At 69.7% G+C, this 57,671-nt stretch carries 46 protein-coding genes; 29 read left to right on the forward strand and 17 right to left on the reverse strand.

Features of this window, described 5'->3' with window-relative positions; translation table 11 throughout:
* Positions 1–127: 127 nt before the first annotated feature.
* From FXO19_RS04195 to map, 4 genes are all read right to left on the reverse strand, one after another.
* Positions 128–493 carry a Spx/MgsR family RNA polymerase-binding regulatory protein gene (locus FXO19_RS04195; protein ID WP_149193843.1) on the reverse strand — a complete coding sequence of 122 codons (366 nt, stop codon included), beginning with the start codon at positions 491–493 and terminating at the stop codon, positions 128–130.
* A gap of 185 nt (positions 494–678) precedes the next feature.
* Positions 679–1,545: a 2,3,4,5-tetrahydropyridine-2,6-dicarboxylate N-succinyltransferase gene (gene dapD / locus FXO19_RS04200; protein WP_255516289.1), complete on the reverse strand. Its 867-nt coding sequence runs from the start codon at positions 1,543–1,545 to the stop codon at positions 679–681.
* Between the two features lie 23 nt (positions 1,546–1,568).
* On the reverse strand, positions 1,569–4,181 hold the full coding sequence (gene glnD / locus FXO19_RS04205) for a [protein-PII] uridylyltransferase (protein WP_255516290.1): 2,613 nt from the start codon (positions 4,179–4,181) through the stop codon (positions 1,569–1,571).
* A gap of 11 nt (positions 4,182–4,192) precedes the next feature.
* A complete protein-coding gene (map, locus tag FXO19_RS04210; protein ID WP_149193846.1) occupies positions 4,193–4,975 on the reverse strand; it encodes a type I methionyl aminopeptidase in 783 nt (260 codons plus the stop codon).
* A 237-nt stretch (positions 4,976–5,212) separates the two neighbouring features.
* Between map and FXO19_RS04215 the strand changes: the two genes are divergently transcribed.
* The 25 genes from FXO19_RS04215 to ispA all read left to right on the forward strand — a co-directional run bounded on the left by FXO19_RS04215 (position 5,213) and on the right by ispA (position 37,743).
* Positions 5,213–5,713 (forward strand): Csu type fimbrial protein, encoded by a 501-nt coding sequence (locus tag FXO19_RS04215; RefSeq protein ID WP_149193847.1) that lies wholly within the window; start codon positions 5,213–5,215, stop codon positions 5,711–5,713.
* Between the two features lie 15 nt (positions 5,714–5,728).
* Positions 5,729–6,472, forward strand: coding sequence for a fimbrial biogenesis chaperone (locus FXO19_RS04220; RefSeq protein WP_149193848.1), 744 nt, complete (start codon positions 5,729–5,731; stop codon positions 6,470–6,472).
* Position 6,473: 1 nt separating this feature from the next.
* Positions 6,474–8,825 carry a fimbria/pilus outer membrane usher protein gene (locus FXO19_RS04225; protein ID WP_187775622.1) on the forward strand — a complete coding sequence of 784 codons (2,352 nt, stop codon included), beginning with the start codon at positions 6,474–6,476 and terminating at the stop codon, positions 8,823–8,825.
* Positions 8,822–9,832, forward strand: a complete 1,011-nt coding sequence (locus FXO19_RS04230; protein WP_149193850.1) for a Csu type fimbrial protein — start codon at positions 8,822–8,824, stop codon at positions 9,830–9,832. Before FXO19_RS04225 ends, FXO19_RS04230 begins: the two co-directional genes overlap by 4 nt.
* 368 nt (positions 9,833–10,200) lie before the next feature.
* Positions 10,201–11,127, forward strand: a complete 927-nt coding sequence (gene rpsB, locus FXO19_RS04235; RefSeq protein WP_255516291.1) for a 30S ribosomal protein S2 — start codon at positions 10,201–10,203, stop codon at positions 11,125–11,127.
* Positions 11,128–11,264: 137 nt separating this feature from the next.
* Positions 11,265–12,143 carry a translation elongation factor Ts gene (gene tsf, locus FXO19_RS04240; protein WP_149193851.1) on the forward strand — a complete coding sequence of 293 codons (879 nt, stop codon included), beginning with the start codon at positions 11,265–11,267 and terminating at the stop codon, positions 12,141–12,143.
* Between the two features lie 589 nt (positions 12,144–12,732).
* Positions 12,733–15,738 (forward strand): TonB-dependent receptor, encoded by a 3,006-nt coding sequence (locus FXO19_RS04245; RefSeq protein WP_149193852.1) that lies wholly within the window; start codon positions 12,733–12,735, stop codon positions 15,736–15,738.
* Positions 15,739–15,894: 156 nt separating this feature from the next.
* A complete protein-coding gene (gene pyrH, locus FXO19_RS04250) occupies positions 15,895–16,617 on the forward strand; it encodes a UMP kinase (protein WP_149193853.1) in 723 nt (240 codons plus the stop codon).
* Positions 16,618–16,897: 280 nt separating this feature from the next.
* Positions 16,898–17,800, forward strand: coding sequence for a cation diffusion facilitator family transporter (locus FXO19_RS04255; RefSeq protein ID WP_149193854.1), 903 nt, complete (start codon positions 16,898–16,900; stop codon positions 17,798–17,800).
* 268 nt (positions 17,801–18,068) lie between these two features.
* Positions 18,069–18,626, forward strand: a complete 558-nt coding sequence (frr, locus tag FXO19_RS04260) for a ribosome recycling factor (protein ID WP_149193855.1) — start codon at positions 18,069–18,071, stop codon at positions 18,624–18,626.
* A 137-nt stretch (positions 18,627–18,763) separates the two neighbouring features.
* Entirely contained in the window at positions 18,764–19,507 is a 744-nt protein-coding gene (gene uppS / locus FXO19_RS04265; protein WP_149193856.1) for a polyprenyl diphosphate synthase, read from the forward strand.
* Positions 19,504–20,340, forward strand: a complete 837-nt coding sequence (locus FXO19_RS04270; protein ID WP_149193857.1) for a phosphatidate cytidylyltransferase — start codon at positions 19,504–19,506, stop codon at positions 20,338–20,340. The genes uppS and FXO19_RS04270 overlap by 4 nt, the downstream gene beginning before the upstream one ends.
* A gap of 55 nt (positions 20,341–20,395) precedes the next feature.
* The gene (gene dxr, locus FXO19_RS04275; protein WP_149193858.1) at positions 20,396–21,577 is read left to right on the forward strand and encodes a 1-deoxy-D-xylulose-5-phosphate reductoisomerase; all 1,182 of its coding nucleotides are present in this window, start codon (positions 20,396–20,398) and stop codon (positions 21,575–21,577) included.
* Between the two features lie 10 nt (positions 21,578–21,587).
* Positions 21,588–22,952, forward strand: a complete 1,365-nt coding sequence (gene rseP / locus FXO19_RS04280) for an RIP metalloprotease RseP (RefSeq protein WP_149193859.1) — start codon at positions 21,588–21,590, stop codon at positions 22,950–22,952.
* A gap of 61 nt (positions 22,953–23,013) precedes the next feature.
* Complete coding sequence (gene bamA / locus FXO19_RS04285; RefSeq protein WP_149193860.1) at positions 23,014–25,548, forward strand: outer membrane protein assembly factor BamA; 2,535 nt, start codon at positions 23,014–23,016, stop codon at positions 25,546–25,548.
* Between the two features lie 40 nt (positions 25,549–25,588).
* A complete protein-coding gene (gene lpxD / locus FXO19_RS04290) occupies positions 25,589–26,602 on the forward strand; it encodes a UDP-3-O-(3-hydroxymyristoyl)glucosamine N-acyltransferase (RefSeq protein WP_187775650.1) in 1,014 nt (337 codons plus the stop codon).
* The gene (fabZ, locus tag FXO19_RS04295) at positions 26,599–27,054 is read left to right on the forward strand and encodes a 3-hydroxyacyl-ACP dehydratase FabZ (protein ID WP_149193862.1); all 456 of its coding nucleotides are present in this window, start codon (positions 26,599–26,601) and stop codon (positions 27,052–27,054) included. The genes lpxD and fabZ overlap by 4 nt, the downstream gene beginning before the upstream one ends.
* 1 nt (position 27,055) lies before the next feature.
* Positions 27,056–27,844, forward strand: coding sequence for an acyl-ACP--UDP-N-acetylglucosamine O-acyltransferase (gene lpxA / locus FXO19_RS04300; RefSeq protein ID WP_149193863.1), 789 nt, complete (start codon positions 27,056–27,058; stop codon positions 27,842–27,844).
* 162 nt (positions 27,845–28,006) lie between these two features.
* Entirely contained in the window at positions 28,007–29,233 is a 1,227-nt protein-coding gene (gene lpxB / locus FXO19_RS04305) for a lipid-A-disaccharide synthase (protein WP_149193864.1), read from the forward strand.
* Positions 29,230–29,877, forward strand: a complete 648-nt coding sequence (locus FXO19_RS04310; RefSeq protein WP_149193865.1) for a ribonuclease HII — start codon at positions 29,230–29,232, stop codon at positions 29,875–29,877. Before lpxB ends, FXO19_RS04310 begins: the two co-directional genes overlap by 4 nt.
* A 205-nt stretch (positions 29,878–30,082) precedes the next feature.
* Complete coding sequence (dnaE, locus tag FXO19_RS04315; RefSeq protein WP_149193866.1) at positions 30,083–33,664, forward strand: DNA polymerase III subunit alpha; 3,582 nt, start codon at positions 30,083–30,085, stop codon at positions 33,662–33,664.
* Between the two features lie 287 nt (positions 33,665–33,951).
* Complete coding sequence (locus FXO19_RS04320) at positions 33,952–34,911, forward strand: acetyl-CoA carboxylase carboxyltransferase subunit alpha (RefSeq protein WP_149193867.1); 960 nt, start codon at positions 33,952–33,954, stop codon at positions 34,909–34,911.
* A 52-nt stretch (positions 34,912–34,963) separates the two neighbouring features.
* Positions 34,964–36,337, forward strand: coding sequence for a tRNA lysidine(34) synthetase TilS (tilS, locus tag FXO19_RS04325; RefSeq protein WP_149193868.1), 1,374 nt, complete (start codon positions 34,964–34,966; stop codon positions 36,335–36,337).
* A gap of 232 nt (positions 36,338–36,569) precedes the next feature.
* Positions 36,570–36,839 (forward strand): exodeoxyribonuclease VII small subunit, encoded by a 270-nt coding sequence (locus FXO19_RS04330; protein WP_149193869.1) that lies wholly within the window; start codon positions 36,570–36,572, stop codon positions 36,837–36,839.
* Positions 36,832–37,743, forward strand: a complete 912-nt coding sequence (ispA, locus tag FXO19_RS04335) for a (2E,6E)-farnesyl diphosphate synthase (RefSeq protein ID WP_149193870.1) — start codon at positions 36,832–36,834, stop codon at positions 37,741–37,743. Before FXO19_RS04330 ends, ispA begins: the two co-directional genes overlap by 8 nt.
* Positions 37,744–37,753: 10 nt before the next feature.
* Here ispA and FXO19_RS04340 read toward each other — a convergent pair whose 3' ends face one another.
* From FXO19_RS04340 to pmbA, 3 genes are all read right to left on the reverse strand, one after another.
* Positions 37,754–38,194 carry a DUF4870 domain-containing protein gene (locus FXO19_RS04340; RefSeq protein ID WP_187775623.1) on the reverse strand — a complete coding sequence of 147 codons (441 nt, stop codon included), beginning with the start codon at positions 38,192–38,194 and terminating at the stop codon, positions 37,754–37,756.
* Between the two features lie 356 nt (positions 38,195–38,550).
* Entirely contained in the window at positions 38,551–38,979 is a 429-nt protein-coding gene (locus tag FXO19_RS04345; protein WP_255516292.1) for a DUF4870 domain-containing protein, read from the reverse strand.
* Positions 38,980–39,068: 89 nt separating this feature from the next.
* Entirely contained in the window at positions 39,069–40,385 is a 1,317-nt protein-coding gene (gene pmbA / locus FXO19_RS04350) for a metalloprotease PmbA (protein WP_425481449.1), read from the reverse strand.
* A gap of 173 nt (positions 40,386–40,558) precedes the next feature.
* Here pmbA and yjgA point away from each other — a divergent pair, with 173 nt between their 5' ends.
* Positions 40,559–41,083, forward strand: coding sequence for a ribosome biogenesis factor YjgA (yjgA, locus tag FXO19_RS04355; protein WP_149193872.1), 525 nt, complete (start codon positions 40,559–40,561; stop codon positions 41,081–41,083).
* A 92-nt stretch (positions 41,084–41,175) separates the two neighbouring features.
* Here the strand turns inward: yjgA and tldD are convergent, their stop codons facing one another.
* The 4 genes from tldD to FXO19_RS04375 form a co-directional block, all read right to left on the reverse strand.
* Positions 41,176–42,630, reverse strand: coding sequence for a metalloprotease TldD (tldD, locus tag FXO19_RS04360; protein WP_149193873.1), 1,455 nt, complete (start codon positions 42,628–42,630; stop codon positions 41,176–41,178).
* 181 nt (positions 42,631–42,811) lie between these two features.
* Positions 42,812–46,705: a YhdP family protein gene (locus FXO19_RS04365; protein ID WP_149193874.1), complete on the reverse strand. Its 3,894-nt coding sequence runs from the start codon at positions 46,703–46,705 to the stop codon at positions 42,812–42,814.
* 114 nt (positions 46,706–46,819) lie between these two features.
* Entirely contained in the window at positions 46,820–48,310 is a 1,491-nt protein-coding gene (gene rng / locus FXO19_RS04370; RefSeq protein ID WP_149193875.1) for a ribonuclease G, read from the reverse strand.
* An 8-nt stretch (positions 48,311–48,318) separates the two neighbouring features.
* Positions 48,319–48,963 (reverse strand): Maf family protein, encoded by a 645-nt coding sequence (locus tag FXO19_RS04375; RefSeq protein WP_149193876.1) that lies wholly within the window; start codon positions 48,961–48,963, stop codon positions 48,319–48,321.
* Between the two features lie 118 nt (positions 48,964–49,081).
* Between FXO19_RS04375 and FXO19_RS04380 the strand changes: the two genes are divergently transcribed.
* From FXO19_RS04380 to FXO19_RS04390, 3 genes are all read left to right on the forward strand, one after another.
* Positions 49,082–49,825, forward strand: coding sequence for an SIMPL domain-containing protein (locus tag FXO19_RS04380; protein ID WP_149193877.1), 744 nt, complete (start codon positions 49,082–49,084; stop codon positions 49,823–49,825).
* A gap of 1 nt (position 49,826) precedes the next feature.
* Positions 49,827–50,021: a hypothetical protein gene (locus tag FXO19_RS04385; RefSeq protein ID WP_149193878.1), complete on the forward strand. Its 195-nt coding sequence runs from the start codon at positions 49,827–49,829 to the stop codon at positions 50,019–50,021.
* A gap of 205 nt (positions 50,022–50,226) precedes the next feature.
* On the forward strand, positions 50,227–50,907 hold the full coding sequence (locus FXO19_RS04390; protein WP_149193879.1) for an energy transducer TonB: 681 nt from the start codon (positions 50,227–50,229) through the stop codon (positions 50,905–50,907).
* A 239-nt stretch (positions 50,908–51,146) separates the two neighbouring features.
* On the opposite strand, the gene rlmH is transcribed toward FXO19_RS04390, so the two are convergent.
* The 6 genes from rlmH to leuS form a co-directional block, all read right to left on the reverse strand.
* Positions 51,147–51,617, reverse strand: a complete 471-nt coding sequence (gene rlmH, locus FXO19_RS04395) for a 23S rRNA (pseudouridine(1915)-N(3))-methyltransferase RlmH (RefSeq protein WP_149193880.1) — start codon at positions 51,615–51,617, stop codon at positions 51,147–51,149.
* Positions 51,618–51,727: 110 nt separating this feature from the next.
* Positions 51,728–52,117 carry a ribosome silencing factor gene (rsfS, locus tag FXO19_RS04400; RefSeq protein ID WP_149193881.1) on the reverse strand — a complete coding sequence of 130 codons (390 nt, stop codon included), beginning with the start codon at positions 52,115–52,117 and terminating at the stop codon, positions 51,728–51,730.
* A gap of 30 nt (positions 52,118–52,147) precedes the next feature.
* Positions 52,148–52,846: a nicotinate-nucleotide adenylyltransferase gene (gene nadD, locus FXO19_RS04405; RefSeq protein ID WP_149193882.1), complete on the reverse strand. Its 699-nt coding sequence runs from the start codon at positions 52,844–52,846 to the stop codon at positions 52,148–52,150.
* Between the two features lie 163 nt (positions 52,847–53,009).
* Positions 53,010–54,044: a DNA polymerase III subunit delta gene (gene holA, locus FXO19_RS04410; protein WP_149193883.1), complete on the reverse strand. Its 1,035-nt coding sequence runs from the start codon at positions 54,042–54,044 to the stop codon at positions 53,010–53,012.
* A gap of 37 nt (positions 54,045–54,081) precedes the next feature.
* Entirely contained in the window at positions 54,082–54,588 is a 507-nt protein-coding gene (locus FXO19_RS04415; protein WP_149193884.1) for an LPS-assembly lipoprotein LptE, read from the reverse strand.
* Between the two features lie 87 nt (positions 54,589–54,675).
* On the reverse strand, positions 54,676–57,429 hold the full coding sequence (gene leuS, locus FXO19_RS04420; RefSeq protein WP_149193885.1) for a leucine--tRNA ligase: 2,754 nt from the start codon (positions 57,427–57,429) through the stop codon (positions 54,676–54,678).
* Positions 57,430–57,671: the final 242 nt, after the last annotated feature.

A 57,671-nucleotide genomic window follows, 5' to 3' on the forward strand; every position in this document is an offset into this window, starting at 1 on the left:
GAGGAGTGAGGAGTGAGGAGTGAGGAGTGAGGAGTGAGGAGTGAGGAGTGAGGAGTGAGCGTAATCGCTCGTCATCCCGGCGTAGGCCGGGATCCAGCTCGACCCCCGCCCACCCGTCGACCGCTCATCACCCGGCGCCTTCCTGTCCGAACCGCTTCTTGAAGCCATTGTCGCTGAAGCCCTGGGTGACGACGCCGTCGTCGGTCACCACCACCGGGCGCCGGATCAGCTGCGGATACTCCTTGAGCAGCAGTTTCCACTCGGCCTCGGTGCCCGGCGTCTTGCGGTTCGGCGGCAGGGTGCGCCAAGTGGTCGAGGACTTGTTGATCAGCGCGTCCCAGCCCCCGGCTTGGCCGGCCCAATCGGCCAGCGTTGCCAGCGCCTGCGGCGTTTCGCGGTAATCGACGAAATCGTGCGCGACGCCGAAGCGGTCCAACCACTTGCGCGCCTTCTTGCAGGTATCGCAGTTCTTCAGTCCGTACAGCGTGGTCATGTCCCATCCCGGAGATTCTGGAGCACCCATTGTAGGAGCGCGCCATGCGCGCGAAGCCGCGGGCATTTCGCCGCCCGCAAATTCCGGTGGCCGGCGTGCCTGCCGGTCCAGGATCGCGGCGTCCACCGGATCCTGCCGACACCCGCGGCATCGCGCGCATGGCGCGCTCCTACGGGAAGCGGAGATCAGTCCGCCAACCCGCGCAGCAGTTCGTTGACGGAGGTCTTCGCTCGCGTACGCTCGTCCACCCGCTTGACGATCACCGCGCAGTACAGCGAATGGCTGCCGTCGGCGGCGGGCAGTGAACCGGCGACCACGACGCTGCCGGGCGGCACCCGTCCGTAGGCGATCTCGCCCGTGGCGCGATCGTAGATGCGCGTGCTCTGGCCGAGGAACACGCCCATCCCGATCACGCTGTGATGGCCGACGATCACGCCCTCGACGACCTCCGAGCGGGCGCCGATGAAGCAGTGGTCCTCGATGATCGTCGGCGCGGCCTGCAGCGGCTCGAGCACGCCGCCGATGCCGGCGCCGCCGGAGATGTGGCAGTGGCGCCCGACCTGCGCGCAGGAGCCGACCGTGGCCCAGGTATCGACCATCGTGCCCGCGCCGACGTACGCGCCGATGTTGACGAAACTCGGCATCAGCACCACGTCGCGGCCCAGATGGCTGCCGCGCCGCGCCACCGCGCCGGGCACCACGCGCACGCCCAGGTTCCGGAACGCCGCCTCGTCGTGACCGGCGAAGCGCGCTTCCACCTTGTCCCAGAACGGCGCCGGCTCCGCGTCGATCACGGCCATGTCGTTGATCCGGAAGTACAGCAGCACCGCCTTCTTCAACCATTCGTTGACGCGCCAGCCGCCGTCGCCGTCGGGCTCGGCGACCCGCAGCGCGCCGGCCTCCAGCCCACGCATCGCCTCTTCGATCGCCGGGCGCACGGCACCGGCGGTTTCCTCAGGCGTGAGCGCGGCGCGGCGTTCGAAGGCACTGTCGATGGTGGCGCGGAGCAGCTCGAGCGCGGCGGCATCGGCGGTGAAGGTCGGTTCGGTCATGACGGTGTCGGTCTCGGCAGGAATCATCGGGGGGCATCGCCGTCGAGCACCGCCAGCAGCGCCTCGCGCAGCGACTCGCGCCGCGCCTCGTCGAGCGCGTCGTTGCCGGCGGCGAGCCGGAACACGTCCTCGACGCGTTCGCCGTAGGTCGCCACCCGGGCGTCATGCACGCGCAGGCCCTGCAGGCGCAGCACGTGGGCGACATCGGCCAGCAGCCCGGGACGGTCGGTGCAGACCAGGCTGAAGACCGTGTGGCGGCCGTCGGCGCTGTCGCTGAAGTCGATCTGCGGTACCACTCGGAAATGGCGCAGGTGGCGCGGCTGTGCGCGGCGCGCGGGACGCACGTCGAGCGATCCGGCGAGCACGGTGTGGAGCTTGCGTTCGATCGCCGGCAGGTCCGGCACGTGGCGCGGGTCGGTCGGCAGCACCTGGAACACGTCGAAGATCGTGCCGCCCGGCCCGTCGATGGCGCGCGCCTGCTGGATCGCCAGGCCGCTGCGGTCCAGGCTGATCGCGATCGCGGTGAACAGGCCGTCGCGATCGCGCGAATGCACGAACACTTCCAGCGCCTGCGCGCCCGCCGCCAGTCCCCGCACGCGCACCACGGTGTCGCCGGGTGCGGTGCCGCGCAGCGCCAATGCCTGCCAGGCGACCTGGTCGGCGCGGCCGCGCAGGAACACGTTCTCGGGCATCCGCGCGAACAGCGCATTGGCCTCGTCGTCGTCGACGCCGTAGGCGGACAGCAGGCCGCGCGCGCGGTCGCGGGTCTCGGCCACGCGCTCCACCGCCGCCACCGGGTTCTCCAGCCCGCGCCGCATCGCCAGCCGGGTGGCGGTGCGCAGGTCGGTCAGCAGGCGGTCCTTCCAGGCGTTCCACAGCCGCGGCGAGGTGCCGGCGATGTCGGCACAGGTCAGCAGGTAGAGGTAATCGAGCCGCTCGCGGTCGGCGACCTCGCTGGCGAAGCGGTGGATCACCGCCGGATCGGAGGTATCGAGCTTTTGCGCGGTGGTCGACATCAACAGGTGCTTGCGCACCAGCCATTCGACCAGAGCGGCGTCGGCGTCGCTCAGGCCATGGCCCTCGCAGAACTCGCGCGCATCGGTGGCGCCGAGCTCGGAATGGTCGCCGCCGCGGCCCTTGGCGATGTCGTGGAACAGGCCCGCCAGCAACAGCAGTTCCGGCTTGCGCAGCTGCGGCCAGACCTCGTGCGCGGTGGAGAAACGCTCGTCCGGGCTCTCGTCAGCGAAGCTGGCGATGTTGCGCAGCACCGCCAGGGTGTGCTGGTCGACCGTGTAGACATGGAACAGGTCGAACTGCATGCGCCCGGACACCTGCGCGAACTCGGGAATCCACACCCCGAGCACGCCCATGCGCGACATCCGCTCCAGCGTGCGCACCGGCGTGGGGCCGCGCAGCAGCGCCATGAACTGGCCGCGCAGCTCCGGCTCCGCATCGCGCCAGGACGGCAGCGCGTGCAGCGACTCGGCTAGCGCGCGTGCGGTCTGCGAATGCAGGCCACGCACGTCGGGGCGCTCGGCCCAGATCGCGAACAGGTCGAACACGCGGCCGACATCGCCGCCCGGCCAGACCTCGTCGCGCGCGGCCAGGTAGCCGCGCCGGGTGGCGAACTCGGCGTCCAGCGGCACCAGCTCGCCCTCGCCCTCGATCTGCTCCTCGAAGCGCTGTTGCAGGCGGTCGTTGAGGCGCAGCACCACCGAGGCGCTGCGGTAGAACGCCTGCATCATCTGCTCGACCAGCGCGTTGTCGGCCTCGTCGACATGCGCCAGGCGCGCCGCCAGCGCCTTCTGATGATCGAAGCGCAGGCGTTCCTCGGCCTTGCCGGCCACCAGGTGCAGGCCGAAGCGCAGCCGCGACAGCGTGCGCCGTTCGCGCTCCATGGTGGCGTGCTCGTCCACGCCCAGCAGGCCGAGGGTGATCAGCTGTTCGAAGCCGTAGGCGTCCAGTACGCGGCGCGCCATCCAGCGCAGGGTCTGCACGTCGCGCAGGCCGCCGGGACCGTCCTTGAGGTTGGGCTCGAGATTGTCGGCGGTGTCGCCGTAGCGCGCGTGGCGCGCGCGCTGCTCTTCGCGCTTGGCCGCAAAATATTCACCCGGCGGCCAGGTGCGCGCGGTCGAGATCGCGTCGTTGAGCGTGCGCACCTCGGCCAGGTTGGCCAGCAGCGGCCGCGCCTCCTGCAGCGTGGTCTGCACGGTCAGGTCGTCGGCGGCGGCGCGGGTGCACTCGGCGGCGCTGCGCACGGCATGGCCCACCGGCAGGCCGGCGTCCCACAGCAAGGCGAACAGCCGCGCCAGCGCATCGGCATGCCGCGCCTGCGAACCCTCCTCCGCCAGCGCCAGCACGTCGATGTCCGAATGCGGGAACAGCTCGCCGCGGCCGTAGCCGCCGACCGCGAACAGCGCCAGCGGCGCGTCGGACGGAATGCAGCGCGCCCAGGTCTGCCGCACCCAGCCGTCGACCGCATTGACGCGCTCGGCCAGCAGCCGGTCGATGTCCTCGCCTGCGTCGAAACGGCGCGCGAGCTCGGCATCGTGATCGGCCAGCGCAGCGCGCGCTTCCGCGGCCCATGCGGCGTCGTCGGCCTGATCACCGCCGTTGGGGTACGCCGGAGGCTGCACCGACCCCATCCTCAGAGATACTGGTCGTTGTCGTCGCCCGGGATCCGGGTGAGGATGTCGAAGCCGTCCGCGGTCACGGCGATGGTGTGCTCCCACTGCGCCGACAGCTTGCGATCCTTGGTCACCACGGTCCAGCCGTCGGGCAGCACCCGTGTGTGGCGCGAGCCTTCGTTGATCATCGGCTCGATGGTGAAGGTCATACCTTGCTTGAGCACGAGGCCGTCGCCGGGCCGGCCGTAGTGCAGCACCTGCGGCTCGTCGTGGTAGACCTTGCCGATGCCGTGCCCGCAATACTCGCGCACCACGCTGAAGCGCTCGCTTTCGGCGTACGTCTGGATCGCGTGGCCGACGTCGCCCAGGGTCGCCCCGGGGCGCACGGCGCGGATGCCTTCGAACAGCGCCCGGCGGGTGGCCTCGACCAGCCGCCTGGCCATCACCGACGGCTCGCCGACGTAGTACATGCGGCTGGTGTCGCCGTGCCAGCCGTCCTTGATGACGGTGACGTCGATATTGATGATGTCGCCGTCCTTGAGCACCTTGGCTTCGCTGGGAATGCCGTGGCAGATGACGTTGTTGGCGGAGATGCAGGTTGACTTGGGATAGCCGCGATAGCCGATATTGGCGGGCGTCGCCCCCTGCACCTGGACGATGTGGTCGTGGCAGATGCGGTCGAGTTCATCGGTGGTCACGCCCGGCTTCACGTGCGGGGCGACCACCTGCAGCACCTCGGCGGCCAGGCGCCCGGCCTCGCGCATCCGTTCGATCTCTTCGGGGGTCTTCAGGGAAATACTCATGGGGCCATTATCGCCGATTGCGGCGACAGGCCGGGCACAGGGGGCGCCGGCAGGTAAAAACCGGGCACCCGCCCCCGGTTCAGCGTCACTTGTTGACACGATCGCGATCTCCGGCCGGGCCACCGCTGGTGTCGGGCATCGTCACCTGTGCCTAGCGCGGTTGGCATGTATTGTGCTGATGACTCGTAGCAGAGTCCGGCCCAACCGGAACAGTCGTCATTCGCGGAGAACATGCCCATGAACACCCTCAAGTCGCTCGTCGCCGTAGCCGCCATCGCCTGTGTCGGACTGTCCTCGGCCGCATACGCGCAGTCGGCCTCCACCACCTTCGACGTGACCATCACCATCGCCAGCGCCTGCAGCATCGACACCCCCGCCGCGACCGACGTCGACTTCGGCACCAACGCGTCCACCGCGACCAACATCGACGCTGCCGGCCAGCTCAACGTGAACTGCACGCCGGGAACCGATTACGACATTGCCCTCAACGAAGGCCTTAACGCAGCGGGCGGCGGCATCACCGCGCGCGCCATGGCCAACGGCCTCACCCTGGTGCCCTACCAGCTCTACCAGGACGCAGGGCGCACGGTGGTCTGGGGCGACACCCTCGACACCAATACCCTGGCCGGCACCGGCACCGGCGCGGTGCAGGCCTTTCCCGTCTACGGCCGCGTGCCCAGCGCCAACTTTCCGGCGGCGACTTACCTTGACACTGTGACGGCGACGATCACCTACTAAGGTCGCGCAAACGCCATGTCGCCGCTGCTCGGCAACAGATGGCGGACCGGTTGCGTGGCCGCCCTGCTGCTTGCCAGCGCCGTCGCCGGCGCGGCGAGCCTGCAGGTCACGCCGACCACCGTCGTCGTGCCCGCCGACCGCAGCGCCGACGGCCTGGTCCTGAGCAACAACGGCCAGGCGCCGCTGCATGCGCAGGTCCGGGTGTTCCGCTGGACCCAGGCCAACGGCGAAGACGTCCTGGAGCCGACCACCGAACTGGCCATTAGCCCACCGATGCTGGAACTGCCGCCCGGCGGCGAGCAACTCGTGCGGGTGATCCGCCTCGGGCCGCCGCCGGCCGAGGTGGAGGCCAGCTACCGGGTGATCGTCGACGAGCTGCCGCTGGAGCAGCCGGACGGGCCGGAACCGCAGGCGAAGGGACTGCGTTTCGTGCTGCGCTACTCGATCCCGGTCTTCGTTGCCCCGCAGAGCCGGCAGACGACCGCTCCGGTGCTGCACGCACGCCTGGCCGGCGGCCCGGAAGCGCGCTTCCTGGAACTCGAGAACCTCGGCAACGGGCGCGCACAGGTTTCGGATCTCGCCCATGTCGGACCCGATGGCGACCGCCTGGTCATCGCCGCGGGTCTGTCCGGTTACGTGCTGCCCGGCCGCAACCGCCGCTGGGCGCTGCCGGCCGGTCTCGGGACGGGTTCCGGCGGGACGTTCCAGGCCAGGATCAATGGGGAAGCGGTTGAACGCACGCTGGTCCTGGATCGGTAATGTGCTGCTCCTGGCAGCCACGGTACCCGTCGTCCAGGCCCGGACCGGCGCCACCCAGCTGCCCGCCACCGGGAGCCCGGCGGCAACACAGGGCAGGGCGGTCACGCGCCTGTACCTGGAAGTGATCCTCAACCAGACGCGTCAGCCGCAGCTGCTGGCGTTCGAGCAGCGCGACGGCCGCCTGTATGCCGACGCCGCCGCATTGCGCAGCATCGGTTTCCGCCTGCCGGCGCACGCGGACGGGGAACCGGTGGCGCTCGACGGCATTCCCGGCACCCGGGTGCGCTACGACGCGGCGCGGCAGCGCGTCGCCATCGACGCGCCGCTGTCGCAGCTCGCCCTCGGCACGACCGCGCTCGGCGGCGGCGACGCGCCCGCGCCGGTGGCCACCGAAGCGGCGCCGGGCGCCCTGCTCAACTACGATCTGTACGCCACCGACAGCGACGCCGGCAGCAGCCTCACCGCGACCTCGGAACTGCGCCTGTTCGGCATCGGCCGCGGCGTGCTGAGCAATACCGCGGTCGCCCGCGGCTACCGCAGCGACGGCGACGGCCGCGGCTGGCGCGGAGACTCGGTGCGGCTCGATACCCATTGGCAGCTGTCGTTCCCGGAGTCGGCGGTGACGGTGACGCTGGGCGATGCCTTCACCGGCTTTCTCGACTGGACCCGGCCGGTGCGGATCGGCGGCCTGCAGATCGGGCGCAATTACGGGTTGCAGCCGTACCGGATCACCACGCCATTGCCGGCATTCCTCGGCGAGGCCGCGGTTCCGTCGGAGGTCGAGCTGTACGTCAACGGCGTGCGCCAATACAGCGGCAGCGCCCCGGTCGGGCCGTTCCAGCTGACCCCGGTGCCGGGCCTGACCGGCGCCGGCAATGCGCACATGGTCGTCACCGATGCCTTCGGCCGCGTGCGCACCCTCGATTTTCCGTTCTATTCCACCCAGCGCCTGCTGGCGCGCGGCCTGTCCGACTGGTCGGCCAGCCTGGGCGCGGTGCGCGAGGACTACGGGCTGCGGTCGTTCTCCTACGGCGGCGATCCGATCGCCAGCGGCACGTTCCGCTATGGCGCCAGCGATCGGTTCACCTGGGACGCCCACGCCGAAACCGGCGCCGGCCTGGTCAACGCCGGGGTCGGCGGCACCTGGCTGCTGGGCCTGGCCGGGGTGTTCAACGCCTCGCATGCGCGCAGCGCCCACGACGGCGCCCGCGGCTCGCAGAGCGCGCTGGGCTACGGCTGGAACAACCGCCGCTTCAACGTCTCGCTGGACAGCCGCCGCACCCGCGGCGACTACCGCGACATCGCCTCGCTCTACGGCGCGCCGCCGCCGTCGCGCAGCGAACGGGCCTTGGCCGGCATCACCAGCGCCGCGCTCGGCAACTTCAGCCTCAGCTACGTGCGGCTCGACACTCCCGACCCCGACCTCCAGCCGTCGCGCTATGCCGGCCTGTTCTGGAGCCGCAGCTTCGCCGGCGGCTGGTCTGCCAATCTGTCCGTCAACCGCAACCTCGACGACAGCGACGACCGCAGCCTGTACCTGGGCGTGGTCGTGCCGCTCGGTTCCGACCACCAGCTCGGCCTGTCGTGGCAGCGCGACCGCGACCGCGACAACGCGGTGATCGACCTTGCCCGGCCGGTGCCCGGCGACGGCGGCTTCGGCTGGCGGCTGCAGGGACGCGCCGGCGATGACGACGGCGGCGGCCTGGCCGAGGCCGGCTGGCTCGGCGACTACGGACGCCTCGGCGCCGGCGTCGTGCGCCACGGCGACAGCCGCCACGTCTATGCCCAGGCCAACGGCAGCCTGGTGCGAATGGGCGGCAGCACCTTCGCCTCGCGCAGCGTCTACGACGCGTTCGCGGTGGTCTCCACCGACGGTGTCGCCGGCATCCCGGTCAAGCTCGAGAATCGCGTGATCGGCCACACCGACGAGCGCGGCATGCTGCTGGTGACCCGGCTCAACGCCTGGCAGCGCAACAAGCTGTCGATCGACCCGATGGATCTGCCGCCCGACGTCCGCATCGCCGAGGTCGACCGGCTGGCCACTCCCAGCGACCGCGCTGGCACCCGCGTGCGTTTCGAGGTCCGGCCGGTGCATGCCGCGGTGCTGGTGCTGCATGACGCCGATGGCCGGCCGCTGCCGCTGGGCAGCCGTGTGCGGCTCGTCGACGGCGCCGCCAGCGAGGCCATCGTGGGCTATGACGGTGAGACCTACCTCGAGCAACTGCGGCCACGCAACCGCGTCCGGGTCGAACTGCCCGGACGCGCCTGCGAGGCCACGTTCGACTATCCGCAGGCGGTGGCTGCTACCGTCCCCAGGATCGGGCCCCTGCGCTGCATGGAGCCATCGCCATGATCCATTCCCGGAGCCTCGTCGTCCTCGCTTTGACCCTGGTCGGACTGTACTGTGCGCCGCCCAGCGCCGAGGCTGCGACAACATGCACCGCCAGCACGACACCGCTGGCGTTCGGCACCGTCACCGGAGCGGCGAATGCCGACAGCAACGGCAGCGTCACTATCACCTGCAACACCTTCGGGCTGTCCTTGGCCGCCGGCGTCCGGGTCAGGATGTGCCTGTACATTGGCGACGGCGTCAACGGCCCCGGCCACTTCAACCCCAGGCGCATGACCAACACCTTCGGCGACCCGCTGCAGTTCCAGATCTACCGGGACGCCGCCCGCACCCTGACCTGGGGCAATGGCAGCTTTCCGTCGCCGCTAAATATCGACTTGCAGTACAGCGTGCCGTTGCTGGGGGGCAGCGGCAGCGTCACCGCCAACCTGTTCGGGCGCGTCTTCGCCCAAACCGGTTTGGCGGCCGGCAGCTACACCAACCCGTTCACGGGCGGGCACACCTTCATGGAGTTCCGCTACGCGGAAGCACTGCTCGGTACGCCGGCATGGCCGGCATCCTGCAGTTCCGGCGGTATTGGCGGTGGCAGCACCACCTTCCCCTTCACCGCCAGCGCCACCGTCCCCAACAACTGCACCATCTCCACCGCCACCAACCTGGCCTTCGGCACCGTGCCCGGCCGCATCAGCGCCAACCGTGACCAGACCTCCGCCATCACCTTCACCTGCACCGGCCGCACCGCCTGGAACGTGGCCTTGAACAACGGCCAGAACGCCAGCGGCAACATCCGACGCATGCGCCTGGGGACCACCGGCAGCTATGTGAACTACGAGCTGTACCGCGATCCAGGCCGCACCCAGCGCTGGGGAGCGACCGCCGGCACCAATACCGTTCCCGGCACCGGAACCGGCAGCGCCCAGACCCTGACGATTTACGGCCGCGTGCCGGCCACCCAGGTGGTCCCTGCCGGCAACTACCGCGACGTGATCACGGTGACCGTCACCTATTGAGGCGGTTCCCGGCATACCTTCGCGTCCACTCTCTTCGCGGGAAAGGCCATGCGCCTGGAATCCCCGGATATCGATAATCCGCAGCAATTGCTCCTTCCGCCCGTCCGCGCTATGATTCGTCGGCTGTGTAGGCAGCTTTCGCTCCCCACGCCGCCGATGCCGGGCGTCACCGGCAAATCCACACCCGTCGCCACAGTCCGTGCCGGGGTGCCTGTTGCAGGAACCGGAGCCCGTCTCCGCGACCCGCACCGGGTTCGGTCACGGAAGCGACGGGGAGGCCCAACCCCGGAACCTTCGCCCGCCCGCGGGCGTACCGCCCTATCCCATCCATGGCCGGCGGCCGGTTCCATTATCAGGAGTTTCAGGCAATGCCCCAGATCACCATGCGCCAGATGCTGGAGGCCGGCGTGCATTTCGGCCACCAGACCCGTTACTGGAACCCGAAGATGGCGCCGTACATCTTCGGCGCCCGCGGCAAGATCCACATCATCAACCTCGAGAAGACCGTGCCGCTGTTCGGCGACGCGATGAACTTCGTCTCCGCCATCGCCCAGAAGCGCGGCATCATCCTGTTCGTCGGCACCAAGCGCAGCGCGCGCGAGGCGGTGAAGGAAGAGGCCGAGCGCTGCGGCATGCCGTACATGACCCAGCGCTGGCTGGGCGGCACCCTGACCAACTTCGCCACCGTGAAGAAGTCGGTCGGCCGCCTGAAGGAACTCGAGGCCGCCGAGACCGACGGCACCTTCGACAAGCTGGTCAAGCACGAAGTGCTGGGCTTGCGCCGCGAGCGCGAAAAGCTGCTGGCCTCGCTCGGCGGCATCAAGGAAATGAACCGCCTGCCCGACGCCCTGTTCGTGATCGACATCGGCCACGAGGACATCGCCATCAAGGAGGCCAAGAAGCTCGGCATCCCGGTGGTCGCGGTGGTCGACACCAACTACGATCCGGCCCTGGTCGACTACGCCATCCCCGGCAACGATGACGCCATCCGTGCCGTGCAGCTGTACGCAGGCGCTGCTGCCGATGCCGTGCTCGAGGGCAAGGCTGCCGCGCCTTCGGCCGCCACGGTCCGCGAGGAAGACTTCACCGACGGCAGCGATGGCGACAAGCGCCGCGCCCCGGCCAGGAAGAGCGCCGCGAAGAAGGCCCCGGAGAAGCAGGCAGCCACGTCCACGGCTACCGCCGCTGAGCAGACTTCCGCTGCCGAGGTCGCAGCCGCCGAGCCCAACACCGCCCAGACCGGCGAGCTGGATACCGCCGCGACCGCGCCGGAAAAAACCCCGGCCGCCGAGTAACCGCTACGTCACGCGGCTGCGCCACCGTGCGCAGCCGCCTTTCCCGCAGGAGCGCCCCAACGGGTGCGCCGGGCCCACGGCCCGGTATCGCGCTTGTCGAGCGCTCCCGCGCAACACCCACGATCGAGGTACCCCCAATGGAAATCACCGCAAGCCTGGTCAAGGAACTGCGCGAGCGCACCGGCGCCGGCATGATGGAGTGCAAGAAGGCGCTCACCGAGAGCAACGGCGACATCGACGCCGCCGCCGAGGCGCTGCGCAAGTCCGGCCTCGCCAAGGCCGACAAGAAGGCCAGCCGCGTCGCCGCCGAAGGTCGCATCGCCACCGCCCAGGCCGGCGGCAAGGCCGTGCTGGTCGAGATCAACTCCGAGACCGACTTCGTGGCCAAGGACGAGAACTTCATCGCCTTCACCGAAGCCGTGGCCGACGCCGCGCTCGCTTCCGGCGGCACCGATGTCGATGCGCTCAAGGCCGCGAAGCTCGCCTCCGGCGAAAGCGTCGAGGAAGCCCGCGCCGCGCTGATCGCCAAGGTCGGCGAGAACGTGCAGGTGCGCCGCATCGCCCGTGTCGACAGCGACAACAACGTCGCCGCCTACGTGCACGGCGGCCGCATCGGCGTGCTGGTCGAAGTCCAGGGCGGCGACGCCGAACTGGCGCGCGGCCTGGCGATGCACGTCGCGGCGATGAACCCGCCCTACAACAAGGCCGCCGACGTCCCCGCCGACTTCATCGCCAAGGAGAAGGAGATCGAGCTGGCCAAGATGTCGGACAAGGACCGCGCCAAGCCGGCCGAAATCCTGGAAAAGATCATCAGCGGCAAGCTCAACAAGATCGTCAACGAAGTCACCCTCTACGGCCAGCCCTACGTGCTCGACACCAACCAGAGCGTCGAGGCCGCGCTGAAGGCCGCCGGCGCCGACGTCGTCGGCTTCCAGCGCTTGGCCGTCGGCGAGGGCATCGAGAAGGTGGTCGAGGACTACGCCGCCGAGGTGATGAAGCAGGCCGGGCTGGCCTGATCTTCCCAACCGCCACCTCACAAATGAGAAAGCCGCGGCATGCCGCGGCTTTTTTCTTGTGCCCCAGGCGGATCCGCCCGCTTGTGGGTACGGGCTGCCGTTCCGCAGCCGCAGGCCGATAACACCCGACGATCGTCCCATCCGCCTCGGAGCCGCCGTTGATCGCCGATGGCGCTGGTCGACGGCGTCCCGCTGTACATCACCTTCTCCGCCGGGCTTGCCAGGGGGCGATAGCGGCCTGTTCGCTAGCACCGAAGATCTTCTCAAGGATCTCGATCAGGCCCTCTACAGCGTCGAGCGCGATGGTTGCAATCAGAAGCCGCGATCCATCTACCAAGGCACTAGTTCGAGGTGCTGCCGCCGAGCGGCTCGCGACGCGAACCGACCTTCGCGCACGGCCGGACGAACGCGGGGGAGCGAACGTCCGGCCGCGATGCGGCCATTAGCTCTTGGTAGCGGTAACTGGCCGCACGCAGGGTTGCAAGCTCAGATGAAACATGATATTCGCCAAGACAGGTGAGCGATGTTGCTCATCCGGCTTTCTGTACTTGCTCATTTTCCTTTTTTAAAGAAATCGGGGAGAAAATCCATGCGTAATCTGAAGAGGGCGGCGCTGTGCGCCGCGCTGTGTGTTGGCCTGAACGGCGTAGCTCACGCCCAATCCAACGCAGCAGGTTCGATCTACGGCACCGTCGAGCCCGGATCCACGGTGGTCATCAGTCGCAGTGACACCGGGTTCCGTCGCGAGATCCAGGCCGATGCCAGCGGACGATACCGGGTGCCATCCCTGCCGGTAGGTGAATACGAGGTCACCGTGACGAGGGGTGGACAGGCCATCGGCAGCCGAAGCGTGCAGGTGCTTCTGGGCGGCGGCGCCGACGTCTCGTTTGCACGCGCCAGCGATAACGTCCAGGACTTCGCCGCGGTCACGGTGACGGGCACTGCCGCGTCCTACATCGACGTGTCGAATACCGACACGCGCGTCGTCTTCACCGCGGAAGACCTTCGGCGCATCGCGGTCGGCAACAATATCGAAGCGGTGGCGATGCTCACCCCGGGCGTAGTCGCGGCCGACTCGCGCTACACCAACGCCTCGGGCGCCCCCGTGCAGTCCTTCGGAGGCTCGGCCGCTTCGGAGAACGCCACCTACATCAACGGCTACCCGGTCACCAACCCGTTGACCAACCTCGGCAGGACCACGCTCCCGTTCAACGGGATCAGCCAATACCAGGCCTTCATCGGCGGCTACGGCGCAGAGTTCGGCCGCGCCACCGGTGGCGTGGAGAACATCATCACCCAACGAGGCACCAATGAATGGAATGGCGGCCTCTCGGTGACATGGACGCCAGAGAGCCTGCGGGCCGACCAGCGCAACATCTACTATCCACTGAACGGAACGGAGAACGACGGCCTGCTCTATCAGAACCTCGCGGCGCAGACGGACGACCAAATACTGTATGGAGGTTATGTGAGTGGCCCCATCGTGAAGGACAAGCTGTTCTTCTACGCCAGCGCCGAGTTCACGGACCGGGAGCGGGAAACCTACTCCGCACGCGGGTCCAACCAGTACTATGAACGCGACTATGAAGTGCCGCGGTGGTTGGCCAAGGTGGACTGGCACATCACCGACGACCACCTGCTCGAGTTGACTGCCGTTTCCGACGTGACCAAGCAGACCGCAATATTCCAACCCTACAATTACAATACAAACCAGATCGACTGGGACGCCGAGCCTGCGGGCTACGAATGGGAGGATGGCGGCGAACTGTATATCGGCAGGTACACGGGCTATCTCACCGACAATCTGACCTTATCGGCGTTGTACGGTCGCCAGAAACAGGATCACATCGAGAACCTGGTAGGGTACGACCCCAGCGTTGTCTACGTCAGCGATGCCCGCAACATTCCCAACCAGGTCCAGCATGGTCAATTCCCCCAGATTGCATTTCCTGACGCATTCGACGAGACCGAAGGCGGACGCCTGGATCTCGATTGGCAACTGGGAAATCATGGCCTGCGTCTGGGATACGACCGCATAGACTCGACCTCGCGGGCTGGTGAACAAACCTCGGGGCCAGGCTATCGCTGGCTTTACGAGTCTGTCGGTCCCGGCGCGGCGAACGACACGATCCCCGGCAGCGGCGGCGCGAGCGGCCCCGGCGGCAACGGCGATTACGTAGTCAGGTACATCTATGCCAACGGCGGCACCTTTGAGGTCAAGCAGTATGCTTACTATTTCGAGGACCGCTGGCAAATCAACGACCGCTGGCTTCTGTCGCTCGGCGTGCGCAACGAGAACTTCGAGAACTACAACGCGGACGGCATCATCTATGTCGAGCAGAAGAACCAGTGGGCGCCGCGCATCGGAGCCACCTGGGACGTGCACGGCGATTCCAGCCTGAAAGTCTTCGCCAATGTCGGTCGCTATCATCTGGCCATGCCGAACAACGTGGCCCGCCGTGGCGCTGCCGGCTCGCTCTATACCCAAGAGTACTTTGCGTTCACCGGCATCGACCCGACGACCGGAGAACCCCTCGGGCTGACTGCGCTGGGCGACGGGCCGCATTCGTCCAATAACGAGTTCGGCCAGGCTCCGAACCCGCTCACGGTCGCGGCCAAGGATATTGACTCGCACTACCAGGACGAGTTCGCGATCGGATTCGAGAAAGCGCTGGGCGACAAGCACATCTTCGGTGCGCGCTACATCTATCGCGACCTGAAAAGTGCGATCGACGACATGTGTGACTATCGACCTGCCTATGCCTGGGCGATCCGCAACGGTTACTCCGAGGATATCGCAACGGAGATCGGCGACTCGCTGGCGCACTGCCGCCTATTCAATCCGGGCGAGGACAATACTTTCGTCCTGGATGACGCCGACGGCAACCTCTACGAGGTACCGCTCACTGCGGGCGAGCTCCGCTTCCCGAAGCTGAAGCGCTCGTATCAGGGCATTGATCTATTCCTCGAGCGCCCGTTCGACGGCACCTGGTACTACAAGCTCGACTACACGTTCTCGAGGAACTACGGCAATGCCGAGGGCCAGTTGAAATCCGATGTTGGCCAGACCGACGTGTCGATGACCATGGATTGGGACCACCCGGAACTGATGGAGCACGCCAACGGCTACCTGCCCAACGATCGCCGGCACTACGTCAAAGCGTATGGCTTCTACCAGATGAACCCGGAATGGCGCTTCTCGGCGACCATGAGCGTCCATTCCGGTCGCCCGAATAACTGTACCGGCGTCTACAATGGCCCGAGCCTCGACGTGTCGGACGAGTTCCGGGACGTCGTCGAGTACAAAGGTCCGTACTACAGGTACTGCAACGGCGAGCCCAGCTCACGCGGCAGTGCCGGACGTCTGCCCTGGACCGGCAAGCTGGACCTCGGGGTGGCCTGGTCGCCGGCCTTCCTGGATCACAAGCTGATGGTCGGGTTCGACGTGTTCAACGTCACGGACTCGCAGCCGGTCCAGAGCATCATCGAATACGGCGAGATTGGTGCTGCGGGCAACCCTTATCACTCTACGCAGCGACCGATCAGCTATCAGGCGCCTCGTACCGGCCGGCTCACTGTCCGCTACGACTTCTGATCCCACTGCCCTCTCCAGAACCTTGGGCGCCCGCGTAAGCGGGCGTCTTTTTATCGGCGGCAGACAACCACCACCGGATTGCCGGCTCTGGTCAACCACTGGGGCCGCGGCGGCTTTCGGCTAGAATCCTCCCGTTTACCCAACCGGAGCCTCCGCATGCCCGCCCTCTCCTATCGCCGCATCCTGCTCAAGCTGTCCGGCGAGGCCCTGATGGGGGACGAGGACTACGGGATCGATCCCAAGGTCATCGGGCGGCTGGCGCGGGAGGTGGTCGAAGCGCAGCAGGCAGGGGCCGAGATCGCGCTGGTGGTCGGGGGCGGCAACATCTTCCGCGGAGCGGGGCTGGCGGCCGGGGGCATGGACCGGGTCACCGGCGACCAGATGGGCATGCTGGCCACGGTGATCAACGCGCTGGCGATGCAGGACGCGCTGGAGAAGGTCGGCGCCAAGGCGCGGGTGATGAGCGCGATCAAGATCAACGACGTCTGCGAGGACTACATCCGCCGCCGCGCCATCCGCCACCTGGAGAAGGGGCGGATCGTGATCTTCGCCGCTGGCACCGGCAATCCGTTCTTCACCACCGACTCGGGCGCGGCGCTACGCGCGATCGAGATCGGCGCCGACCTGCTGCTGAAGGCAACCAAGGTCGACGGCGTCTACGACGCCGACCCCAAGAAGAATCCCGCCGCGACGCGCTTCGAGACCCTCAGCTACGACGAGGTGATCGCCCGCAACCTGCAGGTGATGGACACCGCCGCGTTCGCGCTGTGCCGCGACAGCGAGCTGCCGCTGCGGATCTTCGACATGAGCCAGCCCGGGCAGCTGCTGCGGATCCTCAAGGGCGAGCCGATCGGCACGCTGGTGCAGGGACGCGGCTGAGCTTTCGGGCCCCGGGACCATTCAGCGCCTTCATCCTGCTGGACGCCCTTTCTCTTGGGCACGCGGAATGCGTCTTCCATAGGAGTGCGCCATGCGCGCGAAACCGCGGGCATCGGCGGCATCCGGCGGACGTCGCGCTCGGACCGGCAGGCGCGACAGTCACCGGCATTCGCGGGCAGAGAAATGCCCGCGGTATCGCGCGCATGGCGCGCTCCTACGAAGCGCGGCCGGTGAACCGGTGAAATAGTGTCCGCCCGCCCGCGCATGCCAACATTGGTCCATGCACGGTCACGGCCATCACGATCACGGGCATGGCCACGGGTCGTCGACCCGGGCGTTCGCCGTGGTGACGCTGATCAACCTGGCCTACACCGTGCTGGAGGCCGGCTACGGCTTCGCGATCAATTCCCTCGCCCTGCTCTCCGATGCGCTGCACAACCTGGGCGACGTGCTGGGACTGGCGCTGGCCTGGGGCGCCGCCGCGCTGGCGCAGCGCCCTGCCCGCGGCCGCCTCACCTACGGCTGGGGCCGCGCGACGCTGCTGTCGCCGCTGGCCAATGCGCTGCTGATCGTCGCCTTCTCCGGCGCATTGGTCTGGGAAGCCCTGGGGCGCATCGGCCGGCCACCGGACGTTCCGGCGCTGCCGGTGGTGGTGGTCGCGGCCGTCGGCATCGTGGTCAATCTCGGCGCCGCCTGGCTGCTGCGCGAGGGCCATACCGGGGATCTCAACCGCCGCGGCGCCTATCTGCACCTGCTTGCCGACGCTGCCGTCTCGCTGGCGGCGGTGCTGGCGGGCGTCGGCATGCTGACGCTGGGCTGGGCCTGGCTGGATCCGGCGATCGCGCTGTTGATCGGCGTCGTGATCGCCTGGGGTGCGTTCGGGCTGTTGCGCGACAGCTTCAACGCGGTCATGGATGCGGTGCCCGCGCACGTCGACCCGTCGGAGGTCCGCGCCTTCCTGGAGGCGCTGCCCGGGGTCTCGGCGGTGCACCACCTGCACATCTGGCCGCTGGCGGCCGGTCGCATCGCGCTGACCGCGCACCTGGTGCGCCCTTACGCCGACGACCATGACGCCTTCCTGCGCACGACGCTGCACGAGCTGGATCGGCGCTTCACGATCAACCATGCGACGCTGCAGGTCGAGCACAGCGGTGCCTGCACGCCCGGCCACGCGGGAAATTGAATCGGGAGCCGGGGAAACCCGCGACACCCCACCGTAGGAGCGCCCCATGGGCGCGATGCCGCCGGTGCCGGCAGGATCCGGTGGATGCCGCGATTCCGGACCGGCAGCGCGCCGGTCACCGGAATCCGCGGGCGGTGCGATGCCCGCGGTATCGCGCGCATGGCGCGCTCCTACGAGCGGCGCGTGCGGAGACATCTGCCGGATTTCCAGCGTTCTGCTCCGCGCCCGCTATAATCCCGCGGTTACCGCTAATCGACCGGAGCCGGCGATGCTCAAGGAAATCCAGAACGACGCGCAGACCCGCATGCACAAGAGCATCGAGGCACTGCGCCACGACCTGACCAAGGTCCGCACCGGCCGCGCCTCGACGGCGCTGGTCGAGCACCTGAAGGTCAATTACTACGGCTCCGACATGCCGCTCTCGCAGGTCGCCAGCATCGCCGTCTCCGACGCGCGCTCGCTGACGATCACGCCGTGGGAAAAGCAGATGGTCGGCCCGGTGGAAAAGGCGATCCTGGCCTCCGACCTGGGCCTGACGCCGAACACCGCCGGCACCGTGATCCGCATCAACATCCCGGCGCTGACCGAGGAACGCCGCAAGGAGCTCTCCAAGCACGTCCACCACGAGGGCGAGAACGCCAAGATCGCGATCCGCAACATCCGCCGCGACGCCAACCAGCAGGTCAAGGAACTGCTGAAGGACAAGCAGATCAGCGAGGACGAGGAGCGCCGCAGCGAGGACGAGATCCAGAAGCTGACCGACCAGGCGATCAAGGACGTCGACGAGGTGGTCAAGGCCAAGGAACAGGAACTGATGGCGGTATGAGAGCCGGGATTGGTGATTGGTGATTCGTGATTGGTCAAAAGCCAAAGCCTGAAGGGGCCATTCCATTGCCTGAGACTCCAGATTCGCGGGACCACGCTCTTTCGAATCACGAATCACGAATCGCCAATCACGGCGACGTGCCGCGGCACGTCGCCGTCATCATGGACGGCAACGGGCGCTGGGCCGCACGGCGGAGGCGGCCGCGCATGATCGGCCATCGCGCCGGCGCGCGCGCGGTCAACCTATGCATCGATTTCTGCCTGGAACGCGGCATCGGCGCGCTGACCCTGTTCGCCTTCTCCAGCGAGAACTGGGGCCGGCCCGAGGACGAGGTCGGCGCATTGATGAAGCTGTTCCTCAACGCGCTGGAGCGCGAGGTCGAGGAGCTCGACCGGCGCCGGGTGCGCATCCGCTTCATCGGCGAGCGCGAGCGCTTCGGCCAGGCGATCCGCGAGCGCATGGACGCGGCCGAGGCCCGTACCCGCGGCAACGATCGCCTGCAACTGAACATCGCCGCCAGCTACGGCGGCCGCCAGGACATCACCCGGGCCGCGCGTGCGCTGGCCGAGGACGTCGCCGCCGGCCGGCTGCGTCCCGAGGACATCGACGAGTCCGCGGTCGCCGCGCGCATGGCGCTGGCGGACCTGCCGGCGCCAGACCTGTTCATCCGCACCGGCGGCGACCTGCGCATCAGTAATTTCCTGCTCTGGCAGCTCGCCTACACCGAGCTGTGGTTCACCGAAACCCTGTGGCCCGAACTCGATACCGACGTCCTGCAACGGGCCCTGGCCGATTACGCGGCGCGCGAGCGCCGCTTCGGACTGACCAGCGACCAGGTCGACGTGCCTTCGAATCCAACGACGGACATCCCGCACGCATGACGAAGACCCGCGTACTGGCCTCGCTGATCATGGCCCCGGTGGCGATCGCCGCCGTGCTGCTGTTGTCCACGCCGTGGATCGTGGCGCTGAGCGCGGTGCTGTTCCTGGCCGGCCTGTGGGAATGGTTCCGGCTGGCCGAGATCGAGGACGGCCTGGCCCGCGGCATCCTGCTGCTGGCCAACCTGCTGCTGATGGTGGCGCTGGTCTGGGCTTCGTCCACCGACAGCAGCGGCTCGCTGGTGCTGTTCAAGCTGCTCACCGTCGCCGGCGTGGTCTGGTGGCTGCTGGCCATGCTGTGGCTCCGCCACCCCGGCTTCGCGTCCGATCACGACACCCATGCCCGGGTGATCAAGCTGGCCGCCGCCACCGCCAGCGTGATCCCGGCCTGGTGCGCGCTGGCGCTGATCCACGCCGGTCAGCCCCACGGCCATCGCTGGCTGCTGATCGCGCTGGCGATGATCTGGGCGGCGGACAGCGGCGCCTATTTCGCCGGGCGCCGCTTCGGCCGGCGCAAGCTGGCGCCGACCATCAGCCCCAACAAGACCGTCGAGGGGCTGGCAGGGGGACTGGTCGCGGGCGTCCTGCTGGCGGTGCTGGCGGCACCGCTGGCCGGCGCCGAACTTGTGCAACTGCCGCTGGTCGCGCTGGTTGCGCTGCTGACGATCCTGTTCTCGGTGGTCGGCGACCTGTACGAGAGCCTGCTCAAGCGGCACGTCGGCGCCAAGGACTCCGGCACGATGATTCCCGGCCATGGCGGCCTGCTCGACCGCATCGACAGCGTGCTCGCCGCGCTTCCGGTCTTCGCCCTCGGCCAGATCTGGTTCGGTTTCTGATGGCGAGACCGATGGCTATCCACCGATCGTCGCCGCCGACCGCGTGGTCGCCGGCATGAGCGAACTCCGCACGGTCGCCGTCCTCGGCGCCACCGGTTCGATCGGGACCTCGGCGCTGGACGTGATCGCCCGGCACCCGCAACGGCTGCGCGCCGGGGTGTTGAGCGCCGGCTGCAATGTCGAGGCGCTGATCGCGCTGTGCCGCCTGCACCGTCCCGACCACGCCGTCATCGCCGATGAGCGCCGCTTCGAGGCGCTGCGCGACGGTCTGCGCGCGGCCGGCCTGCCGACGCAGCCCCACGCCGGTGCACGGGCACTGGAGCAGCTGGCCGCCGATGACACCTGCGACACCGTGGTCGCCGCGATCGTCGGCGCCGCCGGCCTCGATTCCACCCTGGCCGCGGCCCGCGCCGGCAAGCGCCTGCTGCTGGCCAACAAGGAATCGCTGGTACTCGCCGGCGAACTGCTCACCGCGGTCGCTCGCGCCGCCGGCGCGGTCGTTATCCCGATCGACAGCGAGCACAACGCGATCTTCCAGTGCCTGCCGAACGGCCGCATCGATGGCGGGGTACGGCGGATCGTGCTGACCGCATCGGGCGGACCGTTCCGCGGCCGCACGCGCGCCGACCTGGCCGATATCACCCCGGCCCAGGCCGTCGCCCACCCGAAATGGTCGATGGGCCCGAAGATCTCCGTCGACTCGGCGACGCTGATGAACAAGGGCCTGGAGGTGATCGAGGCCCACCACCTGTTCGGCCTGCCCGATGCGCGCATCGACGTGCTGGTGCATCCGCAGAGCCTGGTGCACTCCCTGGTCGAGTTCGACGACGGCTCCACGTTGGCGCAGCTGGGCCTGCCGGACATGCGCACCGCGCTGGCGGTGGGCCTGGGCTGGCCGCAGCGGATCGCCTCCGGCGTCGCCGGGCTCGACCTGCTGGCGCACGGCAGCCTCGACTTCGAGCCGCCGGATCCCGACACCTTTCCCTGCCTGCGCCTGGCGCGGCAGGCACTGGTGGCCGGCGGCACCGCCCCGGCCACCCTGAACGCGGCCAATGAGGTCGCGGTTTCAGCCTTCCTTCAGGGCCGGATCGGTTTCCTCGACATTCCCGCCCTGGTCGCGGATACCCTGTCGGCCCTGCCCGCGGCTGCGGCGACCTCGCTGGACGAGCTGCGCGCCGCCGACGCGGCCGCCCGCCGCTTCGCCGGGTCGACCCTGCCCCTCCACGGATCCGCATGAGCCTGCCCGCATGATGACCTTCCTCGGTTCGGTTTGGTGGCTGATCATCAGCCTCGGCGTGCTGGTGACCTTCCACGAGTTCGGGCACTACTGGGTCGCCCGCCGCAACGGAGTCAAGGTGCTGCGCTTTTCGGTGGGCTTCGGCAAGGCGCTGTGGTCGCGTCGCGGCCGCGACGGGACCGAATACGTGCTTGCGGCGCTGCCCCTGGGCGGCTACGTGAAGATGCTGGACGAGCGCGAAGGCGGTCCGGTGCCCCCGGAACAGCTCTCGCAGGCGTTCAACCGCAAGTCGGTCTGGCGGCGGATGGCGATCGTCGCCGCGGGCCCCGCCGCCAACCTGATCCTGTGCGTGGTCCTGCTGTGGGGGATGTTCGTGATCGGCCGGCCCGACTACGCGCCGGTGGTCGGCTATGCCGAGGGCATCGCCGCCGAGGCCGGCCTGCAACGCGACGACGCCATCGAGGCGGTCGGTGAACGCGAAACGCCGACCTGGAACGAGCTGCAGCTCGCGCTGCTGCCGGCGGCGCTGGACCGCAGCGATGTGGGACTGCGCGTGCGCACTGCCGATGGCGACCGCGAACGGCGCACCCTGGCCCTGTCGCAGCTGCCGGCCGAGCTGGACGACAAGCAGCTGTTGTCCGCCATCGGCCTGGCCCCGCGCCATGCGCTGGTGCCGGCCGTGGTGGGCCGCGTGCTGCCGGACAGCGCCGCCTGGGGCGTGCTCGCCGAAGGCGACCGGATCACCGCCGTGGACGGCGTCCGCACCGACACGTTCGACCAGATCGGCCCGTTGATCCAGACCCTGGCCGACAGCGGCGGCAGCGGCATGATCGAGGTGGAGCGCAACGGCGACCGCCTGGCGCTGGAAATCACGCCGCGCTTGACCGAGGATCCGGGGCGCGGTGAGTTCTGGGCGCTCGGCATCCAGCCGCAGCGCGGCGAGCCGCCGCCCCGCGACGCGCTGCAACGCTACGGCCCCGCCGCCGCCGTGCCGGCGGCGCTGCGCGAAACCGCGCATCTCACGGGGCAGCTGTTCGGCATGATCGGCCGTGCCTTCAGCGGCCGGGTGGCGGTCGAGAACACCGTCGCCGGGCCGATCACCATCGCCCGCGCCGCGAATGCATACGCGCAACAGGGCCCCGCGTGGTACCTCACCATCCTCGCGCTGCTGTCGCTGAGCCTGGCAATCCTCAACCTGCTGCCGATCCCGCTCTTGGATGGCGGGCATCTCCTGTATTACCTTATCGAGTTGGTCAAGGGCAGTCCGTTAAGCGAACGTGCCATGGTCGCCGGGCAATATGTGGGGCTGGCACTACTGGCCAGCCTGATGGGGCTGGCGTTCTACAACGACATCCTGCAACTGATGTACCGATGACCGCCCGAACCCCGTCCTCGCGTCCGCGCGACGGCGAGAACCTCCCAAACGGACGCACTAGATGACGCGAATTCCAAGCCGCCGCCTGCTCGCCCTCGCCCTGACCGCGGCCATCGCCGCGCCCGCCTGGGCCCAGACGGACGTAGCACCGCCGCCGCCATCGGGTCCGTCCGCCGCAAGCAGTTTCGTCGTCGGCGACATCCGCGTCGACGGCCTGCAGCGCATCGGCGCCGGTACCGTGTTCACCTACCTGCCGATCGAGCGCGGCGACCGGATCGACCAGTCGCGCGTGGGCGAGGCGATTCGCGCGCTGTACCGCACCGGCTTCTTCGAGGACGTGCAGATCGGCCGTCAGGGCGACATCCTGGTGGTCACGGTCACCGAGCGTCCGGCGATCAATCGGCTCACGTTGACCGGCAACAAGGACATCAAGACCGAGGACCTGATGAAGGGCCTGTCGGAGATCGGCCTGTCCGAGGGCGACACCTTCGACCGCCTGGCCCTGGACCGCGTCACCCAGGAGCTCACCCGGCAGTACAACAACCGCGGCAAGTACAACGTCGAGATCACCCCGACCGTCTCGCGCCTGGACCGCAACCGCGTCGACGTCACCATCGCCGTCGACGAGGGCAAGGCGGCCAAGATCCGCCACATCAACATCGTCGGCAACGAGCTGTACGAGGAAGAGGACGTGAGGGCGGGCTGGGAGTCGGCCGAGAGCAACTGGCTCAGCTGGTACCGCCGCGACGACCAGTATTCGCGCGAGAAGCTCGACGGCGACCGCGAGAAGCTGCAGAACTTCTATCTCGATCGCGGCCACCTCGACTTCAGCGAGGACGGCATCCAGGTCGCGATCAGCCCCGACAAGCGCGACATGTTCATCACCGCCGGCATCAGCGAGGGAGAGATCTACAAGATCTCCAGCGTCGAGATCAGCGGCGATACGATCCTGCCGAAGGAGCAGATCGAGCAGCGCGTGTTCCTGCGCGAGGGCCAGACCTTCTCGCGGGCGCTGCTCGAGCTTAGCTCCGACTCCATCATCGCCACCCTGAGCAACATCGGCTACGCCTTCGCGCAGGTCAACCCGATTCCCGAAGTCGACCGCGAGAACCGCACCGTCGCGATCAACATGCAGGTGGTCCCGGGACCGCGGGTGAACGTGCGCCGCGTCGTGTTCAAGGGCAACACCCGCACCTCCGACGAGGTGCTGCGACGCGAGATGCGCCAGTTCGAGGGCAGCTGGTACTCGCAGGCAGCGGTCGACCGCTCCAAGGTACGGCTGCAGCGGCTGGGTTACTTCGAGTCCGGCAGCGTCAACGTCGAGACCGAGCCGGTGCCCGGCAGCAACGACGAGGTCGATGTCGTCTTCAACGTCACCGAAACCACCTCCGGCAGCTTCGTGTTCGGCCTCGGCTATTCGCAGCTGTCCGGCATCACCACCTCGGTGCAGCTGTCGCAGAACAACTTCCTCGGCAGCGGCAACCGGGTCTCGATCGAAGCCAGCCGCAACAGCTACCTGCAACGCTACGCGTTCTCCTATCTCAACCCGTACTTCACCGACGACGGGCTGTCGCTCGGCTACAACCTGTGGTGGCGCGAGTTCGACAACTCCGACTTCAACACCGCGCAGTACTCCTCGACCAGTGCGGCGAGCCAGGCCGTGCTCGGTATTCCGATCACCGAGCACGACAGCTTCTCGCTGCTGTTCGGCATCGACCGCAACGAGATCTTCACCTTCCGCGGCTCGACGCCGGACTCGATCGTCGACTACATCGACGCCTTCAACCAGCGCACCTTCCATGCCTGGCGCACCGAGGTCGGCTACGCCCGCGACACTCGCAACGACTACCTGCAGCCCACGCGCGGCACCTACCAGCGTGTTTCCGCCGAAATCACCCTGCCCGGCTCGACCGCCGAGTACTACAAGCTCAACTACGAGTTTTCCAAGTATTGGCCGATCAGCCGCGCGCTGGTGCTCAACACCCGCGCCGAGATCGGCTACGGCGACAGCTACGGCAGCGACGTCACCCGCAACGTCTGCTTCAACAATCCCGTCCAGGAAGACCACGACGACGATCCCGAGACGCCGCCGGTCTGGGTTCCGGGCGCGGATCCCTCGGATCCCTGCGACCCGTCCTCCCCGGACTACGTGAAGACGGTGACCGCCAGCGGCCTGCCGTTCTTCGAGAACTTCTATGCCGGTGGTACCCGCTCGGTCCGCGGCTTCCGCGACAACACCCTCGGCCCGCGCGAGGCGGCCGGCAACAGCAGCTTCCTGCAGCCGCTGGGCGGTTCGCTGAAGACGGTGGGTTCGCTGGAGATGTACTTCCCGACCCTGCTCGATTCGCCGGCCGCGCGCGTGTCCGCGTTCGTCGACTTCGGCAACGTCTACAGCGACTTCGATGCATTCGAGGCCAAGGAGCTGCGCATCTCCGCCGGCGTCGCCCTGATGTGGCGGGCGCCGGTGGGCCCGATCTCGATCAGCTATGCCTATCCGCTGAGCAAGCAGGATACGGTGCGGGGCGGCTCGGGCGACCTGATCCGCGAGGGCGACGAGGTCGAACGGCTGCAGTTCACCTTCGGCGGCGCGTTCTGAGGGCGCGCCGGCGATCGGTTCTGCAATGGATCATCGGGATATCACCCTCACCGCCGCCGAGCTGGCGGAACGCCTTGGGCTGCCGCTGCGCGGTGATCCGGGGGTTCACCTGCACGGCGTCGGCAGCCTGACCGGGGCGGGCCCCGGCCAGCTCGCGTTTCTCGCCAACCCGCGCTATCGCGCGCAGCTCGAGGACGCGCGCGCCGGCGCGGTGGTGATGCGCGCCGCAGAAGCGGAAGACTTCCACGGCACCGCGCTGCTGGCGGACGATCCCTATGTCGCCTATGCCAAGGCGGCGGCGCTGTTCGCGCCTCGCCCCGTGGCCACGCCTGGGATCCACGCCAGCGCGGTGGTCGACCCGTCGGCTACGGTGGACGCCGGCGCGCAGATCGGCCCGTTGGCCTGCATCGGCGCGCGCAGCCGCGTCGCCGCGGGTGCGATCGTCGGACCTGGCTGCGTCGTCGGCGAGGACTGCGAGGTCGGCCGCGACTGCGAGCTGGTGGCCAGGGTCACCCTGGTCGCGCGGGTACGCCTCGGCGCGCGGGTGCGGATCCATCCCGGCGCGGTGCTCGGCGCCGACGGCTTCGGCCTGGCGATGGAAGCCGGGCGCTGGATCAACGTGCCGCAGCTGGGCGGCGTCCGCGTCGGCGACGACTGCGAGATCGGTGCCAACACCACCATCGACCGCGGCGCGATCGAGGACACGGTGCTGGAGGAGGACGTGCGCCTCGACAACCTGATCCAGATCGCCCACAACGTCCACATCGGCGCGCATACCGCCATGGCGGGCTGCGTGGGCGTGGCCGGCAGCGCCCGAATCGGACGCTACTGCATGATCGCCGGCGCGGCCGGCATCGCCGGCCACCTCGAGATCTGCGACCGGGTGGTGGTCACCGCGATGAGCATGGTTTCGCAGTCGATCCGCGAACCTGGGGAGTACTCTTCCGCCATGTCGGTGATGAAACAGCGCGAATGGCGCAAGAACGCAGCACGCTTTCGACAACTCGACGCGCTCGCGCGCCGCGTCATTGCCCGCGAGAGGAATGAGGAATGAGTCAGGAACCAACGCTGCCGATCGACATCGCCGGCATCCAGCACCTGCTGCCGCACCGGTATCCGTTCCTGCTGGTCGACCGCGTCGTCGAGTTCGAGCGCGACCGCCGCGTGCTCTGCTACAAGAACGTCTCGGCCAACGAGCAGTTCTTCCAGGGCCATTTCCCGGGCAACCCGGTGATGCCCGGCGTGCTGGTGATCGAAGCGCTGGCGCAGGCCGGAGGCGTCCTCAGCCACCTCAGCAAGGACACGGGCTGCAGCGGTCGCCTGTCGTACCTGGTCAAGGTGGACAAGGCCAGATTCGCGCGCATGGTGGTGCCTGGCGACCGGCTCGACCTGGAGGTCGAAATCAGGCGCTCGATCCGCAACATGACCCTCTACGCCGGCTCGGCGCGCGTCGACGGGCAGGAAGTCGCCTGCGCCGAGATCCTCTGCGCCGAGGTGCAGGCCTGAGATGGCGACCCCCGCTTCGTGCCACGCCACCGCCGTCGTGGAGCCTTCGGCCCGGCTCGGCGAAGGCGTCACGATCGGTGCCTTCAGCCTGATCGGCGCGGACGTCGAGATCGGCGACGGCACCATGATCGGCCCGCACTGCAGCATCACCGGGCCGACCCGGATCGGCCGCGACAACCGCATCCACGGCCATGCCGCGATCGGCGGCGAGCCGCAGGACAAGAAGTTCGGCGGTGAGCGCGTGGAGTTGGTGATCGGCGACCGCAACACGATCCGCGAATTCGTCACCCTCAACCGCGGCACCGGCGAGGGCGGCGGCTGCACCCGCATCGGCGACGACAACTGGCTGCTGGCCTACACCCACGTCGCCCACGACTGCCGCATCGGCAGCCATTGCGTGTTCTCCAACAACGCCACCCTGGCCGGGCATGTCGAGGTCGGCGACCACGTGATCCTCAGCGGCTTCGTCGGCGTCCACCAGTTCTGCCGCATCGGTGCCCACGCCTTCATCGGCATGGGCGCCTTCGTCAACGGCGACGTGCCGCCGTTCGTGATGGTGGCGCAGGAAGGCTACGGCCGTCCGCGCGGGATCAACAGCGAAGGGCTGAAGCGGCGCGGCTTCGACGCTACGCGCACCGCGGCCATCAAGCGCGCCTACCGCGCCCTGTACATGTCCGGCGGCAACCTCGACCAGGCACGGGAACGCCTGGCCGCGCTGGCGCAGGACAGCGACGACGTGCGCGGGATGCTGGAGTTCATCGAGGCGGGCCAGCGCCCGTTGCTGCGCTGACGGGGAGAAGCGAGGAACGAGTGAAGAGATACGAGGCACGCGTGTTCCGGCCCATTCCCGCACCGGCCGGATTCATCAGCTCACTCCTCACTCCTCGTTCCTCGTTTCTCCTCCCCCGTTCCTCTAAGATGGCGCTTCCCGGAACGCGGTGACCGCCGAGCCGTGAACAGCGCATCGAACCCTTCGACGGCAGTGGCGACGCCTCCTTCTCCCGAAACCCCTGCCGCCCGCCCCGGTGCCGGCCCGCGCTTCGTGCTGGTCGCCGGCGAGGCCTCGGGCGACCAGCTCGGCGCCGGCCTGATCCGCGAACTGCGCGAACGCCATCCCGCCGCGATTTTCGCCGGCATCGGCGGCGGCGCCATGCGCCGCGCCGGCCTCGACGCCTGGCACGACGTTTCCGAACTCGCGGTCATGGGGCTGAGCGAAGTGCTTTCGCACCTGCCGCGACTGCTGGCGCTGCGCAATGCGCTGCGCAAACGCATCCTCGCCTGGCGGCCCGACGCCTTCATCGGCATCGACGCGCCGGACTTCAATCTCGGGCTCGAACGCATGCTGCGGCAACACGGCGTGCGCACGGTGCATTACGTCAGCCCCTCGATCTGGGCCTGGAGGCGAGGCCGCGCGCGCAAGATCGGACGCAGCGCCGAACGTGTGCTGTGCCTGTTTCCAATGGAGCCGGCGATCTACGCCGAGTACGGCGTCGACGCCCGCTTCGTCGGCCATCCGCTGGCCGACACGATGCCGCTCGATCCCGACCGTCGTGGCGCGCGCGCCCTGCTCGACCTGCCCCGCAACGGGCCACTGCTGGCGGTGCTGCCGGGTTCGCGGCTGGGAGAGATCGCGAAGCTCGGCGCCATCTTTTTCGAAGCCGCCGCGCAGGTCGCGCGCGAGATTCCCGACCTGCGGATCCTGGTGCCGGCCGCCGACGAACGCTGTCGCCAGGCGCTGCAGACGCTGATCGCCGCATCGCCGCTGCACGCGAGCGCGGTGAAGCTGATCGACAGCCAGGCGCGCCAGGCCATGGTCGCCGCCGATGTCGTGCTGCTCGCCTCCGGGACCGCCACGCTGGAGGCGATGCTGGCCAAGCGGCCGATGGTGGTCGGCTACCGGGTCGCACGCGGCACGCACGCGCTGGTGAAAGGGCTGGGCCTGCTCAAGATCGATCGCTACGCGCTGCCCAACGTGCTTGCGGGCGAGGACCTGGTGCCGGAGCTGATGCAGGACGACTGCACCGCGGAAAACCTCGCCGCCGCGGTGCTCGGCTGGCTGCGCGACCCGGAGGCCGTCGCCGCGCTGGAACCGCGCTTTCGCGCGATCCACACCACCCTGCGCCGCGACGCCTCGGCACGCGCTGCCGACGTGATCGAAACGCTGGTCGCGCGCCCATGAGCACGCTGATCGCCGGTATCGACGAAGCCGGGCGCGGGCCGTTGGCCGGACCGGTGGCGGTGGCCGCGGTGGTGTTCGACCCGGCGCGCCCGCGCATCAACGGCCTCGACGATTCCAAGCAACTGACGGCGGCGCGGCGCGAGGCGCTGTACACGCGCATCGTCGACCGCGCCCTGGCATGGCGGATCGTGTTCATCGAACCGGCCGAGATCGACCGCATCAACATCCTGCAGGCGACGCTGCTCGGCATGCGTCGCGCGCTGGAAGGCGTGCTGGAGACGATGGGCGATCCGCGCGCCTGCCTGGCGCGCATCGACGGCAATTGCCTGCCACAGGACCTGCCCTGCGCGGCCGAGGCGCTGATCGGCGGCGACGGGCGCGAGCGCTCGATCATGGCCGCCTCGATCCTCGCCAAGGTCGCCCGCGATCGCGCGATGCTGGCGCTGCACGCGCGCCATCCCGGATACGGTTTCGACCTGCACAAGGGCTACTCGACGCCGCAGCACCTGGAGGCGCTGCAGCGGCTGGGTCCCTGCCCCGAACACCGCCGCAGCTTCGCGCCGGTGCGCGCGGCCGCGCAGGGTGGCATGTTCGCGGCGACGGCGGACATGCCGAACCTGCTGCCCGACACCGTTGCCGGATGAGCGTCGCCTGCAGGCGATCGCCCGCGGTGATGTCGGTCGCGACGGCATGAGCTCGCCGGGGCACCGCCGCCCTTCCCGCTTGGTCTGCACACCGCGGCACGTCACGATCGCAGTCACGGGCGCGCGGGGGCGGAGCGCCGCGCTGTCAAGCCTTGTCGGCACCTCGCCCCCGGCCTACTCTGCCGACTGACGCGACGGCCGTCCGATGTCCACACGCTTCGTTCATCTCCACCTGCACAGCGAGTATTCGCTGGTCGATTCGACGATCCGCATCCCGCAGCTGGTCGCGCGTTGCGCTGCGCTCGGCCAGCCGGCGGCGGCGATCACCGACCGCAACAACCTGTTCGCGCTGGTGGATTTCCACCGCAAGGCCGAAGCCGCCGGACTGAAGCCGATCACCGGCGCCGACGTGATGGTCGCCGACGGCGACGAGGCCGCCTGGCCGGTCACCCTGCTGTGCCGCAACCGCGCCGGCTATCTGGGCCTGTCGCGGCTGCTGACCCGCGCCTGGATGGAAGGCCAGCGCCAGGATGGCGTGGTGGTGCGGCCGCAGTGGCTGCGCGACGAACCCGGCGACCTGTTCGCCCTGGTCGGGCGCCACAGCCAGGCCGGGCGGCTGGCCGCCGCGGGACGCCATGAGCAGGCACTGCAGTGGCTCGGCGAGTGGCAGGCCGCGTTCGACGACCGCCTGCACCTGGAGCTGACCCGCTGCGGCCGCGACGGCGAGGCGCAGTTCAACGATTTCGCCCTGCATGCCGCCGCCGTGCGCGCGCTCCCGGTGATCGCCAGCAACGACGTACGCTTCCTCGACGCGGAAGGCTTCGACGCCCACGAGGCGCGGGTATGCATCGCCTCCGGCCGGGTTCTCGAGGATCCGCGGCGGCCGCGCGACTACAGCCCGCAGCAGTACCTGAAGTCCGCCGAGGAGATGGCGGACCTGTTCTCCGACCTGCCCGACGCGCTCGACAACACCGTGGCGCTGGCGCAGCGCTGCAACTTCGAGCTGAGCCTGGGCAAATACTATCTGCCGGCGTTTCCGGTTCCGGACGACCACACCCTGGAGAGCTGGATCCGCAAGGAAGCCCGCGACGGCCTCGAGGCGCGGCTGGCGAAGCAGCCGCTGGCCGCCGGCCACACCCGCGAAAGCTACTTCGAGCGCCTGGAGACGGAGCTCGGGGTGATCATCTCGATGGGGTTCCCCGGCTACTTCCTGATCGTGGCCGACTTCATCAACTGGGCCAAGCGGCACGGCATCCCGGTGGGGCCCGGGCGCGGTTCCGGCGCCGGCTCGCTGGTCGCCTGGGCGCTGGGCATCACCGATCTCGATCCGCTGCCGTACGACCTGCTGTTCGAGCGCTTCCTCAATCCCGAACGCGTGTCGATGCCGGACTTCGACATCGACTTCTGCATGGACCGCCGCGACGAGGTGATCGATTACGTCTCGGCCAGGTACGGCCGCGACCGCGTCAGCCAGATCATCACCTACGGCACCATGGCGGCGAAGGCGGTGGTGCGTGACGTCGGCCGTGTGCTCGGCTACCCGTACGGCTTCGTCGACAGCATCGCCAAGTTGGTGCCGCTGGTGCTCGGCATTTCGCTGTCCGATGCGCTGGGCCGCACCGAGCGCTCGCGCAAGGACGAGAACATGCGCTCGGCCGAGCTGATCCAGCGCTACCAGGACGAGGACGACGTCCGTGACCTGATCGACCTCGCCCTGCAGCTCGAGGACCTGACCCGCAACGCCGGCAAGCACGCCGGCGGCGTGGTGATCGCGCCGAGCCCGCTGTCCGACTTCTGCCCGCTGTTCGCCGAACACGACGGCGAGGGCCGCGGCCGGCAGCCGGTGACCCAGTTCGACAAGGACGACGTGGAAGCCGTCGGCCTGGTGAAGTTCGACTTCCTCGGCCTGCGCACGCTCACGATCATCGATTGGGCGGTGAAGGCGATCAACAAGCGGCGTGATTCGTCATTGGTGATTGGTGATTCGAAAGGGCAGAAGCCGGCTTCTGCGAATCACGAATCACCAATCACCAATCACGGCCCCCTCGACATCACTGCGTTGCCGCTCGACGACAACGCCACCTACGAGCTGTTCGCGCGCGGCGATACCGTCGCGGTGTTCCAGTTCGAGTCGCGCGGCATGCGCGAGCTGCTCAAGCGCGCCAAGCCCGACACCTTCGAGGACATCATCGCGCTCGCGGCGCTGTTCCGGCCCGGCCCGCTGGGCTCGGGAATGGACCGCGAGTGGGTCGACCGCAAGCACGGCAACACCGAAGTCAGCTATCCGCACCCGGCGCTGGAAGCGGTACTCAAGCCGACCTACGGCGTCATCGTGTACCAGGAACAGGTGATGCAGATCGCCCAGGAGCTGGCCGGCTATTCGCTCGGCGGCGCCGACCTGCTGCGACGCGCGATGGGCAAGAAGAAACCCGAGGAAATGGCCAAGGAGCGCGCCAAGTTCGAGGCCGGCGCCGCCGAGCGCGGCGTCGACCCGCGCACCGCCACTCAGATCTTCGACCTGATGGAGAAGTTCGCCGAGTACGGCTTCAACAAGTCGCACTCGGCCGCCTACGCACTGGTCGCCTACCAGACCGCGTGGCTGAAGGTGCACTACCCGGCCGAGTTCATGGCCGCGGTGTTGTCGAGCGACATGGACAACACCGACAAGGTGGTCGGCTTCCTGGAGGAAGCGCGCGCGCGCGGACTCGAGGTCATGCCGCCCGACGTCAATGCATCGACCTACATGTTCGAGGCGATGGACGCCGGCACCATCCGCTACGGACTGGGCGCGCTAAAGGGCGTCGGCCGCGGCGCCTGCGAGGCGATCGCCGAGGAACGCGCGCGTGGCGGTCCCTACGCGGACCTGCTGGATTTCTGCCGGCGGGTCGGTTCGGCGAAGCTCAACCGTCGTACGCTCGAAGCGCTGATCCAGTCCGGCGCACTGGACGCGCTCGGCAGCCATCGCGCCTCGCTGATGCTGCAGCTGCCGGAAGTGATCAAGGCCTGCGACCAGCTCGCGCGCGAACGCGAGGCCGGGCAGGTGTCGCTGTTCGGCGGCGGCGACGCCGCGCCGGCGTTGAAGATCGAACTGCCCGAAACCGATCCGTGGCCGCTGGCGCAGATCCTGTCCGGTGAGCGCGAGACCCTCGGCCACTACCTCAGCGGCCACCCGATCGACCCCTACCGCGAGGAGCTGCAGATCCTCGTCGGGCACGATCTCGGCCAGCTCGACGCCGTCTGGGCGGCGCGACCCGAGGAATCGCGCGGCAGCTGGCGGCCCGAGGTCAACACGATCGTCGCCGGCCTGGTCACGGCGATGCGCAAGCGTGGCGAAGCGCAGGCCTTCGTGCAGCTGGAGGACGGCCGCGGCCGTCTCGAGTGCGCGTTCTTCGCCGAAGCCCTGCAGGAGTACGCGCCGCTGCTCACCCGCGACCGCATCCTGATCGTCGAGGGCGGCCTGCGTGAGGACGAGTTCAGCGGCGGCTTCGCCCTGCGCGCACGCCGCTGCTGGGATTTCCGGCAGCTGTGCCCGCAGATCGCGCGGCGGCTGTGGCTGCGCCTGGACCTGCGCGTGCCGGGGCTGCTGGAACGCATCGAGCGCCTGCTCGAGCCGCATCGCCCCGGGGAGACGCCGCTGCGCTACGACCTGCTGCTGGCGAAGGGCGCCGCCGGCACGCTCGACCTCAACGGCAGCCGGAGCGTGCGCGCGGACGCCGACCTGATCGGCCAGCTGCGGACGCATCCCGGTGTGCGCGGCGTCAAGCTGGCACTGCAACGGCCCTGGTGAGGGCCGGGAATCGGGAGTCGGGAGTCGGGAGAGCGTCACGGCCTTCGCCCGTCATCCCGGCGCAGGCCGGGATCCAGTGCCTTCGCCGTCGCCTTGCAACGACCAAGCTTTTGCGGAACGGACCGGTCCTCGCCGGGATGACAGCCCGCTAGCCTTTGCGAACCAAAACAGGTCCCGCCCGCGCTTGGAGGACGCAGCCGGCACGCCTGCGGCCTCCCTACCCGCCGGTACGGGGCCGCAATCCGCCTTCGGCTAGACTGTGCCACTTTCCGGCCCGACGGACGCCGATGAACCCGAATTACCTCGATTTCGAACAGCCCATCGCCGACCTGGAAGGCAAGATCCAGGAACTGCGCCAGGCCAGCACCGGTCCCGCCGTCAACATCGATGCCGAGATCCACACGCTGCAGGACAAGCTGCGCAGGCGCACCGCGCAGATCTTCCGCGACCTCAGCCCGTGGCAGGTCTCGCAGCTGGCGCGCCACCCGGCGCGCCCCTACACCTACGACTACATCCGGGTGATGTGCGACGAGTTCGAGGAGCTGGCCGGCGACCGCGCCTTCTCCGACGACGCCGCCATCGTCGGCGGCCTGGGCCGCATCGACGGCCGCAGCGTCATGATCATCGGCCACGAGAAGGGCCGCGACACCAAGGCCAAGGTACGCCGCAATTTCGGCATGCCGCGACCGGAGGGCTACCGCAAGGCGCTGCGCCTGATGAAGCTGGCCGAGCGCTTCCGGCTGCCGCTGCTGACCTTCATCGACACGCCGGGCGCCTACCCGGGCATCGGCGCCGAGGAGCGCGGCCAGTCCGAGGCCATCGCCCGCAACCTGCTGGAGATGGCCGAACTGAAGATCCCGGTGATCTGCACCGTGATCGGCGAAGGCGGCTCCGGCGGCGCGCTGGCGATCGGCGTCGGCGACCGCACGCTGATGCTCGAATACAGCACCTACTCGGTGATCTCGCCCGAGGGCTGCGCCTCGATCCTGTGGAAGGATGCCGCCAAGAAGCGCGACGCGGCCGAGCAGCTCGGGCTGACCGCCAAGCGCCTGCTCGAACTCGGCCTGATCGACAAGCTGGTACGCGAACCGATCGGCGGCGCCCACCGCAACCCGAAGCAGACCGCCACGCGCCTGAAGGCGGTGCTGCTCAACGAACTCGACGCGCTCCAGGACATCCCGGCCGCGGAGCTGCTGGAACGGCGCTATCGGAGGCTGCGCGGCTACGGGGCGTACGAAGCGGCCTGATCCCGGGCGCGCGTCGAGAACGCCCCCGCCATCGTTCGCACCGCGGCACGTGATGCATCAGGCCTCCCCTCCAATGCTGCCATCGCGATACGCGCATATGGCCGACGCGCGTCCGCTGCTGATCGGCTACAGCGGCGGCCTCGATTCCACCGTGCTGCTGCACTGGCTCCTCACGAGCCGGGAGCGGCGCGATCACGACCTGCGTGCGATCCATATCCATCACGGGCTGCAGCCGGATGCCGACGCATGGGCCGCCCATTGCCGGCGCATCTGCGACGCGCTCGGCGTGCCGCTGCGCATCGCCCGCGTCAGCGTGCGCGCCGATGCCGGAACCGGCCCGGAAGCGGCCGCACGCGCGGCGCGCCATGCCGCGTTCGCGGCGGAGCTTCAGCCCGGCGAGGTTCTGGCGCTCGCGCACCACCGCGACGACCAGGCCGAGACCTTCCTGCTGCGCGCCCTGCGCGCGTCCGGCGTCGATGGCCTGGCGGCGATGCGCCCATGGCGACGCCATGGCCAGGGCTGGCTGTGGCGACCGCTGCTCGACACGCCGCGCGAGCGCCTGCTGGACTATGCACGCCAGCACCAGTTGCAGTGGATCGAGGATCCGAGCAACGCCGGCATCGAGCCGGACCGCAACTTCCTGCGCCACCGCATCCTGCCGCTGTTGCGCGAACGCTGGCCGCAGGCCGAGGCCGGACTGGCACGCAGCGCCCTGCTCGGCGCCGAGGCCGCGGCGCTGCTCGACGACGGCGACGCGGCCGCGCTCGCCGCCGTACGTACGCTCGATCCGCACGCGCTCGACGTCGCCGCGCTGCGGCGGCTTCCCGAAGCGCGTCGCGCGCGCGTGCTGCGGCGCTGGATCGACACGCTCGCGCTGCCGCCGCTGCCGGCGCAGGGCGTCGCCCGGATCGAGGCGGACCTGTTGCGGACCACGACGGCCGGATCACCGGCGTTCGCCTGGTCGGGCGCCGTGGTGCGGCGCTGGCGCGACCTGCTGCATGCCGAGCGGCAACGGGCACCGCTGCCGGCGGATTTCCACACCGTCTGGGACGGACGCACGCCGTTGCTGCTGCCGACCGGAGATGCGCTGGCGCTGGTCGGCTCCGAGCGGGTCGAGCCCGGCGATAGCCGCGATGTAGTGCAGGCGTCGGAGGCGCTCTGCACACCGCTGATCGTGCGTGCGCGCCGCGGCGGCGAACGCATCCGGCTACCGGGACGCGGACACTCGCACGCGCTCAAGCAGGTGCTGCAGACGCTCGGTGTCCCGCCGTGGGTACGCGAGCGGCTACCGCTGCTGACGGATGCCAACGACGAGCTGTTGGCGGCCGGCGACCTGGTCCACTCGGACCGCCTCGACGCCTGGCTGCGCGCGCAGCAGCAGCGCCTGCTGTGGTCACGGACGGACCCGCTCGCACGCGTCGAGTGAACCATCTTTGGCATCGGTCCTTTTCTGGCAGCACACCGCACCGGTTTGTGTTCAGAGGAGCTTCTCGGCCACGGCTTGGCACGGATGAGCGCGGATGAGGGCCTTTGAACAATGCTCGATCCGTGCTCATCCGCGTTAATCTGTGGCAGAAACGCTTCTCCCACCACCGAAGACCCCTACGGCGAAGCGAGGCGACACGTACGCCTGCGCGGGGTTCCGGTAAACTGGCGGCATGGCACGCAAATCGACCCCTGATCCCGCCCCGGTCGCCGACTTCGAGCAGTCCCTGGACCAGCTCGAGCAACTGGTCGAGAAGATGGAACAGGGCGAGATGAGCCTGGAGGATTCGCTGGCCGCTTACGAGCGTGGCGTCGGCCTCTACCGCCGCTGCCAGCAGGCGCTGGAACAGGCGGAGCTGCGGGTGAAGCTGCTCAGCGATCCGGAGCGCCCGGAGACCGCCGAACCGTTCCCGGGCGCACCGGACGCGACCGGCGATGCCTGACCCGGTCGCCTCGCGCGACCTGTCGCCGCAGCTCGATGCCTGGCGCACGCGCGCCGACGCGGCGCTCGCGCGCGCACTCGATTCGATCGCACAGGGCGAGCCGCGCCTGCTGGCGGCGATGCGTCACGCCGTGCTGCTGGGCGGCAAGCGGATGCGGCCGCTGCTGGTCTATGCCAGCGGCCGTGCGTTCGGCGCCGACGATGCGTTGCTGGACGCCCCTGCCGCGGCGGTGGAACTGGTCCACGCCTATTCACTGGTGCACGACGACCTGCCAGCGATGGACGACGACGCGTTGCGCCGTGGCCGGCCGACCGTGCACGTCGCCTTCGACGAGGCCACCGCGATCCTGGTCGGCGATGCGTTGCAGTCGCTGGCGTTCTCGACCCTGGCCGACGCCCCGGTCGCGGATGGCCGGCGCGTGGCCATGCTGCGCGAACTGGCGATCGCCGCAGGCGCCGACGGCATGTGCGGTGGCCAGGCGCGCGATCTTGCCGCGACCGGCGCGGCCGAAGCCCTGTCGTTGCCCGCCATCGAGCGCCTGCATGCGATGAAGACCGGCGCCCTGCTGCGCGCGTCGGCGCGGCTGGGCGCACTCGCCGCCGGCGCCGGCGATGCGGCGTTCGCGCAGCTGGACCGCTACGCCGAAGCGCTAGGGCTCGGCTTCCAGATTCGCGACGACCTGCTCGACATCGAAGGCGACAGCGCCACGCTGGGCAAGACCACCGGCAAGGACATCGCGCAGGCCAAGGCCACCTTCCCGGCGCTGCTGGGCGTCGACGCCTCGCGACACCGGCTGGCCGTGCTCGGTGAAGACATGCACGCCGCGCTGGAATCGCTCGGCGCCGACGCCGACACCGCGGCGCTGCTGGCGCTGGGACGGATCGCGCTCGAGCGCGACCGCTGAGCGCCGCGGCTCAGTTCAACAGGCGGATCGTCAGCGGGTAGCGATAGGGCTCGCCGTTCCAGGCCTTGATCGTGGCGAGGATGCTGCAGATCAGCCACAGCAGCGCGATCGCCGCGATCAGCAGCAACAGCACGATGCCGGCCGGCACGGTCAGGATCGCCCCCAGCCCCAGCGTCAGCACCGTGGCCCCGACCAGCGCGATGCCCGCGGCGAGCGCCAGCCCGGCGTAGATCAGCATGCTGAGGTTGAAGTTCACCGCCTCGCGCGCATGCGCGGCGATAAAGGCCGAGTCGTCGCGCTTGAGCAGATAGATGATGCCGGCGCCGATCACGCCGGCCACGCCCACCAGCCAACTGGTCAACAGCGCCAGCAGCAGCGCGGTCAGGTGCGCCGCGGCCGCCCACTGCCGTTCGCTGCTGGTGGGAGAGGCGGTTTGCACGGTGTATTCCATCGTTCGACTCCTTCCGGAACCCGTCCGGTACATCGATGATGGGGGCCGCCACCGCGCCCGCAAGCCAACTGATGGCCTAGAGTGAATCAACATTCGTCCCCCCGCTCTCTCTGTAGGAGGGGCTTCAGCCCCGATCTGCCGAAGATCGCGGCAAGGAAACCGGAGCACGCGGTGCCGATCGGGAAGCTGAACGGATGGATCATTTTCCGCGCTCCGCTCGTTCCCCCGGGGGTCGGGGCTGAAGCCCCTCCTACAGGGGCGACGGGGCAGGACAAGCCGGCACGATCGCCATGCTGCTCCGCCGCGCCGCCCGAGACGGCGCGCCGGAACGATCGATCAGCCGCGCGCGGCCGCGCTCACTTGATCAGGCGCAGCGCGACCGGATAGCGATAGGCGACGCCTTCGTTGGCCTTGATCGCAGCGATGATGATGAAGACCAGCGCGGCGATGCCGACGATCAGCATGATCGGAATGACGATGATGAAGCCGATGCCCAGGGTCAGGATGCCCACCATGAACAGGATCAGGAACAGCCCGGCCAGGGTGATGTTGAAGTTCAACGCCTCCTTGGCCTGGTCGTCGACGAACGGCATGGTTTCCTTCTTCACCAGCCAGATGATCAGCGGCCCCAGGAAGCAACCGATGCCGCCCGCCCAGCCGGTGGTGATCAGGCCGCCCAGCAGCGCCGACAGATGCGCGAACATCGCCCACTGCCGCTGTTCCGCGCTGATGCCGCTGGTGTTTTCGGACGGTGGCGGTGGCGTGTCTTCATGTGGATCGGTCATGACAACCCCCAGCGCGCCATTGCGTGCAGGCCGAACGGCAGGCGCGATCCCGGCGGCCGCGGAGCGATGCTCCAATGACCAAGCTTACGTCAATCGCCACCGGCGATGGTCATCCGCCCGACCAGGATCGAGCCGGTGCGCACGTGCGAGCGCGGATCGATGTCGCTGCCGACGGCCTGGATGTCGCGGAACACGTCCCTGAGATTGCCGGCGACGGTGATCCCGTCCACCGCGTGCACGATCTCGCCCCGCTCCACCCAGAACCCGGACGCGCCGCGTGAATAATCGCCCGTGACCGTGTTCACACCCTGCCCCATCAACTCCGTCACCACCAGGCCGCGGCCCATGGCGCGCAGCAGGTCCTCGAAGTCACCCGCATTCGCGGCGACCTCCAGGTTGTGCACGCCGCCGGCGTTGGCGGTCGACTGCAGGCCGAGCTTGCGCGCCGAATAACTGCCGAGCAGGTAGCGCTGCAGCACGCCGTCCTCGACCAGCGCCGACTCCCGCGTCGCCACGCCCTCGTCGTCGAAGCTGCTGGAGCGGAAGCCGCGCGGCAGCAGCGGGCGCTCGCGGATCGCAAACCAGGACGGGAAGATCCGCTCGCCGGCACTGTCGAGCAGGAAGCTCGCGCGCCGGTACAGTGCGCCGCCGGACACCGCGCCGAGCAGGTGGCCGACCAGCGAACGCGCCATCTCGGCCGAGAACAGCACCGGGTGCTCGCCGGTCGGGATCGGGCGCGGAGCCAGCTTCGCCAGCGCGCGTTGCGCCGCCTTGCGGCCGATGGCCACCGGCGACTCCAGGTCCTGTTCGGCCAGGCCGGTGCTGTACCAGCCGTCGCGTTGCATCGCCTCGCCGCTGCCGGCGATCAGTCCGCAGCCGATGCTGTGCCGGGTATCGCGGCTGGCGCCGGAGAACCCGTGCGTATTGGCGTAGACGCCCAGCGATTCACCGCTGCCGACCGATGCGCCGTCGGAATTGCCGATGCGGGCGTCGTGTTCGCGCCCGGCGCTCTCGCAGGCCAGCGCCAACGCAGCCGCGCGCTCGGCGTCGAGCGGCCACGGGTGCCAGGTATCGAAATCGCGGATCTCGGTCGCCATCAGTGCGGCGTCGGCCAGGCCGGCGGCAGGATCCTCCTCGGTGAACCGGGCGATCGCGCAGGCCTGCTCGACCGTGGCACGCAGGCTCTCCTCGCGCAGGTCGGCGGTGCTGGCGCTGCCCTTGCGGCCGCCGAAGTACACGGTCAGGCCGATGCCGCGGTCGCGGGTGGCCTCCACCGTCTCCACCTCGCCCAGGCGCACGCCGACGTTGAGGCCGCGCTCCTCCGAGCACGATACCTCGGCCTGGGAGGCGCCGCCGGCCCGGGCGAGCGCCAGCATGCGCTGCGCGATGTCCTCGAGTTGCGCGATCCGGTCGCGATGGTCGTCCGGCGCGGTGGCCGATGCGGCGTCGATGGCGGTGTTCAATGGCTTATCCTGTGGTATCGATCGGATTCCCGGACCCGGACGGGCGCGGGAAGGCCGAATGTTTCATGACGCCGGCGCGATCTCCATCGCGACCGGCGGCCCTCGCGGACGGACGCATGCGCGGCATCGACGAAGACAGCGGCGAATATCTCGGCCCCAGCCGCAGCCAGCAGCGGCGCGACGCGCTGGAAGTGCTGGCGCTGGGCGAACGGCTGGTGGCGCTGTCGCCGGCGCAGCTGCAGCAGCTGCCGATTCCCGATGCGCTGCTGCCGCATATCCTCGATGCCCAGCGCATCGGCTCGCACATCGCCCGCAAGCGCCAGCTGGCGTTCCTGGCCAAGCAGATGCGGCGCGAGGACGACGACACCCTGCATGCCATCCGCGACGCGCTCGACGCCGGCGGCGAGGCGGCGCGCCAGGAGACGGCGCTGCTGCATCGCGCCGAGACCTGGCGCGAGCGCCTGCTCGACGAAGGCGATACCGCGCTGGCCGAACTGCTGTCCGAACACCCGTCGGCCGACCGCCAGCACCTGCGCCAGCTGGTGCGCAACGCGCTGGAGGAACGCCGCCGCGACAAGCCGCCGCGGGCGTATCGGGAGCTGTTTAGGCTCCTGCGCGAGATGCTCGCGCAGGAGCCGTGATTGGGGATTCGTGATTGGTGATTCGTAAGAGCCGGCCGCACGGGCGGTGGCGCTTTTGCGAATCAAGAATCCCCAATCACCAATCACGGCTCTCAAGCCCGCGTTCCGCCTACCGTCAGCCGGTCGATCAGCAGCGACGGCTGGCCGACGCCGACCGGTACGCTCTGGCCGTCCTTGCCGCAGACGCCGACGCCGTCGTCGAGGGCGAAGTCGCTGCCGACCATGGTCACGCGCTGCATGGTCTCGGGGCCGTTGCCGATCAGGGTCGCGCCCTTCACCGGCGCGGTGACCTTGCCGTCCTCGATCAGATAGGCCTCGGTCGCCGAGAACACGTACTTGCCGCTGGTGATGTCGACCTGGCCGCCGCCGAAGTTGACCGCGTACAGGCCCTTCTTCACCGAGCGGATCATTTCCTCGCGCTCGTGGTTGCCGGCGAGCATGTAGGTGTTGGTCATGCGCGGCATCACTAGGTGCGCGAACGATTCGCGGCGGCCGTTGCCGGTCGGCTGCGTGCCCATCAGCCGGGCGTTGTGGGTGTCCTGCATGTAGCCGACCAGCACGCCGTCCTCGATCAGCGTGGTGCACTGGGTGGGCGTGCCCTCGTCGTCGATGTTGAGCGAGCCGCGGCGGCCGTCGAGGGTGCCGTCGTCGACGATGGTCACGCCCGGCGCGGCCACCCGCTGGCCCATGCGGCCGGCATAGGTGCTGGTGCCCTTGCGGTTGAAGTCGCCTTCGAGGCCGTGGCCGACCGCTTCGTGCAGCAGCACGCCCGGCCAGCCGGCACCGAGCACCACCGGCATCACCCCGGCGGGAGCGTCGACCGCCTCCAGGTTCACCAGCGCCTGCCGCAGCGCCTCGCGCGCGAAGCGTTCGGGCTTGCCGTCGGCCAGCAGTTCCTCGTAGGAATGGCGCCCGCCATAGCCGGCATAGCCGGACTCGCGGCGCCCGCCCTGCTCGACGAGCACCTGCACGTTGAGCCGCACCAGCGGCCGCACGTCGCCGGCCAGCACGCCGTCGCTGCGCGCGACCAGGATGGTGTCGACGGCGCCGCTCAGGCTCACCATCACCTGCTTCACGCGCGGGTCGGCGGCGCGCAGCATCCGGTCGACCCGGCGCAGCGCCTCGACCTTCACCGCGCTGCCGAGCGCAGCGATCGGGTCTTCCGCGCGGTACAGCGAGCGCCCCTGGCCCGGCACCAGGGCGCGCGCATGGCGGGCATCGCCGGCGCGGGCGATCGCGCGCGCCGAGCCGGCCGCGGCCAGCAATGCATCGGCGTTGATCTCGTCGGAGTAGGCGAACCCGGTCTTCTCGCCCGAGATCGCGCGCACTCCCACGCCCTGCTCGATCGAGTGCGCGCCATCCTTGACGATGCCATCCTCGACCGTCCAGCTCTCGCGGCGGGTGTGCTGGAAGTACAGGTCGCCGAAATCGACGCCGGGGCCCAGCAAGGCGCCGAAGGCGCATTCCAGGCCGCCGCCGTCGAGTCCGGCGGGCTGCAGCAGGCGGGACTCGGCGAGCGCGAGGGGATCTTGGGAGGGATTGGTCATGGCATCGATCTGGGGCTGATGATGTGAATGGCAAGGGAGATTCGTAGGAGCGCCCCATGGGCGCGATGCCGCGGGTGCCCGCAGGATCCGGTGGATGCCGCGATTCCGGACCGGCAGGCGCTCCGGTTACCGGAATTCGCGGGCGGCGAAATGCCCGCGGCATCGCGCCCATGGGGCGCTCCTACGGAGGGGCGGGGGGATCGCGCTCGGCGACGCGCGGCTCGCGGCGCACCACCTCCACCTTCGGCTCCTTCCAGGGGCCGCTGACGTGATAGGTGGTGGCGCCCAGCCCGCTCAGCGGCTTCTTCAGCACCGCGTTGGCGACCGCTCCGACCGCGGCACCGACCGGACCGCCGGCGATCGCGCCGACCGCGGTCAGCAGGTTGGCGGATTTCGGGAACACGTCGATGGTCTGGTCGTAGGTCTGCGCACGCAGGTCGGCGCTGCCGGCGATGCGGATCTCGGCTGCGGGGCCGTCGATGACCAGATCGTCGCTGCTCGCACGGCCCTGCCCGAAACGCACCTGGCCGCCGATACGGTTGAAGGCGAAGCCCTTGTCGAAGAAGTCGCGGAAATCGAGGGTGAGGCGGCGCGGCAGCTCCGCCACGCTGAGCAATCCGAGCACGCGGCCGGCGCCGGGGTCGATCTCCACCAGTTGGCCGTCCTTCACCCGCAGCGCGAGCGTTCCCTGCAGCGCATCGGCGCGAAACCGCGCCGGACTGCCCGGCCAGGCAGCGTCCAGCTGGACGCTGCCGTCGCCGCCGAGGATGCGCCCGCCCTGTCCCAATCCCGCCAGCAGCGCGCCGAAATCGCGGCTGGCGATATCGAACTTCAACTGGGTGCGCTCGTCGGTGCCGCGCCCGCGCCAATCGCCGCTCGCGTCGATGCGCTGCTTCGGCGCGCGCGTCTGAAGTTGTTCGATCCGCAGGCCGTCGGGCAGCGGACGGGTCCGCAGGCCGGCCTCGCCGAGGACGGCATCGTTCAGCCGCAGGTCGTCGACCACGAGATCGATCGGCGGGATCTCCGCAGGATTCGTGCTGTCGATGGTCGCCGCCTCGTCTTCGGCGGCGGCGGACGCCTGCACCGCCGCTGCAGCGCTGCGCCAGTGCAGGCGCTGCAGCCGGCCACCCACGGTGCCGCCAGCCGCCTGCGGCAACGACAGGCTGCCGACCAGCGCCGGCCCGTCGAAGCGCAGCGAAGTGACGCCGTCGCTGGCCCTGGCGCCCCGGATGCGGGTGTCGGCGAAGGCGCCACCGAGCAACAACAGGCGATCGATCGCAAGGTCGACACGCTGCAGCGAGAACCCTTCCCTGCTGCCGTCGCCGTCGGCGCCGCCACCCGCCGCGAGGCCGATCCAGTCCATCGCCGCCAGCACCGGCGTATGCCCGCTGACGACCAGGCCGGACGCCGGCGGCGCCGCTGCCGCACCGCCTCCGAGCGCCACGTCGACCCCGGTACGCCCGCTGCCGCTGCGCGCCCGCAGCGCCATGCGCTGGCCCAGGCGCACCGCGAGCTCGCCGGCCTCTAGCGGCAGGGTCATCTCGATCAGGCTCGGCAGCGGGGTCGCGGCCGCCTTGTCCAGCGGTGCCGGCAGGTCCAGCGTGGTGCCGACGAGATCCGACCGTAGCCGCAGACGTCCGGCCGCGGTCGCCGACGATGTTTCGGGCGCCGGCGGCAGCAGCGAAGGCGGCGAGGACGAACGCGACCGGGGTACCGAGACCGCCACCGTCCAGTCCGAACGCCCCCGCACGTGCGGGCGCAGCCAACCCATTTCCGGCGCCCGCGCGAGCAGTTGCGCGGCATCGATCGCCGTGCGCAACTCCGCCTCGAAGGCCTGCACCGGATCGCGCACGTGGCCGTCGCCGGCGCGCAGCGCGAGGAGGCCGGCGCGGTCCTCGTGCAGCGTGCGCAACCCGTCGGCGATGAAACCTTCCTGATCGTAGTGCGCGTCGCCGCGTACGTCGTCGAGGGCCAGGCCCCATTCCGATTCGCGGGCGCGCACGCCCTGCAGCTCGACATTGCCGCCGATCTTCGGCCTGCCGCGGTCGCTGCCGTGCATCGGCAGGGTCATGGCGAAGGTCGCCGCGACCGGGCCGGCGACCGACAGGCCATCGAGCGCGTCGCCGTGCATCGCCTGCAGCGGGCTGCCGCGCAGCAGCGCCAGCAATGCGGCGGCATCGGTCCGGGTGCGGGCACTGGCGCCCAGTTCGGCCCGACCGAAATGCGCGATGCCGGCGGTGAGGTCGGCGAATGCCACGTCCGCGATCGCGCCGGCGCCGCGCAGGTCGAAGCCGTCGGCGATGAACCGTACCAGCCCCGTCAATCGTTCGACCGCCGGCCAGTCCGGCTGGAACTTGACTTCCATCCCGGCGAGCCCGGCCTCCGCATGGAACAGCCCCGGCGCCGGACGCCCGCCGTCGGCCAGGAATGGCCAGTCGTCCAGGTCGCCCGACACCAGGGCGCGCCCGTTGCGCACGGTGCCGCCGACCAGCGCGGTATCCAGCCAGTCGACCGTGGCCTCCGGCATCCTGTGACGCACCCAGAACCGCTTCGCCACCGACACCTGCGCATCGTCCAGCTGCGCCGCCAGGTCGATCCGCGGGCGCCCGCCGTTGGCCGTGAACCGCAATCCGCCGCGCACGTCGGCACCGTAGCCATCTCCCTGCAGGCGCAGCGCCGGCGTCTGCAACACCCAGTCGCCGTCTTCGCGCCAAGCCGCCACGTCTCCGCGCAGCGATAGCTGGTGCGGGTCGCCAAACCCGGCCGGCCAGTCGAAGCGCAACTCCGCCTCCGGGTCGAAGGTGAAGCCGATGCCGCGCGCATCCCCGTGCAGGCTGCCGCGCAGGCCGCTCAGGCCGGGCCGGTCGCCGACGCTGGCGAATGCCAGGCCGTCGATCCGCGCCTGCAGGCGCAATCGGCCGTTGCGTTCGCCCGCGACTTCGACGTCGTCGAGCACCGCGTCGGGCCGCGCCTGCCGCAACCACTGGCGCAGCACCGGCGGCACGCGGTCGCTCAACGGCAGCAGCGCCAGCAACGGCCCGGCATCGATGTGTTCGGCGGCGACGGCATAGTGCTGGCCGGCTGCGACCAGCAAGCCGTCCAGCGACTGCGTCGTGTCGCCCATGGTGACGCGCAGGTGCGGCGCATCCAGGCGCCAACCCGACGCCATTGCGGCCCAACGCATTCGCGCCTCGACCCGCGCGAACGCGACCCGCGTCGCTTCCGCCTCGCCGTCGTGGCGCGCGCGCAGGCCGATGTCGTCCAGCGCGGCGTGGGCAGTCACCCCGGCGACACGGTTGTCGTGCAATGTCGCCCACACATCGATCCGGCCATGCCCACCGTCGACCGAGATGCCGGCATGGCGCAGCAACGGCGACCACTGTGCGAGATCGGCCGCGTCCAGTGCCGCGTACAGGCGCCCGTCGCCGCGATCGCGCGTCAGTTCCAACGCCGCCTGCAGCGGCGCCTCGGCGCCTTCCATCCATGCACGGGCCGCCGCGCGCACATGGTCGCCGTCGACGCGCAGGCGCAGGTCGATCCGCGGCACCGTGGCCTCGATCTCCAGGCCGGGCGCATGCACCGTCAGGCTGCCGCCGATCACCTGCAATTCGCCCAGACGCTGCAGCGCGTCGAACGGATCGCCTTCATCGTCGCGGTCGCGCTGTCCCGGCAGGCCGCGCACGCGCCAGCGGCCCTCGTCGTCGCGTTCGAGCGTCAGGGCCAGATCGCGCAGGCGCAGCTCGGTCAGCGAGCGCCCCGGCAGCAGCCCCCCGTACTGCGCCACCAGCACCTCCGCGGCGCCGACATGCACCGCGTCGGGCCCGTCGCCGATGCGCAGGCCATCGAGCCGCAACAGCGGGCCACGCCGGGTCCATTCGGTCTCGAGCCGGTCGAAGGCGATGGCGCGCCCGGCGCGCTCGCCCAGCCAGTCCGCGACCCGCTGCGGATGCCGCTCCACCAGCGGCAGCATCTGGCTGGTGATGCCGGCGGCCAGCGCCATCAGCACCAGCACGACCGCCAGCACCAGCCACAGGCCACGGCGCAACAGGCGCAGACGATGGCGCACAATGCTCATCGGCGGGCTGCGCCCGCCGATGACGTGATTGGTGATTCGTGATTGGTGATTCGTCGGGAACGCGACGCGTCCCGCTCTTCACGAATCACGAATGACGAATCACCAATCACGGCCCTACAACAGCACGACATCGAACTGTTCCTGCAGGTACTGCTCGTCGGGTTGAAAGCGAATCGACTTGCCGAGGAACTCCTCGAGTTCGGCGACCGCCGTCGATTCCTCCTCGGTGATCCGCGCCACCACCTTGGGCGAGGCGATCACCAGCAGTCGCTCGGCCTCGAACTGACGCACCGCGCGGGTGATCTCGCGAAAGATCTCGTAGGTCACCGTTTCCGCGGTCTTGAGCATGCCGCGGCCGCCGCAGGCATTGCAGGGCTCGCTGAGCTGGCGCTGCAGGCTTTCGACGGTGCGCTTGCGCGTCATCTCCACCAGGCCCAGCGGCGAAAAATCGTAGACGGTGGTCTTGGCGTGATCGCGCGCCAGCGACTTCTCCAGCGTGCGCAGCACCTGGCGCCGGTGTTCCGGGTCGACCATGTCGATGAAGTCGATGATGATGATGCCGCCGAGGTTGCGCAGCCGCAGCTGACGGGCGACCGCCTGCGCGGCCTCCAGGTTGGTCCTGTAAACGGTCTCCTCGAGGTTGCGTTGACCCAGGAACGAACCGGTGTTCACGTCCACCGTGGTCATCGCCTCGGTCTGGTCGATCACCAGGTAGCCGCCGGACTTCAGCGGCACCTGCTTGTCGAGCGCGCGCTGGATCTCGTCCTCGACCCCGTACAGGTCGAACACCGGGCGCTCGCCGCCGTAGTGCTCGATCTTCTCCGCCAGGCCCGGCATGTATTGCGCCGCGAACACGCGCAGGCGCTCCCAGGTCTCGCGCGAATCGACCTTCACCTTCTCCACGTCGCGGCGCATCAGGTCGCGCACCGCGCGCATCGGCAGGGTCAGGTCCTCGTAGACGCAGGCGCCCACGCGCGCCTCGCGCACCTGCTGCTCCACCAGTGCCCACGCCCGCGCCAGGTAGGCGATGTCCTCGGCGAGCGCTTCGGCGGGCTGGCCTTCCGCGTTGGTGCGGACGATGTAGCCGTGGCCGGAACCGCCCAGCGCCAGTTCGGCGACCAGGCTCTTGAGGCGCGTGCGCTCGGCCTCGTCCTCGATCCGCGCCGACACCCCGATCACGTTCGACTGCGGCAGCAGCACCAGATAGCGCGAGGGAATGCTGATCTGGGTGGTCAGGCGCGCGCCCTTGGAACCGATCGGCTCCTTCACCACCTGCACCACCACGTCCTGGCCGTCGCGCAGCAGCTCGGCGACCGGCAGCACCGGCTGCGGCATCGGCAGCGTCGCCGCTTCGCCGTCGATCTCCGGCGGCGGCAACGAGCGCATCACGTCGTTGGCGTGCAGGAAGGCGGCGCGGTCGAGCCCGATCTCCACGAACGCCGCCTGCATGCCCGGCATCACCCGCTGCACCCGGCCCTTGTAGATGTTGCCGACCACGCCGCGGCTCCAGCCGCGCTCGATGTGCAGCTCCTGCAGCATGCCGTTCTCGACCACTGCCACGCGGGTCTCGCGCGGGGTGACGTTGACCAGGATCTCTTCCGACATCGCGCGCTTCACCCGGCGGTCGCGGCCGGCGACGCGGACACCGCGGCCCCGGCCTGGACGCGTGGCGCGGGCGCCGCGAAGCCGGCGACCGCGAATCCACCCGCCCGCAGCAACGCGGCGGTCTCGAACAGCGGCAGCCCCACCACTCCCGAATAGCTGCCCGCCAGATGCGCCACGAACGCCTCCGCGCCGCCCTGGATGGCGTAGCCGCCGGCCTTGCCCATCGGTTCGCCGCCGGCGACGTAGGCGGCAATGTCGGCGTCGGCAAGCCCGGTGAACGTGACCTTCGAGACCGAGACCGCCTGGTGCTCGCCCGCGGCGGTGCGCAGGGTCACCGCCGAGATCACGGTGTGCGTGCGTCCCGACAGGCGCCGCAGCATGGCCGCGGCGGCATCGGCGTCGCGCGGCTTGCCGAACACCTCGTCACCGAGCACCACTTCGGTGTCGGCACCGAGCACCGCGTCCAGCGTGGGGGAACCCAGCAGTCGCCAGCCGGCGGCGGCCTTCTCGCGCGCCACCCGGCACACGTACGCCCGCGGCGCCTCGTCCGGGAGCGGCGCTTCGGGAATGTCCACGTCCAGCGGCGCGAACGGCAAGCCGAGCCGGGCCAGCAGTTCGCGGCGGCGCGGGGATTTCGAGGCAAGATGCAGCATCCGGACAGGATAACCTGCGGTCCCGCTGCGACCGGCCTCCATCGGCGGTCAACCCCGTTTCGGCTCACGACCCGTTCACCGCTTGGATTCGACCCTGTTGCCTCGAAAGGAGATCCGCATGACCCCTCGCATCCTGTTGCCCCTGCTGCTCGCCACCCTGCCGGCCGTACCCGCCATGACCGCCATCGCCCAGAACCCCATGCCCACGACCGCCCGCGCCGCCGCCGCTGACGGCACCCTGCTGTCCGTCTCCGCCCAGGCCGAAGCCAGCCGGGTCCCGGACGTGGCGACGCTGTCCGCCGGCGTGGTCACCCAGGCGGCAGACGCCAACGCCGCGCTGCGCGCCAATGCCGACCGGATGAACGCGCTGATGGCCGCGATCAAAGCCGCCGGCATCGCCGAAAAGGACGTCCAGACCAGTGGCCTCAACGTCCACCCGCAGTACCATCACAGCGACAACGCGGCTCCCACGATCACCGGCTACCAGGCCAGCAACACCGTCAGCCTGAAGGTGCGCGATATCGCCGCCCTCGGCGACGTGCTCGACGCACTGGTCGCCAGCGGCGCCAACCAGGTCAACGGGCCGAGCTTCGAGATCGACGAACCGGACGCCGTCTACGACGAAGCCCGCCAGGCGGCGTTGCAGAAGGCGCAACAGCGTGCGCGGATGTATGCGCAATCGCTGGGCATGCGCGTGCGCCGGATCGTCAGCATCAGCGAGGGCGGCGGGTTCATGCCGCCGCCGAGGCCGATGATGCGGATGGAGGCCGCGGCGATGGACATGGGCGGCGCCAGCCCGGTCTCGCCCGGCCAGACCACACTCACCGCCAACCTCGACGTCGTGTTCGAACTGGAGGGCTGAGATGGCCTCTGATGAGAAAGACAAGGACAAGAGCGTTCCCGCCGGCCGCGACGATGACAAGTCCGGCTATGCCGAACGCGATCCGCGGGATCGCGATGACGCGCGCAACACCGGCAAGCGGAAGCCGGTCGATCCGGATGAAGGCGGCCTGGAACGCGACCCGGAGGACGATCCGGATCCGGCCGACGACGACTGATCTGCATGGGGCCCCACGCGGGCCCCATGCCGTCGTGACCACCCATCCACCGGATCGCACCGTACGTCCTGCCACGGCTTGCCGTGCACCCGGCGCCGGCGCAGCGTGAAGACGCTGTCGAGTCGGTCGCCGGATGCGCACCTCGCCTTGACCCCGCACCCGCCGCCCGGCCGTTGTCCGTCATGCACAACCCAGGAGGTGGATCATGGTCCCGCAGCACGCCCACGCGCACGCCCGTCCGTCCCGCCCGCACCCGGATCCGGTGCGCATCGCCGGCATCAGCGGCACCCTGCTGCTCAACGTCGTCGCCCTGTGCCTGCTGCTGGTTCCGGTGAGCCGGCCGGAACTGCTGGCGTTGCCGGACGTCCGCAACATGGAATTCCGCTGGATCGAAGCGCCGCGGGTGCCGCCGGATCCGCCTCCAGTCGTCAAGATCGTCCCCGAACAGACCCCACCGCCGCAGAGCCGCGCCGTGGCACCGCCCGAGATCGCGGCGCCGGCCATCGAACCGGTGATCGTCGATCACGGCACCCTGCCGGCCGAACCGGTGACGGTACCGGCGACGCCGGAGTCCGCCGCGATGGAACCGGCCAGCGGCCCGGTGTCCGGCATGCGCCTGGCGTACGCCAGCGCCCCGGCACCAAGCTACCCGCGCGCGGCGATCACCGGCGGCCTGGAGGGCACGGTGCTGCTCGAGGTGCTGGTGGACGTCGACGGCAGTCCGCTCCAGGTGCGCATCCACCGCAGCAGCGGCCACCGCGTCCTGGACGACAGCGCGCGTCGCCACGTGCTGCGCAACTGGCGCTTCCAGCCGGCCATCCGTGAAGGGCAGCCGGTGCAGGCGATCGGGCTGGTGCCGATCGATTTCAACCTCGATCGCGGGTGAGCGGTCACGCACAGCAGATGCCCCATCGGCATCTGCTGTGGTCGCGGAGGTGTTGGTCGGGTTTGCCTAGGAACTACCTTTTCGTAGGAGCGCGCCATGCGCGCGATACCGCGGGTGTCGGCAGGATCCGGTGGACGCCGCGATTCTGAACCGGCAGGCGCGCGGGTTACCAGAATATGTCGGCGGCGCGATGCCCGCGGCATCGCGCGCATGGCGCGCTCCTACGGACGCGTCGCCGCTCAGGCGCGGTGGTAGGGATGATTGGTCAGCAGCGCCGCGGCCCGGTACAGCTGCTCGGCGGCGATCAGCCGCACCAGCATGTGCGGCAGCGTCAGGGGCCCCAGCGACCACTGCTCGTCGGCGCGCGCCAGCACCTCGGGGGCATGGCCCTCGGGGCCGCCGATCAGCACCGCGAGATCGCGCCCCTGACCGCGCCAGTGCTCGAGCCGCTGCGCCAGCTGTTCCGAGGTGTAGCCGCGTCCGCGGCCGTCCAGCGCCACCACGTGGGCCTGTTTGGGCAGTGCCGCCAAAACCCGGACGCCCTCGTCGTGCATCGCGCGGACCGCGTCGCGTCCCTTGCCGCGCAGACCGGGTTCGACTTCGACCAGTTCCAGCGGCAGCCAGTGCGACAGCCGCTTGCGGTATTCGGCGAATCCGTCGGCGACCCACGACGGCGCGCGCTCGCCGACGGCGATCAGGCGGGCCTTCATCTGCTACACCGAGGATCGAGTGAAGAGGAACGAGAAACGGGTGGACGGGCTCCGCGCGCGCATCTTCTGTCGACCGGAGACACGCGTTCCTCGTGCCTCGTTTCCCGTTCCTAGCTTTCCGGCGGCTGGTCGCCGACCGTCCACAGGCGCTCGAGCGCATAGAACTCGCGCACCCGCGGCAGCATGACGTGGACCACCACGTCGCCGAGGTCGACCAGCACCCATTCGGCCTCGCGCTCGCCCTCGACACCGAGCGGCTGCACGTCCAGGCGCTTGGCGTACTTCACCACCTCGTCGGCGATCGACTTGACGTGGCGGCTGGAGGTCCCCGACGCCACCACCATGTAGTCGCAGACGCTGGTCTTGCCACGGACGTCGATCTCGACGGTGTCCCGGGCCTTGAGTTCCTCGACGGCCGCGCGTACCTGCTCGAGCAGGACTTCGACGGGCGGCGGCGGATTGGGCAGGCGGGTCTTGATGACTTGGGCGGGACTGGTCAAAGCGCTGGACTCTGGAATTTTCGCCGCGGATTATAGCGGAGACGCCGTGTCGGCATCGTCACGGTACAGCCGGTGGCGGTTGATGTAGTCGGCCACGGGGGCCGGCAGCAGGTGGCGCCATGGCCGCCCCTCGGCCAGACGCCGGCGCAGGTCGGTGGCCGATTCGCCGCTCAGCGGCTGCCGCAGCGGCAGGATCCGCCCGGCCGGCGCCGCCGACAGCGCCGCCGGATCGTCGACTAGGCGCCCGGCGACCTGTCCCGCCAGCGCCGCCGGCAGGGCCTGGTCGAGCGGGCTGCCGGCGCGCTCGGCGACGACGAAATGCGCCAGATCGAACAACGCGCGCCATTCCCTCCAGGCCGGCAGGCCGACGAAGCTGTCGGCGCCGACCAGCAGCGCAACCGGCCTCGCCACTGCGCCCTCGCCCGCCCGCAGCTCACGCAGGGTGGCGACCGTATAGCTGCGGCCGTCGCGGGCCAGTTCGCGCCGGTCCACGTACAGGTCGCGCTCGCCGGCGACGGCCAGCTCGAGCATCGCCACGCGCTGCCGGGCATCGGCACCGGGCGCGGGGCGGTGCGGCGGGTCCGCGGCCGGCATCAGGTGGACGGCGCAGCGCAGGCGGTCGCGCGCGGCGCGCGCGATCGCCAGGTGGCCGTTGTGCACCGGATCGAAGGTGCCGCCGTACAGCACCAGCAGCGATCCGGGGCCGGCATCGGCGGATGCCTTGCTCACATGCGTTCAGCCACCGATTTGACCTGGATGAACGCGGATCTTTTCATCCTGTACAAACGCGGCCGGCAGTGCCATGCGGGCTGCTCCGCTCACCATTCTTCCTGCATCTGCTTGATCCGCGCTCATCCGCGTCGATCCGTGGCGAAGGACAGCCTTGCCCATCTCAGTGCTTCTCGACCAGGGCCGCGGCGCGCGGTTCGGCCACCGCCAGCAGCAGGCGTTCGAGCGCCTGCCAGGCATCGCCGGCGGCGCGGCCCTTGGCGATGCGATCGATGCGCCCGGCCTCGGCCAGGAAGCGTTCCCAGCGCTGGACGCCGTGACGCTGCAGCGCGCGCCGGAACACCGCCTGCTTCGATTCCCACACCCGCTGCGCCCGGAACTCGGATGCCAGGTTGCCGCTGCGCGCCTGCACCTGCGCCAGCGCGGCCGCACGCTGCAGCTCCATCACCACCATGCCCATCAGCGCCGGCACCGCCGCGCCCTCGGCGCGCAGCCCGGCGAGCATGCGCGCGGCCGGCGCCGCCTGGCCGTTGAGCGCGGCGTCGATCAGCCGGAACACGTCGAAGCGCGCGGCATCGGCGACCAGGGCCTCCATCCGCGCGACATCCAGCGGCGTGCCGTCACTGAGCAGGGCGAGCTTGTCGACTTCCTGCGCGGCCGCCAGCAGATTGCCTTCGACCAGCTCCGCCAGCCGCTGCACCGCATCGCGGTCGGCGGCGACGCCGCGGCTGCGCAGGCGGCGCTCGATCCAGTCCGGCATCTCGTGCGGCTTCACCGCCCAGGCCACGACGACGTGGCCGATGCGCCCGATCGCCTCGCTCCACTTGCCGCCGTGCTGGCGGCTCCACTCGCCGCCGGTGACCAGCAGCAGGATGTCGCCTGGCGGATCGGCGCAGAACTCGGTGATCACCGCCGCGCCGTCCTTGCCCGGCTTGGCGGTGGGCAGGCGCAGCTCGATCAGGCGCTGGCTCGCGAACAGGCTGGGCGCACGGAAGGTCGCCTGCACCGCCCCCCAGTCGAACCCACGCCCGTCGGCGTCGAAGATCTCGCGCTCGACAAAGCCCTGCCCGCGGGCATGGATGCGCAACGCATCCGCCGCCTCCAGCACGCGCAACGGTTCGGGGCCGGCGATCAGGTACGCCGGCCGCAGCGGTTCGCTGCCGAGCTGGCCGGCCAGGCGCTCGGGCGTCAGTTCCATGGCGAAGGAGAAGCCCGCATCGGCACGGCTGCCGCGATCACGGCATCGGCTGACGCGAGGCGCCGTCGATCCGGCGAACGATCGACGCCGTCATCTCGCGTTCCATTTCGCGGCTGAGCAGGTCGCGCTCGCTGTCGGTACCGGTGAGGTTGTCCGGGCTGGAGACGTAGTCACGCGACAGCTCGACCGCCTGTTGCGGCACGATGTCCTCGCCGTCGGCGCCCAGCAGCTCGAACACGACCGCGTAGCGCAGCGCGTACTCCTGCGCGCGGCCCTGCGCATCGATGCTGACCGGCGTCGAGGCCCAGCGCTCGGAGAGAATGCTGAGGGTCGCGATGCCTTCCTCGGCGCGGCTGCCGCGCCGGACCTCGGCGCCGGCCCGCTGCAGCGTCAGCGCCAGCGCGTCCGGCAACGGGCTGTAGGGATCGCGCGCGACGACCTGCACCGGACCGAGGTCGGGCGGCAGCGACAGCGCGTTGCGCAGATGGAAACCGCAGGCCGCGAGGGCCAGGGCGAGGAGGACGACGACGGCGGATCGGATCATGGGCGGAGTCTGGACGAGGCGGCAGCGGCCGGCAAGCACGCGCCGGTTCAGGCGACGACGCGCCGATTCAAGAAACGACGCGCCGATTCAGGAAACAACGATGTTCACGATCTTGCCGGGCACCACGATCACCTTGCGCACGCTGCCCTCGCCGATGAAGCGCGCGACATTGGGCTCGGCCAGCGCCTGCGCCTCGATCGCCGGCCGGTCGGCGTCCACCGCGACCTCGATGGTGCCGCGCAGCTTGCCGTTGACCTGCACCGCCAGGGTCACCGCGTCGCGCTGCAGCGCGTCCGGGTCCGGTTCCGGGAACGGCCGGTCCTCGAGCAGGGTCTCGGAATGGCCCAGCCGCTGCCACAGCGCATGGCTGGCGTGCGGGGTGATCGGATTGAGCAGCAGCACGATCGCCTCGAACGCCTCCTGCCGCAGCGCGCGCCCGTTGGCACTGGCGTCGTCGAACTTCGCCAGGTGGTTCAGCAGCTCCATCACCGCGGCGATCGCGGTGTTGAAGCTGTGCCGGCGGCCATAATCGTCGCCGACCTTGCGGATGGTCTCGTGCAGCTGCCGGCGCAGGGTCTTCTGCGCCGCGGTCATCACCCCGCGATCCAGCGCCGGCGCGGCGCCCTCCTCCGCGTGCCGCGTCGCCTGCGTCCACAGCCGGCGCAGGAACCGCGACATGCCCTCGACCCCGGCCTCGTTCCACTCCAGCGACTGCTCGGGCGGCGCCGCGAACATCGAGAACAGGCGCACGGTGTCGGCGCCGTACTTGTCGACCATCGACTGCGGGTCGACACCGTTGTTCTTCGACTTCGACATCTTCTCGACGCCACCGATCTCCACCGGCCCGCCGTCGGCCTTCAGCGTCGCGCCGACGATGCGGCCGCGCTCGTCGCGAACCACCTCGACATCGGCCGGATTGATCCAGTCCCTCGAACCGTCCGCCTGCTCGCGGTAGAAGGTCTCGGCGATCACCATGCCCTGGGTGAGCAGGTTCACCGCCGGCTCGTCGCTGGACACCAGGCCGGCGTCGCGCATGAGCTTGTGGTAGAAGCGGAAGTACAGCAGGTGCAGGATCGCGTGCTCGATGCCGCCGATGTACTGGTCCACCGGCGTCCAGTAGTCGGCGCGCGCGTCGACCATGTCGACGGCGCCCGGCGAGGTGTAGCGGGCGTAGTACCAGCTCGACTCCATGAAGGTGTCGAAGGTGTCGGTCTCGCGCTCGGCCGCGCCGCCACATTGCGGGCAGGTGGTCTTGCGCCACTCCGGATCGGCCTTGATCGGGGACTGCACGCCACCGGCCTTGGCGAAGGCGTCCTCCACGTCCTCCGGCAGCACCACCGGCAGCTGGTCCTCGGGCACCGGCACGGCGCCGCAGGCCTGGCAATGGATGACCGGGATCGGGCAACCCCAGTAGCGCTGGCGGCTGACGCCCCAGTCGCGCAGGCGGAAGTTGACCCGGCGCCCACCGCGGCCTTCGCGCTCGAGGCGCGCGGCCAGCGCGTCGAACGCCTGCTGGAAATCCATGCCGTCCAGTTCGCCGGAGTTCACCAGCCAGCCGCGCTCGGTCCAGGCCCCCTCATCGACGATGCGGCGCTCGAAATCGCCGACCACCTGCACCGCGGCGCGGGTGTCGTAGGCGTCGACCGCACCGGCGCCGCCGAGCGCGGTGCGCATTGGATCGGCGTGGCTGCCGACATCGCGGCCGATCTCGTCGAGCGCGTCGCGCACGTCCGTCGACACGATCACCATGCGGATCGGCAGGCCGTAGGTCCTGGCGAACTCCCAGTCGCGCTGGTCGTGGCCGGGTACCGCCATCACCGCACCGGTGCCGTAGCCCATCAGCACGAAGTTGGCCACCCAGACCGGGATCTTCTCGCCGGTGACCGGGTGGATCGCGCGCAGGCCGGTGTCCATGCCGCGCTTGGCCTGGGTCTCCAGCTCGGCCTCGGAGACGCCGCCGCGGCGCAGCTCGGCGATGAAGTCGGCCAGCTCCGGATGGCCCCGCGCGGCGCGCTGCGCCAGCGGGTGTTCGGCGGCGATCGACATGAAGGTCACGCCCATGAGCGTGTCCGGGCGGGTGGTGTAGACCGACAGCCGCTCGTCGTGGCCGTCGACGTCGAAGGCGATCTCCAGGCCCTCGCTGCGCCCGATCCAGTTGCGCTGCATGGTGCGCACCGAGTCCGGCCAGCCCTCCAGCCGGTCCAGCCCGTCCAGCAGCTCCTGCGCGTAATCGGTGATCTTGAGGAACCACTGCGGGATCTCGCGCTTCTCGACCACCGCGCCCGAGCGCCAGCCGCGGCCGTCGACCACCTGCTCGTTGGCGAGCACGGTCTGGTCGATCGGATCCCAGTTGACTACCGAGTTGCGCCGGTAGGCCAGCCCCTTCTTCAGCAGGCGCACGAACATGCGCTGCTCGTGCACGTAGTAGTCCGGCGAGCAGGTGGCGAACTCGCGGCTCCAGTCGATCGCATAGCCGAGCGACTTCAGCTGGCCGCGCATGTGATCGATGTTGGCGTAGGTCCACTTCGCCGGCGCGGTACGGTTCTTGATCGCCGCGTTCTCGGCCGGCAGTCCGAACGCGTCCCAGCCCATCGGCTGCAGCACGTTCCTGCCGGTCATGCGCTGGTAGCGGCTGATCACGTCGGCGATGGTGTAGTTGCGCACGTGTCCCATGTGCAGCGCCCCGGACGGATACGGCAGCATCGCCAGGCAGTAGAACTTCGGCCTGGCGTCGTCCTCGCCGACCTCGTAGGCGCGGATCCGCTGCCAGTACCGCTGGGCGGCGGACTCGACGGCGTCGGGCTGGTAGGCGGGTTCGGAGACGGAAGACGTGTCGGACACGGCGGAAGCTGGCGATCGGGGACCGGCAAGCCTACCGCAGTGCAACACGCGCCGCCATGCGGGGCCGCCGGCCGAGCGCAGGCGCCGGAGCCGGCCATAGAGCCGGGCCAGGCTGCCCTGGCGCCGGCGCCGCGAGCAGCGGAGCGGGCTCCGCTCTACGGATGCACGGCCGCCCGCCGGAGCCCCAGCCATACGAAGAAGCAATCTGTGGGAGCGACGGAAGTCGCGACGTCCTCCGCAGC

This window comes from Luteimonas suaedae, from assembly GCF_008312895.1.
Lineage (GTDB): Bacteria > Pseudomonadota > Gammaproteobacteria > Xanthomonadales > Xanthomonadaceae > Luteimonas > Luteimonas suaedae.

Coding starts and splice junctions, on each gene's coding strand:
- rpsB (WP_255516291.1), top strand. CDS start 10,201: ATGCCCCAGATCACCATGCGCCAGATGCTGGAGGCCGGCGTGCATTTC.
- lpxA (WP_149193863.1), top strand. CDS start 27,056: ATGGCGACCCCCGCTTCGTGCCACGCCACCGCCGTCGTGGAGCCTTCG.
- FXO19_RS04385 (WP_149193878.1), top strand. CDS start 49,827: ATGGCCTCTGATGAGAAAGACAAGGACAAGAGCGTTCCCGCCGGCCGC.
- FXO19_RS04375 (WP_149193876.1), bottom strand. CDS start 48,963: ATGCTGCATCTTGCCTCGAAATCCCCGCGCCGCCGCGAACTGCTGGCC.
- FXO19_RS04215 (WP_149193847.1), top strand. CDS start 5,213: ATGAACACCCTCAAGTCGCTCGTCGCCGTAGCCGCCATCGCCTGTGTC.
- rseP (WP_149193859.1), top strand. CDS start 21,588: ATGATGACCTTCCTCGGTTCGGTTTGGTGGCTGATCATCAGCCTCGGC.
- pyrH (WP_149193853.1), top strand. CDS start 15,895: ATGCCCGCCCTCTCCTATCGCCGCATCCTGCTCAAGCTGTCCGGCGAG.
- frr (WP_149193855.1), top strand. CDS start 18,069: ATGCTCAAGGAAATCCAGAACGACGCGCAGACCCGCATGCACAAGAGC.
- dnaE (WP_149193866.1), top strand. CDS start 30,083: ATGTCCACACGCTTCGTTCATCTCCACCTGCACAGCGAGTATTCGCTG.
- FXO19_RS04255 (WP_149193854.1), top strand. CDS start 16,898: ATGCACGGTCACGGCCATCACGATCACGGGCATGGCCACGGGTCGTCG.
- FXO19_RS04220 (WP_149193848.1), top strand. CDS start 5,729: ATGTCGCCGCTGCTCGGCAACAGATGGCGGACCGGTTGCGTGGCCGCC.
- FXO19_RS04380 (WP_149193877.1), top strand. CDS start 49,082: ATGACCCCTCGCATCCTGTTGCCCCTGCTGCTCGCCACCCTGCCGGCC.
- FXO19_RS04415 (WP_149193884.1), bottom strand. CDS start 54,588: ATGATCCGATCCGCCGTCGTCGTCCTCCTCGCCCTGGCCCTCGCGGCC.
- dxr (WP_149193858.1), top strand. CDS start 20,396: ATGAGCGAACTCCGCACGGTCGCCGTCCTCGGCGCCACCGGTTCGATC.
- FXO19_RS04230 (WP_149193850.1), top strand. CDS start 8,822: ATGATCCATTCCCGGAGCCTCGTCGTCCTCGCTTTGACCCTGGTCGGA.
- FXO19_RS04245 (WP_149193852.1), top strand. CDS start 12,733: ATGCGTAATCTGAAGAGGGCGGCGCTGTGCGCCGCGCTGTGTGTTGGC.
- FXO19_RS04320 (WP_149193867.1), top strand. CDS start 33,952: ATGAACCCGAATTACCTCGATTTCGAACAGCCCATCGCCGACCTGGAA.
- holA (WP_149193883.1), bottom strand. CDS start 54,044: ATGGAACTGACGCCCGAGCGCCTGGCCGGCCAGCTCGGCAGCGAACCG.
- FXO19_RS04310 (WP_149193865.1), top strand. CDS start 29,230: ATGAGCACGCTGATCGCCGGTATCGACGAAGCCGGGCGCGGGCCGTTG.
- FXO19_RS04195 (WP_149193843.1), bottom strand. CDS start 493: ATGACCACGCTGTACGGACTGAAGAACTGCGATACCTGCAAGAAGGCG.
- tilS (WP_149193868.1), top strand. CDS start 34,964: ATGCATCAGGCCTCCCCTCCAATGCTGCCATCGCGATACGCGCATATG.
- bamA (WP_149193860.1), top strand. CDS start 23,014: ATGACGCGAATTCCAAGCCGCCGCCTGCTCGCCCTCGCCCTGACCGCG.
- tsf (WP_149193851.1), top strand. CDS start 11,265: ATGGAAATCACCGCAAGCCTGGTCAAGGAACTGCGCGAGCGCACCGGC.
- FXO19_RS04365 (WP_149193874.1), bottom strand. CDS start 46,705: ATGAGCATTGTGCGCCATCGTCTGCGCCTGTTGCGCCGTGGCCTGTGG.
- dapD (WP_255516289.1), bottom strand. CDS start 1,545: ATGACCGAACCGACCTTCACCGCCGATGCCGCCGCGCTCGAGCTGCTC.
- FXO19_RS04340 (WP_187775623.1), bottom strand. CDS start 38,194: ATGGAATACACCGTGCAAACCGCCTCTCCCACCAGCAGCGAACGGCAG.
- fabZ (WP_149193862.1), top strand. CDS start 26,599: ATGAGTCAGGAACCAACGCTGCCGATCGACATCGCCGGCATCCAGCAC.
- tldD (WP_149193873.1), bottom strand. CDS start 42,630: ATGACCAATCCCTCCCAAGATCCCCTCGCGCTCGCCGAGTCCCGCCTG.
- rlmH (WP_149193880.1), bottom strand. CDS start 51,617: ATGAAGGCCCGCCTGATCGCCGTCGGCGAGCGCGCGCCGTCGTGGGTC.
- map (WP_149193846.1), bottom strand. CDS start 4,975: ATGAGTATTTCCCTGAAGACCCCCGAAGAGATCGAACGGATGCGCGAG.
- yjgA (WP_149193872.1), top strand. CDS start 40,559: ATGCGCGGCATCGACGAAGACAGCGGCGAATATCTCGGCCCCAGCCGC.
- FXO19_RS04345 (WP_255516292.1), bottom strand. CDS start 38,979: ATGACCGATCCACATGAAGACACGCCACCGCCACCGTCCGAAAACACC.
- rng (WP_149193875.1), bottom strand. CDS start 48,310: ATGTCGGAAGAGATCCTGGTCAACGTCACCCCGCGCGAGACCCGCGTG.
- FXO19_RS04330 (WP_149193869.1), top strand. CDS start 36,570: ATGGCACGCAAATCGACCCCTGATCCCGCCCCGGTCGCCGACTTCGAG.
- FXO19_RS04270 (WP_149193857.1), top strand. CDS start 19,504: ATGACGAAGACCCGCGTACTGGCCTCGCTGATCATGGCCCCGGTGGCG.
- FXO19_RS04390 (WP_149193879.1), top strand. CDS start 50,227: ATGGTCCCGCAGCACGCCCACGCGCACGCCCGTCCGTCCCGCCCGCAC.
- ispA (WP_149193870.1), top strand. CDS start 36,832: ATGCCTGACCCGGTCGCCTCGCGCGACCTGTCGCCGCAGCTCGATGCC.